This window comes from Bradyrhizobium sp. HKCCYLRH3099 (assembly GCF_051167855.1).
Classification (GTDB): Bacteria; Pseudomonadota; Alphaproteobacteria; order Rhizobiales; family Xanthobacteraceae; genus Bradyrhizobium.
The window spans coordinates 284,383-334,690 of sequence record NZ_JBNPTW010000006.1; the positions used below are offsets into that span (position 1 = coordinate 284,383).

52 protein-coding genes (1 of these 52 cut by a window edge) are annotated in these 50,308 nt (G+C 65.3%); 25 read left to right on the forward strand and 27 right to left on the reverse strand.

The genetic code is table 11. The features are described from left to right. The 3 genes in view from ACQR1Y_RS15545 to ACQR1Y_RS15555 are tightly spaced (each overlapping or abutting the next) and all read left to right on the forward strand, a layout consistent with a single transcriptional unit that may run on beyond the window. A protein-coding gene (locus tag ACQR1Y_RS15545) for a hypothetical protein (protein ID WP_434861256.1) crosses the window boundary here: on the forward strand, positions 1–184 show its 3' portion. Its footprint begins 455 nt before the window's first position; 184 of the gene's 639 nt are visible here — the last part of the coding sequence; the start codon falls outside the window, past its left edge; the stop codon is at positions 182–184. Beyond that, complete coding sequence (locus ACQR1Y_RS15550) at positions 171–794, forward strand: GNAT family N-acetyltransferase (RefSeq protein WP_434861257.1); 624 nt, start codon at positions 171–173, stop codon at positions 792–794. Before ACQR1Y_RS15545 ends, ACQR1Y_RS15550 begins: the two co-directional genes overlap by 14 nt. Next, complete coding sequence (locus ACQR1Y_RS15555) at positions 794–1,372, forward strand: isochorismatase family protein (RefSeq protein WP_434861258.1); 579 nt, start codon at positions 794–796, stop codon at positions 1,370–1,372. The genes ACQR1Y_RS15550 and ACQR1Y_RS15555 overlap by 1 nt, the downstream gene beginning before the upstream one ends. Positions 1,373–1,390: 18 nt before the next feature. Here ACQR1Y_RS15555 and ACQR1Y_RS15560 read toward each other — a convergent pair whose 3' ends face one another. After that, on the reverse strand, positions 1,391–1,567 hold the full coding sequence (locus tag ACQR1Y_RS15560; protein WP_434861259.1) for a hypothetical protein: 177 nt from the start codon (positions 1,565–1,567) through the stop codon (positions 1,391–1,393). Between the two features lie 41 nt (positions 1,568–1,608). Between ACQR1Y_RS15560 and ACQR1Y_RS15565 the strand changes: the two genes are divergently transcribed. Then, entirely contained in the window at positions 1,609–1,776 is a 168-nt protein-coding gene (locus ACQR1Y_RS15565; protein ID WP_434861260.1) for a hypothetical protein, read from the forward strand. Between the two features lie 95 nt (positions 1,777–1,871). On the opposite strand, the gene rnd is transcribed toward ACQR1Y_RS15565, so the two are convergent. Continuing rightward, positions 1,872–3,020 carry a ribonuclease D gene (gene rnd, locus ACQR1Y_RS15570; protein WP_434861261.1) on the reverse strand — a complete coding sequence of 383 codons (1,149 nt, stop codon included), beginning with the start codon at positions 3,018–3,020 and terminating at the stop codon, positions 1,872–1,874. Between the two features lie 398 nt (positions 3,021–3,418). Next, a complete protein-coding gene (locus tag ACQR1Y_RS15575) occupies positions 3,419–4,894 on the reverse strand; it encodes a protein adenylyltransferase SelO (protein ID WP_434875812.1) in 1,476 nt (491 codons plus the stop codon). Between the two features lie 254 nt (positions 4,895–5,148). On the opposite strand from ACQR1Y_RS15575, the gene aspS reads away from it, so the two are divergent. Further along, positions 5,149–6,921, forward strand: coding sequence for an aspartate--tRNA ligase (gene aspS / locus ACQR1Y_RS15580; protein WP_434875813.1), 1,773 nt, complete (start codon positions 5,149–5,151; stop codon positions 6,919–6,921). Between the two features lie 129 nt (positions 6,922–7,050). Here the strand turns inward: aspS and ACQR1Y_RS15585 are convergent, their stop codons facing one another. Next, entirely contained in the window at positions 7,051–7,638 is a 588-nt protein-coding gene (locus tag ACQR1Y_RS15585) for a cytochrome b (protein WP_434861264.1), read from the reverse strand. A gap of 553 nt (positions 7,639–8,191) precedes the next feature. Between ACQR1Y_RS15585 and ACQR1Y_RS15590 the strand changes: the two genes are divergently transcribed. Both ACQR1Y_RS15590 and ACQR1Y_RS15595 read left to right on the forward strand, forming a co-directional pair. Beyond that, the gene (locus ACQR1Y_RS15590; protein ID WP_434861265.1) at positions 8,192–9,748 is read left to right on the forward strand and encodes an ABC transporter substrate-binding protein; all 1,557 of its coding nucleotides are present in this window, start codon (positions 8,192–8,194) and stop codon (positions 9,746–9,748) included. A 232-nt stretch (positions 9,749–9,980) separates the two neighbouring features. After that, the gene (locus ACQR1Y_RS15595; RefSeq protein WP_434875814.1) at positions 9,981–10,442 is read left to right on the forward strand and encodes a GNAT family N-acetyltransferase; all 462 of its coding nucleotides are present in this window, start codon (positions 9,981–9,983) and stop codon (positions 10,440–10,442) included. Here ACQR1Y_RS15595 and ACQR1Y_RS15600 read toward each other — a convergent pair. The 5 genes from ACQR1Y_RS15600 to ACQR1Y_RS15620 form a co-directional block, all read right to left on the reverse strand. Next, positions 10,439–11,095, reverse strand: a complete 657-nt coding sequence (locus tag ACQR1Y_RS15600; protein WP_434875815.1) for a TadE/TadG family type IV pilus assembly protein — start codon at positions 11,093–11,095, stop codon at positions 10,439–10,441. The genes ACQR1Y_RS15595 and ACQR1Y_RS15600 overlap by 4 nt on opposite strands. Positions 11,096–11,112: 17 nt before the next feature. Further along, the gene (locus ACQR1Y_RS15605; protein ID WP_434875816.1) at positions 11,113–11,664 is read right to left on the reverse strand and encodes a TadE/TadG family type IV pilus assembly protein; all 552 of its coding nucleotides are present in this window, start codon (positions 11,662–11,664) and stop codon (positions 11,113–11,115) included. Positions 11,665–11,673: 9 nt separating this feature from the next. Beyond that, complete coding sequence (locus tag ACQR1Y_RS15610) at positions 11,674–13,083, reverse strand: TadE/TadG family type IV pilus assembly protein (RefSeq protein WP_434875817.1); 1,410 nt, start codon at positions 13,081–13,083, stop codon at positions 11,674–11,676. A 364-nt stretch (positions 13,084–13,447) separates the two neighbouring features. Beyond that, positions 13,448–13,951 carry a hypothetical protein gene (locus ACQR1Y_RS15615; protein ID WP_434875818.1) on the reverse strand — a complete coding sequence of 168 codons (504 nt, stop codon included), beginning with the start codon at positions 13,949–13,951 and terminating at the stop codon, positions 13,448–13,450. A 971-nt stretch (positions 13,952–14,922) separates the two neighbouring features. Then, positions 14,923–16,905, reverse strand: coding sequence for a hypothetical protein (locus ACQR1Y_RS15620; protein WP_434875819.1), 1,983 nt, complete (start codon positions 16,903–16,905; stop codon positions 14,923–14,925). 241 nt (positions 16,906–17,146) lie between these two features. Between ACQR1Y_RS15620 and ACQR1Y_RS15625 the strand changes: the two genes are divergently transcribed. Both ACQR1Y_RS15625 and ACQR1Y_RS15630 read left to right on the forward strand, forming a co-directional pair. After that, the gene (locus ACQR1Y_RS15625; RefSeq protein ID WP_434875820.1) at positions 17,147–19,459 is read left to right on the forward strand and encodes an NADP-dependent malic enzyme; all 2,313 of its coding nucleotides are present in this window, start codon (positions 17,147–17,149) and stop codon (positions 19,457–19,459) included. A 147-nt stretch (positions 19,460–19,606) separates the two neighbouring features. Further along, entirely contained in the window at positions 19,607–20,062 is a 456-nt protein-coding gene (locus tag ACQR1Y_RS15630; protein WP_434861274.1) for a DoxX family protein, read from the forward strand. Positions 20,063–20,071: 9 nt separating this feature from the next. Here the strand turns inward: ACQR1Y_RS15630 and ACQR1Y_RS15635 are convergent, their stop codons facing one another. The 4 genes from ACQR1Y_RS15635 to ACQR1Y_RS15650 form a co-directional block, all read right to left on the reverse strand. Next, positions 20,072–20,632 carry a dihydrofolate reductase family protein gene (locus ACQR1Y_RS15635; RefSeq protein ID WP_434875821.1) on the reverse strand — a complete coding sequence of 187 codons (561 nt, stop codon included), beginning with the start codon at positions 20,630–20,632 and terminating at the stop codon, positions 20,072–20,074. A gap of 19 nt (positions 20,633–20,651) precedes the next feature. After that, a complete protein-coding gene (locus ACQR1Y_RS15640) occupies positions 20,652–21,608 on the reverse strand; it encodes a polysaccharide deacetylase family protein (protein WP_434875822.1) in 957 nt (318 codons plus the stop codon). Between the two features lie 171 nt (positions 21,609–21,779). Then, positions 21,780–22,355, reverse strand: coding sequence for a glutathione peroxidase (locus ACQR1Y_RS15645; RefSeq protein ID WP_434875823.1), 576 nt, complete (start codon positions 22,353–22,355; stop codon positions 21,780–21,782). Positions 22,356–22,510: 155 nt separating this feature from the next. Next, positions 22,511–24,250: a L,D-transpeptidase family protein gene (locus ACQR1Y_RS15650; protein WP_434875824.1), complete on the reverse strand. Its 1,740-nt coding sequence runs from the start codon at positions 24,248–24,250 to the stop codon at positions 22,511–22,513. A gap of 229 nt (positions 24,251–24,479) precedes the next feature. Between ACQR1Y_RS15650 and ACQR1Y_RS15655 the strand changes: the two genes are divergently transcribed. The 3 genes from ACQR1Y_RS15655 (at position 24,480) to ACQR1Y_RS15665 (ending at position 25,986) form a co-directional block, all read left to right on the forward strand. After that, positions 24,480–25,031 carry a CreA family protein gene (locus ACQR1Y_RS15655; RefSeq protein WP_434861279.1) on the forward strand — a complete coding sequence of 184 codons (552 nt, stop codon included), beginning with the start codon at positions 24,480–24,482 and terminating at the stop codon, positions 25,029–25,031. Between the two features lie 332 nt (positions 25,032–25,363). Then, complete coding sequence (locus tag ACQR1Y_RS15660; RefSeq protein WP_434861280.1) at positions 25,364–25,639, forward strand: hypothetical protein; 276 nt, start codon at positions 25,364–25,366, stop codon at positions 25,637–25,639. Further along, on the forward strand, positions 25,624–25,986 hold the full coding sequence (locus tag ACQR1Y_RS15665) for a hypothetical protein (protein WP_434861281.1): 363 nt from the start codon (positions 25,624–25,626) through the stop codon (positions 25,984–25,986). The genes ACQR1Y_RS15660 and ACQR1Y_RS15665 overlap by 16 nt, the downstream gene beginning before the upstream one ends. Positions 25,987–26,033: 47 nt before the next feature. On the opposite strand, the gene ACQR1Y_RS15670 is transcribed toward ACQR1Y_RS15665, so the two are convergent. After that, a complete protein-coding gene (locus tag ACQR1Y_RS15670; protein WP_434875825.1) occupies positions 26,034–26,807 on the reverse strand; it encodes a hypothetical protein in 774 nt (257 codons plus the stop codon). 39 nt (positions 26,808–26,846) lie between these two features. Further along, positions 26,847–28,571, reverse strand: coding sequence for a type I secretion system permease/ATPase (locus ACQR1Y_RS15675; RefSeq protein WP_434861283.1), 1,725 nt, complete (start codon positions 28,569–28,571; stop codon positions 26,847–26,849). Between the two features lie 175 nt (positions 28,572–28,746). On the opposite strand from ACQR1Y_RS15675, the gene ACQR1Y_RS15680 reads away from it, so the two are divergent. Further along, the gene (locus tag ACQR1Y_RS15680; RefSeq protein WP_434875826.1) at positions 28,747–30,432 is read left to right on the forward strand and encodes an adenylate/guanylate cyclase domain-containing protein; all 1,686 of its coding nucleotides are present in this window, start codon (positions 28,747–28,749) and stop codon (positions 30,430–30,432) included. 11 nt (positions 30,433–30,443) lie between these two features. On the opposite strand, the gene ACQR1Y_RS15685 is transcribed toward ACQR1Y_RS15680, so the two are convergent. The 3 genes from ACQR1Y_RS15685 to ACQR1Y_RS15695 all read right to left on the reverse strand — a co-directional run bounded on the left by ACQR1Y_RS15685 (position 30,444) and on the right by ACQR1Y_RS15695 (position 32,328). Further along, a complete protein-coding gene (locus ACQR1Y_RS15685; protein WP_434875827.1) occupies positions 30,444–31,790 on the reverse strand; it encodes an HlyD family type I secretion periplasmic adaptor subunit in 1,347 nt (448 codons plus the stop codon). Positions 31,791–31,909: 119 nt separating this feature from the next. Further along, entirely contained in the window at positions 31,910–32,176 is a 267-nt protein-coding gene (locus tag ACQR1Y_RS15690; protein WP_434875828.1) for a DUF6719 family protein, read from the reverse strand. Beyond that, positions 32,176–32,328 carry a hypothetical protein gene (locus ACQR1Y_RS15695; protein WP_434861287.1) on the reverse strand — a complete coding sequence of 51 codons (153 nt, stop codon included), beginning with the start codon at positions 32,326–32,328 and terminating at the stop codon, positions 32,176–32,178. The genes ACQR1Y_RS15690 and ACQR1Y_RS15695 overlap by 1 nt, the downstream gene beginning before the upstream one ends. Positions 32,329–32,469: 141 nt before the next feature. Here ACQR1Y_RS15695 and ACQR1Y_RS15700 point away from each other — a divergent pair, with 141 nt between their 5' ends. From ACQR1Y_RS15700 to ACQR1Y_RS15710, 3 genes are all read left to right on the forward strand, one after another. Beyond that, entirely contained in the window at positions 32,470–33,750 is a 1,281-nt protein-coding gene (locus ACQR1Y_RS15700; protein WP_434875829.1) for an ArgE/DapE family deacylase, read from the forward strand. Between the two features lie 122 nt (positions 33,751–33,872). Continuing rightward, the gene (locus tag ACQR1Y_RS15705; RefSeq protein WP_434861289.1) at positions 33,873–34,271 is read left to right on the forward strand and encodes a PaaI family thioesterase; all 399 of its coding nucleotides are present in this window, start codon (positions 33,873–33,875) and stop codon (positions 34,269–34,271) included. A gap of 128 nt (positions 34,272–34,399) precedes the next feature. Continuing rightward, positions 34,400–35,053 (forward strand): GNAT family N-acetyltransferase, encoded by a 654-nt coding sequence (locus ACQR1Y_RS15710; protein WP_434861290.1) that lies wholly within the window; start codon positions 34,400–34,402, stop codon positions 35,051–35,053. Positions 35,054–35,173: 120 nt separating this feature from the next. Here the strand turns inward: ACQR1Y_RS15710 and ACQR1Y_RS15715 are convergent, their stop codons facing one another. From ACQR1Y_RS15715 to ACQR1Y_RS15725, 3 genes are all read right to left on the reverse strand, one after another. Continuing rightward, positions 35,174–35,479: a hypothetical protein gene (locus ACQR1Y_RS15715; RefSeq protein WP_434861291.1), complete on the reverse strand. Its 306-nt coding sequence runs from the start codon at positions 35,477–35,479 to the stop codon at positions 35,174–35,176. Between the two features lie 77 nt (positions 35,480–35,556). Then, positions 35,557–36,255 (reverse strand): DUF2161 domain-containing phosphodiesterase, encoded by a 699-nt coding sequence (locus ACQR1Y_RS15720; protein WP_434875830.1) that lies wholly within the window; start codon positions 36,253–36,255, stop codon positions 35,557–35,559. Positions 36,256–36,346: 91 nt separating this feature from the next. Beyond that, positions 36,347–37,027 (reverse strand): SDR family oxidoreductase, encoded by a 681-nt coding sequence (locus ACQR1Y_RS15725; protein WP_434861293.1) that lies wholly within the window; start codon positions 37,025–37,027, stop codon positions 36,347–36,349. Between the two features lie 132 nt (positions 37,028–37,159). Here ACQR1Y_RS15725 and ACQR1Y_RS15730 point away from each other — a divergent pair, with 132 nt between their 5' ends. From ACQR1Y_RS15730 to ACQR1Y_RS15740, 3 genes are all read left to right on the forward strand, one after another. Then, the gene (locus ACQR1Y_RS15730) at positions 37,160–37,858 is read left to right on the forward strand and encodes an SGNH/GDSL hydrolase family protein (protein WP_434875831.1); all 699 of its coding nucleotides are present in this window, start codon (positions 37,160–37,162) and stop codon (positions 37,856–37,858) included. Positions 37,859–37,949: 91 nt separating this feature from the next. Then, positions 37,950–38,168, forward strand: coding sequence for a hypothetical protein (locus ACQR1Y_RS15735; protein ID WP_012044361.1), 219 nt, complete (start codon positions 37,950–37,952; stop codon positions 38,166–38,168). Between the two features lie 117 nt (positions 38,169–38,285). Further along, entirely contained in the window at positions 38,286–38,981 is a 696-nt protein-coding gene (locus ACQR1Y_RS15740; protein ID WP_434875832.1) for a hypothetical protein, read from the forward strand. A gap of 9 nt (positions 38,982–38,990) precedes the next feature. On the opposite strand, the gene ACQR1Y_RS15745 is transcribed toward ACQR1Y_RS15740, so the two are convergent. Beyond that, positions 38,991–39,734 carry a tyrosine-protein phosphatase gene (locus ACQR1Y_RS15745; RefSeq protein ID WP_434875833.1) on the reverse strand — a complete coding sequence of 248 codons (744 nt, stop codon included), beginning with the start codon at positions 39,732–39,734 and terminating at the stop codon, positions 38,991–38,993. A gap of 107 nt (positions 39,735–39,841) precedes the next feature. Here ACQR1Y_RS15745 and ACQR1Y_RS15750 point away from each other — a divergent pair, with 107 nt between their 5' ends. After that, complete coding sequence (locus ACQR1Y_RS15750) at positions 39,842–40,132, forward strand: MliC family protein (protein WP_434861297.1); 291 nt, start codon at positions 39,842–39,844, stop codon at positions 40,130–40,132. Between the two features lie 93 nt (positions 40,133–40,225). On the opposite strand, the gene ACQR1Y_RS15755 is transcribed toward ACQR1Y_RS15750, so the two are convergent. Next, entirely contained in the window at positions 40,226–40,420 is a 195-nt protein-coding gene (locus ACQR1Y_RS15755) for a DUF2735 domain-containing protein (RefSeq protein WP_434861298.1), read from the reverse strand. Between the two features lie 544 nt (positions 40,421–40,964). Between ACQR1Y_RS15755 and ACQR1Y_RS15760 the strand changes: the two genes are divergently transcribed. The 3 genes from ACQR1Y_RS15760 to abc-f all read left to right on the forward strand — a co-directional run bounded on the left by ACQR1Y_RS15760 (position 40,965) and on the right by abc-f (position 44,387). Then, entirely contained in the window at positions 40,965–41,999 is a 1,035-nt protein-coding gene (locus ACQR1Y_RS15760) for a glutamine synthetase beta-grasp domain-containing protein (RefSeq protein WP_434875834.1), read from the forward strand. Between the two features lie 204 nt (positions 42,000–42,203). After that, entirely contained in the window at positions 42,204–42,662 is a 459-nt protein-coding gene (locus ACQR1Y_RS15765) for a hypothetical protein (RefSeq protein WP_434861300.1), read from the forward strand. A 102-nt stretch (positions 42,663–42,764) separates the two neighbouring features. Next, positions 42,765–44,387 (forward strand): ribosomal protection-like ABC-F family protein, encoded by a 1,623-nt coding sequence (abc-f, locus tag ACQR1Y_RS15770; protein ID WP_434875835.1) that lies wholly within the window; start codon positions 42,765–42,767, stop codon positions 44,385–44,387. A gap of 15 nt (positions 44,388–44,402) precedes the next feature. Here abc-f and ACQR1Y_RS15775 read toward each other — a convergent pair whose 3' ends face one another. From ACQR1Y_RS15775 to ACQR1Y_RS15790, 4 genes are all read right to left on the reverse strand, one after another. Continuing rightward, positions 44,403–45,299, reverse strand: a complete 897-nt coding sequence (locus ACQR1Y_RS15775; protein ID WP_434875836.1) for a dienelactone hydrolase family protein — start codon at positions 45,297–45,299, stop codon at positions 44,403–44,405. Positions 45,300–45,309: 10 nt separating this feature from the next. Further along, the gene (locus tag ACQR1Y_RS15780) at positions 45,310–47,406 is read right to left on the reverse strand and encodes a PAS domain-containing protein (RefSeq protein WP_434875837.1); all 2,097 of its coding nucleotides are present in this window, start codon (positions 47,404–47,406) and stop codon (positions 45,310–45,312) included. 191 nt (positions 47,407–47,597) lie between these two features. After that, positions 47,598–47,843 (reverse strand): hypothetical protein, encoded by a 246-nt coding sequence (locus tag ACQR1Y_RS15785; RefSeq protein WP_434861304.1) that lies wholly within the window; start codon positions 47,841–47,843, stop codon positions 47,598–47,600. 151 nt (positions 47,844–47,994) lie between these two features. Next, entirely contained in the window at positions 47,995–48,429 is a 435-nt protein-coding gene (locus ACQR1Y_RS15790; RefSeq protein WP_434875838.1) for a DUF1810 domain-containing protein, read from the reverse strand. A gap of 225 nt (positions 48,430–48,654) precedes the next feature. Here ACQR1Y_RS15790 and ACQR1Y_RS15795 point away from each other — a divergent pair, with 225 nt between their 5' ends. Then, complete coding sequence (locus ACQR1Y_RS15795) at positions 48,655–49,695, forward strand: DUF2778 domain-containing protein (RefSeq protein ID WP_434861306.1); 1,041 nt, start codon at positions 48,655–48,657, stop codon at positions 49,693–49,695. Positions 49,696–49,761: 66 nt separating this feature from the next. Continuing rightward, on the forward strand, positions 49,762–50,019 hold the full coding sequence (locus ACQR1Y_RS15800) for a hypothetical protein (RefSeq protein WP_434875839.1): 258 nt from the start codon (positions 49,762–49,764) through the stop codon (positions 50,017–50,019). The last annotated feature ends 289 nt before the right edge of the window (positions 50,020–50,308 follow it).

The window sequence follows — 50,308 nt, forward strand, 5'->3', positions numbered from 1 at the left end:
CGCGCAGCCATCGAGCGCGGAAGGACGCGCGTTTCTCGGCGCGCTTGGCTTCTCGCCGGTTCCTAGCTTTCAACCGGATCTCTGGTGGTACCAGCGGCCTTGGAACCGGATGCCGGAGCTGATCGACCCGGCGATACGGATGAATCAATTTGTGGAAGGGAGTGTTGCGGATGCACGGCATTAGTACAGCCAAGACGGCCAAATCGAATTCACGCGCGATCACGGTGCGCATCGCGCGCGATCCGAACGACCTGATGCTCGTCACTGCAATCCGCTCGGCGGTCTATCTGTCCGAGCAGGACTGCCCGATGGAGGAGGAGTTCGACGGCAACGACCTGGTCGCGGCGCATTTCCTCGGCTTCGTCGGCAATCAGCCAGCCGGCTGCGTGCGCGTGCGCTTCTTTGGCGAATTCGCGAAGGTGGAGCGGCTCGCAGTGCGCCATCAGTACCGGCGCTCACGGCTGTCGTTCAAGCTGGTGCGGGAGGCGCTCGATTATTGCCGGCGCAAGGGCTTCAAGAAGGCCTATGGCCACGCGCAGGATCGTCTCGTCGACTTTTGGGCGCATTTCGGCGCCAAGCCGCTCGGGCACAATCGCAAGCTGACCTTCTCGGATTTCTCCTACACCGAGATGGTGCTCGACCTCGAGCCTTGCAACGACGCAATCACCCTCGACAGCGATCCCTACATGATCATCCGGCCCGAGGGCGACTGGGATCGGCCCGGCGTGCTCGATCTCTCCGCAGGCCGGCCGGCATCTTCGCCGCTGCGGGATTTCTCTGCAGCGAGACCCTGATGTCGAACCGGGAGCTGTTCGGCGCGACCGACACGGATCCGCCGGTTCTGGTCTGCGCCGATCTGCAGCGCGAATATCTCGCACTGGGACGCAAGCACCTGATCGCGGACGGCGACGCCACCATGGCGCGCTGTCGGCAAATGGTCGCGTTCTGGCGCGAGCAATTGTGGCCGGTGATCCATCTCAAGCGGATCGCGCAAGCGGCCTGGTTCAACCCGGCATCCAATCTGACAGAGTGGATCGACGACTTCAGGCCGACGCCCGGCGAGATGGCCTTCGAGCATCCGCTGCCGTCAGCCTACAGCTCGGCGCGCTTCGCCGACTACATGTCGAACATGCGCAACATCCGCTGCGTCATGCTCGGCTTTTCGCTCGACGAGACGATCCTGTCGACCGTGGTCGACGGCTTTCATCGCAGCCAGCGCTATCAGGTGATCAGGGACGCGGTGGCCTGCCGCCAGGCCTGCGTCGGGGACGCCACTTCCTACAAGCTGGTCGTCACCAAGGTGATCGGCAACTTCGCCGGCGTTCTCGACAGCGCCGAATTGGTCGGAGCCGGCGGACGGCTGGCGGTGTGAGCGGCGCCGGCGTGGTGTTCAGCCCTCGGCGAGACGCTCGGCCAGATCGATCACCATGCGGCGGTCCGACGGATCGGTGATCTTGTTGAATGCAACCACGAGGCGCAACGCCTCCATCACGTGCAAATCAACAGGATTTTCGCTCAGCAGCCGCAGCAGCTTCTGTTCTGGCGGCTCGCAATCGTCTTTGCTCACACGGGCAGCTCCAGCACCGACATCACCACCGAGACCGCGACATGACCCGAGAGGAAGAGCTCAAAGAGCTGGCGAGCAGCCTCCAGGCGGCCATCGCGAGGGCGCGCCAGCTCAACCTGCCGACCAGCGCCTACATCCTTTCGTTGGCTCTGGTTGAGGTGTCCCAGACAATCGAGGCGGAGTTGAGGGGGCGGGCCGATTCCGAGTGAAAGTGTGGCAAATTCGCCGCGTATGCGGCGCTCCGCAATCAACTGGGTAAACGCCCGGAGCTGCAACCGGTCGTAGCGGCCAGGTCTGATCGCCGTCAGGCCCGGTCGACGCGGATCACGCGGCCCTTGTCGATCGCCAGCGCGAGCTTGCCGTGCTTCAGCGCCAGCGCCGCCTCACCGAACAGCTCGCGGCGCCAGCCCTGCAGCGCAGCCACATCCGCCTGGTCGTCGGCGGCGATCTGTTCGAGATCGTCGACGGTGGCGATGACCTTGCTGGCGACGGCGTGCCGCTCGGACGTCATGCGGAGCAGCACCTTCAGCAGCTCGACGATGGCGGCGCCATTGGAGTTGTTGCGCGGCTTTTCCAGCTTCGGGAGCGCGGCGAGATCACGCGCCAGCCCGCGCTGCACGGCGGCGACGATATCGGAGCCCCATTTGGAGCGCTCGAAGCCCTTCGGCAGCGAGCGCAGGTTGCCGAGCTTCTCGATCGTGGTCGGCGCATGCGTGGCGATGTCGCCCACGGCGTCGTCCTTCATGACGCGGCTGCGCGGCACGTCGCGGCTCTGCGCTTCCTGCTCGCGCCAGGCGGCGACCTCGATCAGCACCGCGAGCTCCTTGGGCTTGCGGACGCGGGTCTTCAGCCGTTCCCAGGCGCGCTCGGGATGGAAGTCGTAGGTCTTCGGCGAGGTCAGGATCTCCATCTCCTCGCTGACCCAGTCGCTGCGGCCGCGCTTCTTGAGGTCGGCATCGAGCGCGGCAAAGACATCGCGCAGATGGGTGACGTCAGCCTCGGCGTAATGCGCCTGCTCCTTGGTCAGGGGCCGGCGCGACCAGTCGGTGAAACGGTGGGTCTTGTCGGGGCGATGGCCGGTGATGCGTTCGACCAGCTGGTCGTAGGCGATGCTGTCGCCGTACCCCAGCACCATCGCGGCGACCTGGGTATCGAAGATCGGGTGGGGGACGATGCCGGCGCGATGCCAGATGATCTCGATGTCCTGGCGTGCGGCGTGGAAGACCTTCAGGACCTTCTCATTGGCCATCAGCTCGAAGAACGGCTTGAGATCGATGCCTTCGGCCAGCGCGTCGATCACGAGGGCCTCGTCCGGGCTCGCCATCTGCACGACGCAGAGCAGGGGGTAGTAGGTGGTTTCCCGCAGGAACTCGGTATCGACGGTGATGACCGGGTGTTGGGCGAGACGGGCGCAGGCGGCCGCGAGGTCCGCGGTGGTGGTGATCAAGTCCATGAACGATCCATGACGAGGCTCTTACGCCGTCGTCCGAAAACGCTGACAAGTCAAGGGTGTCGGCAAAGGGTACGAGACGAAATTCATCTCTGCTTGTCGGCCTAATCAGGCCGGAAGGCAAGCGCTGCCGTGTCCGCCGATCGCTCTATGGTTGATGATAGACGGGCCGGCGGGCCGTCAATGATGCCGGACGCGGCCGGAGGGCCTCCGTCCGGAGGGGACCGCGAGCACGATGAGGCACAGGGCGACCATCGCCAGACCCAGGAATTCGAACACCAGCGCGTCCACGTCTCGGACCTCCCCGACTTGTTGCTTCAACTTGTCGGGGCTGCGTTGATCGTTTCTTAAGGACCCAGGCGCAGTCGCCGCGATGGTGGACGCGGAGTTAAGAGCGCGTGTCAGGTGCCGCAGAAGGTCTGCAGCACTCGCTCCTCGGGCTCGGGCGGCTGAGCATAGTCGGCCCGCTCCGGCTGGTCCTCATAGGGCCTTGCCAGGACCGCGTGCAGCTCCTCGAACGGCCTGTAGTCGTCGTTGTCGACCGCTGCAGTGATGACCGCCTCGATGCGGTGGTTGCGCGGGATGAAGGCCGGATTGACCTTTCGCATGGCCGCGCGCCGCTCGGCCGCAGTTTGCGGTTCCTCGGCCAAGCGCTGCTGCCAGCGGGCGGCCCATTCGTCGAAACCGGCGGGATCCTCGAACAGGGCGCGGACCTCGCTCAGATCGCCGCTGCCGGCGGCGTCGCTGAGTCGGCGGAAGGTGAGGGTGAAGTCCGCCTTGGCCGCCGCCATCGTGTCGAACAGCGCCTGCGCCAGCGGCTGGTCGCCTTCCGTTTGCGTTGATAGCCCGAGCTTGCGGCGCAGCCCCGCCTGGTGCGCCTCGGTGAACTGGCTCGCAAAGCCGTCGAGCGCGGCTTCGGCCTGCTTGATCGCCTGGTCCTTGTCGGCGTCGAACAGCGGCAGCAGGCATTCGGCCAGCCGAGTCAGGTTCCACATCGCAATGCGCGGCTGGTTGGCAAAGGCGTAGCGGCCGAACTCGTCGATGGAGGAGAACACCTGCTTCGGATCATAGGCGTCCATGAAGGCGCACGGGCCGTAGTCGATGGTCTCGCCGGAGACCGACGTGTTGTCGGTGTTCATCACGCCATGGATGAAGCCGACCAGCAGCCAATCGGCGATCAGTCTGGCCTGGCGCGAGATCACGGCATCCAGCAGGGCGTGATAGGGCCGCTCAGAGCCGGCGAGATCCGGATAGTGCCGGCTGATGACGTGATCGGCGAGCCTGCGCACTGCCTCGGTGTCCTGGCGGGCGGCGAAATACTGGAACGTGCCGACCCGGATATGGCTGGTCGCGACCCGCGTCAGCACGGCGCCGGGCAGCGCGGTGCCGCGATAGACCTGCTCGCCGGTGACGACAGCGGCCAGCGAACGGGTGGTCGGGATGCCCAAGGCCGCCATCGCCTCGCTGACGATGTACTCGCGCAGCACGGGCCCCAGCGCCGCCCGGCCGTCGCCGCGGCGCGAGAACGGGGTCGGGCCGGAGCCCTTGAGCTGGATGTCGCGGCGGAGGCCGTTGCGGTCGACGACCTCGCCGAGCAGCACCGCTCGGCCGTCGCCGAGCTGCGGCACGAAATGCCCGAACTGGTGGCCCGCATAGGCCATCGCGATCGGCTCGGCGCCCTCCGGCACGGTCTTGCCGGCCAGGATCTCCGCGCCCTCCGGCGTCTCCAGCTCGGCCGGGTTCAGCCCAAGCTCCTCGGCCAGCGGCCGGTTCAGCTTGATCAGCCGCGGCGCGGCGACGGGGGTGGGCGCCACCCGGGCAAAGAAATTGTCCGGCAGCGCGGCGTAGGAGTTCTGGAAGGGGAAATGCACGGTCATGGCTCCAAGATAGGCGCAAGGCGGCCGCTTTTCGAGCCCAAACGGCCGTCAGATGAGCGCTTCGGCGCCAGCCCAATTCGGCGGCAGCGCCGGAGGTTGCAATGAGGGCGCGCGCGGCCGGGCTGCGGGGTGTAAAAGGCCCGTTCCCGCGGTTGCCGCGCCGGGGCGGCTCGGCTAAACCCAGCGCGCATTCGGCCTGCGCCTTCGCGGCTGCGCCGATTCCCTTTTCCTCACGCCGACCATTCAGGACGACCATGCATCGCTACCGGACCCATACCTGCGGCGCGCTCCGCGACAGCAACATCGGAGAGACGGTCCGGCTGTCCGGCTGGTGCCATCGCATCCGCGACCATGGCGGCGTGCTGTTCGTCGATCTGCGCGACCATTACGGCATCACCCAATGCGTGGTCGATCCCGACTCCAAGGCGTTCGGGCTGGCCGAGAAGCTGCGCTCGGAGTGGGTCGTGCGCATGGAAGGCAAGGTCCGCCGCCGTCCCGAGGGCACCGACAATGCCGAGCTGCCGACCGGCCAGGTCGAGCTGTACGTCGCCGACATCGAGGTGCTCGGCCCCGCGGCCGAGCTGCCGCTGCCGGTGTTCGGCGAGCAGGACTACCCCGAGGACATCCGGCTGAAGTATCGCTTTCTGGACCTGCGCCGCGACAAGCTGCACCAGAACATCATGACCCGCGGCGCGATCATCGATTCGATGCGCCGGCGGATGAAGGAGCAGGGCTTCTTCGAATTCCAGACGCCGATCCTGACCGCGTCCTCGCCGGAGGGCGCGCGCGACTTCCTGGTGCCGTCGCGCATCCATCCCGGCAAGTTCTACGCGCTGCCGCAGGCGCCGCAGCAGTACAAGCAGCTGCTGATGATGTCCGGCTTCGACCGCTACTTCCAGATCGCGCCGTGCTTCCGCGACGAGGACCCGCGCGCCGACCGCCTGCCCGGCGAGTTCTATCAGCTCGACGTCGAGATGAGCTTCGTCGAGCAGGAGGACGTGTTCGCGGCGCTGGAGCCGGTCATCACCGGCGTGTTCGAGGAGTTCGCCAAGGGCAAGCCGGTCACCAAGGGCTGGCCGCGGATTCCGTTTGCGGAAGCGCTGCGCAAATACGGCACCGACAAGCCCGATTTGCGCAATCCGCTGGAGATGCAGGACGTCTCCGAGCACTTCCGCGGCTCCGGCTTCAAGGTATTCGCGCGCATGCTCGAGGACCCGAAGAACCAGGTCTGGGCGATCCCGGCGCCCGGTGGCGGCAGCCGCGCGTTCTGCGACCGCATGAATTCGTGGGCGCAAGGCGAGGGCCAGCCCGGCCTCGGCTACATCATGTGGCGCGAGGGCGGCGAGGGCGCGGGTCCGCTTGCGAACAACATCGGGCCTGAGCGTACGGCTGCGATCCGCAGCCAGCTCGGCACCAAAGACGGCGATGCCGCCTTCTTCGTCGCCGGCGATCCCGACAAGTTCTGGAAGTTCGCGGGCCTCGCCCGCACCAAGGTCGGCGAGGAGCTGAACCTGATCGACAAGGACCGCTTCGCGCTGGCCTGGATCGTCGACTTCCCGATGTACGAGTACAACGAGGACGACAAGAAGGTCGACTTCTCGCACAACCCGTTCTCGATGCCGCAGGGCGGACTGGAAGCGCTGACGACCAAGGACCCGCTGACCATCAAGGCGTTCCAGTACGACATCGCCTGCAACGGCTACGAGATCGCCTCCGGCGGCATCCGCAACCACAAGCCGGAAGCGATGGTGAAGGCGTTCGAGATCGCAGGGTATGGCGAGCAGGAGGTGGTCGACCGTTTCGGCGGCATGTACCGCGCCTTCCAGTACGGCGCCCCGCCGCATGGCGGCATGGCCGCCGGCGTCGACCGCATCGTGATGCTGCTGTGTGGCACCACGAATTTGCGCGAGATCTCGCTGTTCCCGATGAACCAGCAGGCCATGGACCTGCTGATGGGCGCGCCGTCGGAAGCCTCGACCAAGCAGCTCCGCGAGCTGCACATCAAGCCCAATTTGCCGGCCAAGTAGGTCGGCAGAGCACGATCGACGCTTTACCAGGCGTCATTGCGAGCGAAGCAATCCAGAGTCCTCGCGACGCCCTGGATTGCTTCGTCGCCTTCGGCTCCTCGCAATGACGGTCGGATTCGGGCGACATCATCACGCCGCCGGCCGCCCCGGCAGCATCCGCGTCAGCACGCCGTCGCGGCGGACGATGTGGTGAACCAGCGCGGCGGCGACGTGCAGGGCCACCACGACCCAGGCGATCCATTTGCCGATGAAATGGTGGATCGCGTCGACCGGCGGCTCGAACGCCTCCCACGACACGCCCCAGCGCGTCTCGATCCAGCCGAACAACGCGGTCTCGCGGAAGCTCGGCACCGCGAAGGCTCCGAAATCGGTCGGCGCATCGGTGCCGATATAGCCGGTCAGCGGCATCACGATCAGCAGCGCGTAGAGGCCCCAATGCGCTGCCTGCGCAAGCCACGCCTCGGCGGGAGATGAATGCGGCGCCTCCGGCTGCACATTGGCGAGCCGCCACAGCAGCCGCGGGACCACGGACAGCCCGACGAAGATGCCAAGCACCCAATGGACATTCAGCACCGGCAGCACCTCCGGCGCGGTGTCATCCATGAACCAGATGACGTAGTACACGACGATGTAGGCGGCGATGAACGCCGCCGCGCTGGTCCAATGGAAGAACTTGGCGACGCCGCCGAACTCCAGTCTGGTATTCTTCCACGGCACGACGGATCCCCACTGCACTCACACGAGATAGCTGCTGCTAGCGTCAAAACGGGCGCTGATCCAGCCGCCTGCGAGGGCCTCGACCGCTGCTGCATTCAATTAAAACTCACCCGATTGTCATCACGGCTTGTGGTGCGGCGACGTCGTCGCCAACAGGCGCAAGGTGAGCCCGCCTTCAAGGCCGGCGTGCGCATTTGATCGTCCTGCGTTAGCGGCGGTTAACACTGCAAGCAACTTCCCGCCCTCACGTCTAAACGCCTCCATGGCGCGAGAGGGCCTCGCTCCCGGTCGCGCGCGAACCGCGAGCCGCCTGTCATGCGATGTCGCAAGCCGTTGTTTCCCGGCGATAATCGATCACGGCGGCTGTTAGTTCGCGATGATGCAGGGCCACCGATGTCAGCGATTGCGCGACAGCCGTCGCCGCGGCGTTCCTAGACCGGCGCTCAGTGCGATGGAGCTTGCGGTGTCCTGCAACCTATCCTTAATACGATTGCTGTCTCACTCATGTAGTCGAACAACGCCAACCAAACAAAAGAAGACGGGTAGTTCAGATATGACCGTTCGCTGGTGCGTGCTCCTTCTCGGAACCTGCTTGTTAGTGCCGACTGCCTCCGCTGCTCCCATCTCTCCCGATACGGTTCGTGATCTCGCCTCGCGCGTCGGCCCGGTGGTCGGCCAGGCCGCGACCTGCCGCGAGATCGCGCAGGGGCGCGTCCAGACCATCATCGATCAGTTCGGCGAGGTGATCCGCCAGGCCGCCACGAACAGCAGCGATCGCGACGGGCTGATCCGCAGCTTCAACAGCTACATCGCCGAAGGCCGCGGCCGCGTCGCGTCCTCGCAAGTCAATTGCCAGACCGCTGAGCGCCAATTGTCGGATCTGGAGCGCTCGCTCGGCCAGCAGCAATCGGCGGCGCCCAGCCTGTCCTTCGCGCTGGCGCCGTCGACCGCGGCTGCGGCGACGCAGCCCACCGCCAACCTACCGCCGCCGCTGCCGCGCGGCGTCAGCGACACCGAGATCCGCTTCGGCACCGTCATTCCGTTCTCGGGCGTGCGCAAGGAGTCCGCGCGCCAGATGAAGGTCGGCATCGAGACGGCGTTCAACCGCGCCAACGACGCCGGCGGCATCAACGGCCGCAAGCTGCGGCTGATTGCGGCCGACGACGCCTACGACCCCTCCAAGACGATCGGCGCGATGACGCACCTTTATGAAAAGGAGCAGGTGTTCGGCTTCATCGGCAACATGGGCACCGCCAACAACGCGCTGGCGATCCCGTATGCGCTGGAGCGCCGCGCGCTGTTCTTCGCGCCCTATAGCGGCTCGGCCATCGTGCGCCGCGATCCGCCCGACCGCTACGTCTTCAACTACCGTGCGAGCTACGCGGAGGAGACGGCGGCAATCGTCCACTATTTGATGAAGGTCAAGCGCATCCCGGCCAAGCAGATCGCGGTGTTTGCGCAGAATGACGGCTATGGCGACGATGGGGCGAACGGCGTCGCCAAGGCGTTCCGCGCACAAGGCATCACCGATCCGATCATCCGCTACGGCTTTCCGCGCGGCACGCTGGAGGTCGACGAGGCCGTCAACCAATTGAAGGCGCAGACCAAGCCGGCGATCAAGGCGGTCATCATGATCGCGACCGACCGCGCGGCGGCGAAGTTCATCGAGAAGACCCACGATGCCGTGCCGGGGCTGATCTACGCCAACATCTCCGCCGTCGGATCGTCGTCACTCGCCGCCGAGCTGAAGCTGCTCGGCCCGAAATACACCAAGAACGTGATCGTCACCCAGGGCGTCCCCTCCGTGGCCGGCTATTCGAGCCTGGTGCTCGACTACAAGACGGCGCTGGAGAAGTACTTCCCCGGCGAGGCGCCTGACTATACCTCGCTCGAGGGCTTCATCTCGGCGAACATCCTGATCCAGGCGCTCAAGCAGACGACGCCGCTCGACACCGAGCGTCTCGTCGATACGCTGGAGTCGATGCAGAACATCGATCTCGGCCTTGGCAGCAAGCTGTCGTTCGGCCGCGCCGAGCACCAGGCCTCGCACAAAATCTGGGGCACCGCGCTCGACGAGACCGGCACCTACCAGGCGATCGAGCTGGAGTAGGGCACGGCCCGGAGCCAGTACCAGACCACCGGATCGGCTCGGCGGCGCGCCAGAACGGCGCGCCGCCGAACCTTTTCATGGGAACCTGTTCAGTCCGGGGTTGCCGTGATCGTTTGCGAGACGGTCGACACTCTCAAGGCAATCTCCGGACCCGCGTGCCAGCGTCGGTATCGCCGATGCGCAGACCGGCATGATAGGACAGCGCCGATGAATGTGCTGCAGAGTCGCTCGCATGTTGACGATCTCACCGGAAGATCCGGCGTCCGCCGACGCCGCGGCCCTGATCGCGGACCTGTCCGCGGCGCTCGCGCGCATCACCGGTGACAGTGGCCGGTCGTCATTCGATCCGGATGACGTCCGGGGGCCAAGAGCCTGCTTCGTGATCGCGCGTGACGGATCCGGGCAGGCCGTCGGTTGCGGTGCGCTCCGTCCGATCGATGCCGGGATCGCCGAGGTCAAGCGCATGTATGCGCGTCCGGGCACGCGCGGCGTGGGGGCTGCGATCCTCAGCCATCTCGAAACGGCCGCCGCCGGGTTCGGCTATGAGGCGATCTGGCTGGAGACTCGGCACGTCAATGCGCGCGCCGTGAGCTTCTACGAGCGTCATGGCTATGGCCGCATTCCCAACTATGGCAGATATGTCGGCCGACCCGAGGCTGTGTGCTTCGAGAAGCGGCTGTGGCGTCCGGCCTAGCAGCTCTTCTGGCGCAGATGCTGAACGCAGGTGCAGTTCGCCGAGGCCGGGTATTTGACGTCGTAATAGGGGGGAGAGCTCTGCGTCGCCGGGCTGTTGGTCGAGCAGCGCGGAAACAGATAGTAGCTGTCGGAAATCGTCACCGGACCGGTCACGCCCGATCCGAGGTTGGGCTTATAGGAATAGGACACCTCGCCCAGAATGAGCGAAATGTTCGCGTTGACGGGGGAAGTGCTGGTGAACGCCGACAGCGTCATCCTCTGGCCGACGGCCCTTGCGGCGCCGGATTTCGTCGATGTGCTCCATTGCACCGTCGCATTGCCATTGGCATCGGTCGAGACTTCGGAGACCGTGACCGTCATCAGCGAGTTGCCGCCGGCGTCCTGGACCGCATAGGGCGCCATGATCGAGCTCGAGGCCAGCAGGATGTTCTGCATCTGCGCCGCGGTGATCTGGGTGTTCTGCGCCACCATGTCGGCGACGCTGTGCGAGGTCTCACTGACTTTCACGCCGATCGCGAGCCCGTTGCCGAGCTCGACACCGCCCAGCAGCAGCGTCAGCATGAACGGCAACACGATGGCGAACTCGGTGGCGGCCACGGCATCGTCATCGGCGTACAGCGTGCGCGCGCGGCAGGTCAGATTGGCGAGCATGTTCGTTCCTCTCACGACTACGGCTCATTCTGGAAGGCGGCGGTCCCCATGATCAGGCGGTTGCCACTCGACAGGTTGGACAGATTGAAGCCGAGGGGGCCGAGCATGACCGGCCAGACATACATCACCCTGAGAACGACGATGTCGCCAGGCGCGCCGGGATTGTACTTCCAGCTGTTCGTGACCTGACCCTGGCTGTTGAAGGTCAGCGACGGCGTGCCCGTATTGGCGGACGACCAGCCGTTGGCCACCTGAAGGTCGATCATCAGGCCGCCGCAGTTGAAGAAGATGCGGATCTTCTTGCAGACCTCCTGCTTGAAGGCGTCCTGGCTCAGATTTTGGGTCTGCACCTGCTGGGTCATCACCAGGCGCGCCGATTGCTGCACGACCGCTTCGAGCAGTTGCTGGGCGAAGAAGACCAGGAAGGTCTGGATCAGCGCGACGACGAGAGCGAGGAAGGGCGCGGCGACGAGCCCGAACTCGACCGCCGTTGCGCCTCTTTTGTCCTTGATGAACGCGGCGCAACTCTTGTCGCGGCCTTTGTCCGATCCTGCTGCCGGCTGTGTCATGGCGTGACCCTATCGCACCAGGCTCGCGGTGCTTGATGCGACCTTGAGGAAGAGGTTGGTCAGTGCCGTCGAGATGTCGCCGCCGGTCTGGACGTTCGCGAACAGGCCGGGCGAGGCGCAGCTCTGCAGCCGCTGCGCGATCGCGCCGGTCGACGACGACGGATTGTTGAACTGGGCGATGCGGCTGTTGTACCAGCTGTCGCCCGTCAGCTGCAGATACTCGGTATAGAGGATCGCGATGCGGATGCCCCGGTTCTTGATGGTGTCGCACGCCGCGGTGTTGAGCGGCTGCTGGCAGCGCACCTGTGTGCCTGCGGTGGGTAGCGGATAGGTCGCGTTCGGGTCGCAGCTCGCGGTCTTCGCGATCAGCTTGTCCTCGACGCCGTCGGTCACCAGGAACACCACTTCCTGCGGCGTGTCGCCGGACTGGTTGGTGCCCGAGCCCGGGGCGGGCATGATGCTGTTGAGGCTGTTCAGCGCGCCGGAGATGTCGGTCCCGAAATCGGTGTTGCAGATCGAGGTCGTCACGCAGTTCTGGTGGTCGACTGTCATCAACTGGATGTTCGGGATCTTGGTGCCTGCCGCCGACGGCGAGGTCAGTGTCTGGATCGTGTTAAGATTGTAGTCGAAGGTGTAGATCGCAGCCTTGTAGGTCGTGTTGTTGATCGCCGACATGCACTGCATGACGCCGCCTGACACGCCCGACTGCAGGCACGACCAGGGCCCGACCAGCAGCTGCTTCACCGCGTTGACGACGAGGTCGATCCGCAGGGTGATGTTGTTCGCCCGCGCGACGCTGAGATTGTCCTTGGTCGAGGAATTCGCGCCGCTGTCGAGCTGCGGGTTCAGCTCATGACAGGCGAAACCGCAGTTCTTCGATCCCCCCGGTTGCTTTGACGTGGCGGAGATCAGCGCGTTGATGTCGTTCTGAGTGGCGGCGATGGCCATCGACGGCGAGTCGTCCAGCAGCAGATAGAAATTCATGTTGGGCGCGCTGGAGGCCTGAGCGGTCGCCGAGCCCTGGACTTTCCACGACGGCGCACCGAGCACCGACGGGAAGTTGTTGATGGATTGCGCGACGTAGGACACCTTGATCGTGCGCTGAAGGCCGGTATCGGTCACCGTGATGTCTGGGGTCGGGACCACGGTCAGGCCCGGCATATTGGCCTTGGCCGCGAACACGGCCGCTGCTGTCGCCTTGACGGTGTTGGCGTCGGTCACGGTCAGCATGGCAGGCCGGACGGCTGCGATCGCCGCGGCATCGGCCGCGGCGTCGAGCTGTCCCTGCTTGCGCAAGGCCTGCGTATAGTCGAGCGCCATGCCGGCCAGGTAGATCGTCGGCACCAAAGTCAGGGCGAAGATGACCGCGACATTGGCTTTGCGATCCCGTGCGAAGCGAAGCACCAGGCCGTGCAGCATGACCCCTCACACTCGTTTGGTCGACATTGGCCATCTCGGCATTTCCGAACTCCGCCCCGACTGTCTCGATGGACAACAGGTGTTGGTTCGTTGCCGATTGTTTCCCGTAGTTTCCACGATAGAGGGTATCGGGTTAAGTAAGGCTTACTGTATTCTGATAATGCAACCGTAGAGTTTGATGTGTTGTGGGTACGCCGGTGCTGCGCGACGATCCGTTCGAATTTGAATCAAATCTGCATTGTTTTATTCGTCACCGACCATCACGGCGAGCAGAGCGGGTCACGGCGCGTCTCCATCCAGGAGGCGCAAAGGCGTGGCTATGGACGGTTGCCGTGCGAAACGCTGCGGCCCGACGCATTGACGGCTAAAATGGTGAAGTCTTGAAGCCCGATCTTTTGAGTTGCAGCGTCTCCGTTCCAAAATAGTAGAACCATTTGTCCTCCTTCGTCAGACATCTCCTGGTCTTCGCTATCAGCCGCTCCGACCATTTCAGGAAGCTGTCGTTCTTTCTGGCAATCCGACCGTGGGCGTCGAAGTAGCTGTTGACGACATAGAGGCGGCCATCGCTGATATGCTCGTCGCCCAAGTAGCATCGGTTGAATTCGATGACGGGAGATCGGATCACGTCGATGGACTTGTCGTTCTCGCCTTCATTGAAGACGATCGTGTCGAGATCAGCCGCACGAGCGATATAGATGCCGAGTGGCTCTTGCCCCATCTGGCGAACCACGGCCGTGGGGAGGATCTGCATCTGGTCGTACAGGCACCTGCGAGCGAGGTAGACGAACTGACCGTCAGGATCGAGTCTGCGCAGCAGCTCCGCCTGGTCGTCCGGCGTCAGGAAGAAGTTGATCTGGCGGCTTCGCATGGGCACGGACGCAAAGAGTTGATGCTATGGATCATGGGAGCCTACATAGGACTGGTCCGATGGTGAAGCGCTGACCAATCTTGGGAGATGCAACGTCTTGATTCCGCCGCCATGAGCTAGGCTGGCTGTATGGCGGTCTGCCCGACGGGCAATCGCCGCATCCCTCTCATGCGCAAACTGCCCGTCGTGTTAGTTTGTCGCAATCAATCCGCTTGTCTCGTCGGGCAAATCACCCTCACATTTCCGGCCATCCCGCCTCGATGAAGAGGGACGGTTCGCGGTCGTCACGAGACGTGAGGTGGGGAGGCGGTGGCTGCATCGTGTCGCAACGTGCTCATAGCGCGTGGACGAACGGCACGGCGCAGGCGGTCAAGTCGCGTGGTCTCGACACCCCGACGCTGGTGTCAAGCGCAAGGCGTTCGAAGCGCATTGTCGTCATGGTGGCCAACAAGCCCGGTGCACCAGGGAGAGCGCGAAGCAGCCGACAAGCCCACCGCGCAGGGAATGCCGGATGACCGGCTGAACCTGTGGTACCTGCCGCCTGCATTCTTGTTCGCAGGCGGGCCATGGGTGAGGCCAGCACCCGGCATTCCCTGCGCCCTCTTCGATTGAAGAGGGCCGAACCAACCGGACCAACTCGGGCGTTTCAGCCGCGGGATCGTGGACGTGTGTGCTGACGGCGAGGTGCCAACCGTGCGTCTTGATCAGCGAGCGCGATCTCTCCGCGTGCAACGTTGCCGCCTGATGGCACACTCTCTCCGCCCGTCATTCCGGGGCATGCGCAGCGCGAGCCCGGAATCCATAGTCCCGGAAGGCCCTCGTGAAGGAAGGCGTCAGCTATCTCGGGGCTCACATGCGGTCGTGGTTATGGATTCCGGGCTCGCGCTGCGCGCGCCCCGGAATGATGCGTGGAGAGTGAGAGAGGCGGACTCACGTTCGGTTTCAACACGCCGTTCCAGTCGTCGCCGAACTCACGGCGCCGTCTGCGCCTCGATCTTGAACTGCGCCAGCGCGCTCGGCGGATCGATGGCGATGAGCTGGGCGAGCTGCATGGCGGGCACCTTGGCGCGGGGCGAGAGCTTCAGCGAGAACGTCTGGCGCGGCTTCTCGACGAAGCGGCTGAGAGCGTCGACCGCGGCGGCAACGTCGGCATTGTCGGCAGCGAACTGGGCGCCGATCGCCTTGATGCTGTCGACCAGCGCCTTGCGCGCGGCGTCACGCGGAATCGCATGCGTCCGCGCATAGTTGGCGACGAACACGTCGACGGCGCCGAGATCGCGCAACGTCAGCTCGATCCCGGACGCCTCGATCTGCGCCGCCGCCGTCGTCGCCTGCTGCAGATCGACCGTGAACACCTCGCGCGGCACGCGCGCCAGCGAGACGCTGGCGGAGGCGCCGATCAGATTGCTGACCTCGAGCTTGAACGGCGACACCGCGAAGGTGCCGGCGCTCTCGGTCCAGCCAAGGCCGAGATCGGCATCGAGCGCGGCGGTGTCGATGCCGGCGACCAGCAGCGGCAGGAATGCCGGGTTGGAGGGATCGAGCGGCCCGGCCATCTTGGCGACGAGCCGCGCCTGCGTCGGGATCGGGCCGACATATTGGCCCCAATCGAGGCTGATGGCGTCGATCTGCACCGGCTTGTCGCCGGTCCTGTAGGGCGCCGTCAGCGCCTTCAGCTCGACGCCGGCGAGCAGCTTGAGCATCTCGGCCGCATCGGCCGGGGCCGGCTTGGCGCCGGCGGTGGAATACTTGGCGGCGAAATGCATCAGGCCGGCGAGATCGAAGCTCTTCAGCGCGAACCGGCCGAGCTTGATCGGTCCGTTCGGGCCGCGACCGTCAAACCCCTCGACGGCGATGTCGCCCTTGCCGTCCTGGAGATCGAGCCGGAACGCGGCCAGCTTGGCGGGCCCTTGCGGCGTCTCGATCGAGAAGCCGCGAAGCTCGGCATTCTTGACGGCCATGCCCTCATAGATGCCGGCGACCCTGTCCATCAGCTCGCGCGCTTGCTCGGGCGTCGGCTGGGCGGCCGGCGTTGCCGGCAGGACGGCGAACAGCGCGGGCAGCTGCAGCCGGGACGGCCGCACGCTGAACTCGTCGGCGCTGGCGCTGTCCATGCGCATCTTCAGGCCGGAGTCCGTGGTGATCTCGTAAGCGCCCATCGTGAACTTGCCGTTGACGCGATAGGTCTTGTCGTCCTTGGCGGCGTCGGGGTTGAGCACGGCCAGGATCGCATTGGCGTCCATGTCCTGATGGACGATGCCGGCCATGCGGCCCTGCATCTTGTCGGCCTTGCCGCCCGGCTGCTGCGGGGTCATCGTGAAGGTGACCTCGTCGAGCTTGTAGTTGGCAATGCGGCCGGCCTTGATGTTCTCGAAAGTGAGCCCGGAATAGGCGAATTCGGCCGGGCCGGCGGAGGGGCCGCCGTCCATGGTGCCCGTGGTGCGCGGCACGGAGATCGACGCGGCGCTGATCGTCACGAACTGCTGGGCAAGCGCCCGGTAGGTGTCGAGCATGCTGGCGCCGGAGGGGATCGCGGCAAACCGCGCCGGACCGGCATAGTCCTTCACCACCAGCTGCGGCAGCTTGTAGCTGAGCCGCATCGGCGCCGCGCCGGCCAGACTGCCGGCCATGGTGACGTCATTGACCTCGATGCTGGACGCCGTGACGTGCTCGCTGTCGGGCTGGTTCAGCCCGGTGGCGACGATGCTGCCGAAGGTCACGCTCACCGGCGGCTGGCTGGCCGATTCCAGCTTGACGTCGGCGATTGTCAACTTGCGCGACCAGAGGTCGAACGTGACCTTGCCATGGCTGGCGCTGGCGCCGTTCTGGCGGATCTGGGCGAAATTGGCCTCGACCTCGCGCTCGGCACGCGCCTGGGCGTACCAGGGGACGCCAATCAAGCCGGCGCCGCCCAGGGCTACCGCGACGAGGACTGCGATGACGACACGTTTCATTCGATATGCTCCGCCCAACGCTTAGGCAGCAGGAGGGTGATGGTCTCAGGGAAATCGATGGAGTAGGGATGTGCTTCTGCGAACTAGGGAATCGCTGGCCCGGGATGCCGACGAGCATGGTTTCGGATGTTGCATGAAAGCCGTCCAACGTGCATCACATGCGCTTCCACCGGCCGGAAAAACCGACGTCTGAACGAAACGCAAGAGACCAAGAATCCGGGTCGGAAACGCTGGAGCACGTATGTCGTCGTCCTATTCTGAAGATCTTCGTTCCGCAGCCCTGGCCTATCACCGCCTGCCGCGGCCCGGCAAGCTGGAGATCCAGGCCTCCAAGCCGCTCGCCAACCAGCGCGACCTCGCGCTTGCCTATTCCCCGGGCGTGGCCGCTGCGTGCACCGAGATCGCCAACAACCCGGCCGAGGCCGCCTCGCTGACCGCGCGCGCCAACCTCGTGGCCGTGGTTTCCAATGGTACGGCGGTGCTTGGGCTCGGCAATATCGGCCCGCTGGCGTCCAAGCCGGTGATGGAAGGCAAGGCGGTTCTGTTCAAGAAATTCGCCGGCATCGACGTGTTCGACATCGAAATCGCCGCCGACACGATCGACCGGGTGGTTGAGACCGTGGCGGCGCTGGAGCCGACCTTCGGCGGCATCAATCTGGAAGACATCAAGGGACCGGAGTGCTTCGAGATCGAGGCGCGGCTCAAGGAGCGGATGAAGATCCCGGTCTTCCACGACGATCAGCACGGCACCGCCATCATCGTCGGCGCCGCGATCAAGAATGCGCTGTCGCTGGCCGGCAAGCAGCTCTCAGAGGTCAAGATCGTGACCTCGGGTGCCGGTGCCGCGGCGATCGCCTGCCTCAATCTGCTGGTGTCGATGGGCGCGCAGCGCAAGAACATCTGGGTCTGCGACATCGACGGCGTCGTGCATGAGGGCCGCAATACGCTGATGGACCCGTGGAAAGCGGTCTATGCGCAGAAGACCGACAAGCGGACGCTCGCCGATGTGATCGGCGGCGCCGACATCTTCCTCGGCCTCTCCGCAGGCGGCGTGCTGAAGCCGGAGCTGTTGAAGCAGATGGCCGAGAAGCCGCTGATCATGGCGCTCGCCAATCCCAACCCGGAGATCATGCCGGAGGAGGCGCGCGCGGCGCGGCCAGACGCGATGATCTGCACCGGGCGTTCGGACTTCCCGAACCAAGTCAACAACGTTCTCTGCTTCCCGTTCATCTTCCGCGGCGCACTCGATGTCGGCGCGACCGCGATCAACGAGGCGATGAAGCAGGCGGCGGTCGATGCGATCGCGCAGCTGGCGCAGGACCCGCCGTCGGACGCGGTCAGCCGCGGCTTCGACTCCGGCGAGACGCAGGGCTTTGGCCCGGGCTCGCTGATCCCATCGCCGTTCGATCCGCGCCTGATCCTGCGTATCGCGCCGGCGGTGGCGAAGGCCGCGATGGAGTCCGGCGTCGCGACCCGGCCGATCACGAACTTCGACGAATACACCGCGCTGCTCGAGCGCTTCGCGTTCCGCTCCGGCCTCGTCATGAAGCCGGTGTTCGCGAAAGCCAAGGCGCAGCCGGTGCGCGTGATCTATGCCGAGGGCGAGGACGAGCGCGTGCTGCGCGCCACCCAGGTGGTGCTGGAGGAGAAGCTGGCGCGGCCGATCCTGGTCGGTCGTCCGAGCGTCGTCGAGGCGCGTATCAAGCGCTTCGGCCTGTCGATCAAGGCCGGGCGCGACTTCGACCTCGTCAATCCAGAAGACGATCCGCGCTACCGCTCCTACGTGCAGAGTTACATCGAGATCGCCGGCCGCCGGGGCGTGACCCCGGATGCGGCGCGCACGGTGGTGCGCACCAACGCGACCGTCATCGCGGCGCTCGCTGTGGTTCGCGGTGAGGCTGACGCGATGATCTGCGGCGTGGAAGGCCGCTACATGAGCCATCTGCGTCATGTCCGCGAGATCATCGGCTTCATGCCGGGGGTCAGCGACTACGCAGCGCTCGCGCTCACCATCACCAGCAAGGGTGCGTACTTCATCGGCGACACCCAGGTGCGGCCCGACCCGACCGCCGAGGAGCTCGCCGAGATGGCCTCCCTCGCGGCCAATCACGTCACGCGCTTCAACATCAAGCCGAAGATCGCCTTCGTCTCGCACTCCGATTTCGGCGGCTACGACACCGACTCGTCGCGCAAGATGCGGCAGGCCACGGCGCTGTTGAAGCAGCATCGTCCGGACCTCGAGGCCGACGGCGAGATGCAGGGCGACACCGCGCTGTCGGCGACCGCGCGCAAGGCGATCCTGCCGCATTCGGATCTCGAAGGCTCGGCCAACGTGTTGATCATGCCGAACCTCGATGCTGCCAACGTCGCCTATCAGATGATCAAGGTGCTGGCGGATGCGGTTCCCGTCGGTCCGATTCTGATCGGTCCGGCGCGGCCGGCGCATATTTTGACGCCGTCGGTGACGGCGCGCGGCATTCTCAACATGACGGCGGTGGCCGCCGTCGAGGCCCAGGAGCGGGCGGGGAGGGCGCAGCCGACGCTGTTCGCGTGATCATTCTGGCGTGATCGAAGTGTGGCGGAATTCGTCCGGTTTCGGTCGCATTCCGCCCGCCTTTGTTGGTGAAAAGCGTTCGCGATGTCACACATCCGGCCGGAGAGGCCGGCGGTATCTGTTTGAACTTCATCCGTGAGGGCGAGAATGCCGGGTTTCATTACGTTCGGGCGCGTTCTGTTTGCCGTGATCTTCATCTACACGGGCGCGACCAAGCTGTTCGGCATTCAGGCGACCGCCGATCTCATTGCCGCCAAGGTGACGATTCCGCCGCTGCTCGCGCCGTACGCGGCGCAGCTCGAAGCAGCCGCGAAGATGCCGATGCCGCAGATCCTTGCGATCGCGGCCGGCGCCTTCGAGGTGCTCGCCGGCGTGATGATCGCGCTGAACTTCCTCGGGCGCTTCTTCGCCGCGCTGATGATCATCTTCGTCGGCGCGACGATCTTCTACTTCCACGATTTCTGGAACCAGACCCCGCCCGACAACGCCAAGACCCTGATCGACGCGCTGAAGAATCTCTCGATCATCGGCGCGCTGTTCATGATCTTCGGCTACGGGCGCGGCCCGAAGGAGCCGGAGCAGAGTGCCTATGGGGACATCTGACGGCGCGGCTCAGGCCGCGCGCTGAAAGGCGGTGACGCTGACGTCGTGGGCGGGATCGAGCATCAGCTGATTGGCCGGCGTCAGGCCGTGGGCCGTCAGCACCTGCTGCGGCGACCGGTCGGGTCCGACTGCGGTGAAGCAGGGCGCGCCGCCGGGAATGGTGACGTGGGGCGCGAACGACAGGAAGAAGGTGTCGTAGCGGTCCATGAACATGTCGAACACGATCGGGCCGCCGATGATGGCGACGGTGCCGGTCGTCACACCCGCGGCCTCGCAGGCCTGATCGAACGAGGCGCCGGCGGGGTTCCAGAGGGTCGAATGCGGCTTGTCGGGATCCGGCGCCAGCGCCGCCACCTTGCGGGTCACGACCAGCCGGCGCCGCTTGGGCGAGTTCGGCTGGTCCTCATAGGAGTTGCGGCCGTGGACGATCAAATCGGCGCCGTCCAGCGCGCTGGAGAAGAACTCGGCATCGCCCGGGAATTTGAGAACCCCGGGCATCACATTAGCAGCATCGGCCAACATGCCGTCGGCCGATACGATCACATAACCTTCGATACGAAGCTTGGTCACTGACGAAAGGAATCCTGTCTCATTCGGACACTGTCGTCACAACGCTCGACACCGGCCGTTGGCTCACCGTTGGCAGCTTCGCGACCTTGTAGAGCTGCTCGTCATATTGCGGCAGCGACTGCACCGGCGCCTTGGCGCGCATCGCGACCACCTTGTAGCCGCCGGCCTTCAGGCGGCGCAGCATCTCGGGCAGGGCTTCCGCGGTGTGCTTGTGGAAGTCGTGCATCAGGATGATGCCCTTGCCGAGCTTGTCGAGCTTCTTGAAGGTGACGTCGATCACCGCCTGCGCATTGCGCGCCTTGAAGTCGAACGAGTCGAGGTCACAGGAGAAGATGCCGATGTTGCGGGTGCCGAGATAGGTCACCATCTCCGGCGGGTGCTGCAGCGCCGGGAAGCGGAAGAACGGTGCGGGCGAGTTGCCACCGAGCGCCCATTTCACCGCGCTGATGCCGAGCTCGATTTCTTCCTTGCGCTGGTCGTCGGTCAGCTTCTTGTTGGTCAGCGCGGCGTGCGACCAGGTGTGCGTGCCGACCGTGTGGCCGGCGTTGTAGACCTGCTTCAGGATCTCCGGGTAGTAGGTCGCGTGCTTGCCGATGATGAAGAAGATGCCGGTGGTGCACTGGTCGGCCAGCGCCTTCAGCACGCCGGGGGTGTTCTCCGGCCACGGGCCGTCGTCGAACGTCAGGACGACCTCGTGGTCCTTGAGGAAGTCGAGGTCCTTGAAGTGCTCGAAGCCGAAGCCCGGGCCTCCGGTGGTGTCGATCTCGACGGTGCGGCCGACGCCGAGCGCCTCGGGGTTCATGCAGGGCGCGCGCGGCGGCTGGGCCTGGACTGGCGCCGGAGCAGCGGCCGGCACGGGAGCGGCCGCCGGGGTCGGCGCCGCCGCCGTGCGCTGCGCCTGCGACCAGGCGGCTCCAGACATCAGCAGCGAAGCCGCCAAAGAGCTTGCGAACACCAGTCCAGTCGCAATCCGCATCGTGTTTCCTCGAGGTTGTTGCAACGGGAGCGCCACGCCGGGAGTCGCTCCACCATCCAGGGCGGAATACTAGCCCAGCGGCCGGACCGGCGCCAAAAGGAAACGAGGCAAAAACACGGGGAAGTTGCCAGCTTCCGCCGCATTCTTGCAGAGTGTTGCCAAAAGTGCTGCTCAGCCGTCGGCGAGCATCCGGGCGATCGCGGTCTTGACCCGCGTGTCGGTCGGCTCGACCGAGGAGGCGAACACGTCGGCGATGTAGCCGTCGCGGCCAATCAGGTATTTGTGGAAGTTCCAGCGCGGGGTGTCCTTGGGCCGCGCTTCCGCCGCCCAGCGATAGAACGGGTGGGCGTTGGATCCGGTGACCACCGCCTTGGCGGTCATCGGAAAGGTAACTCCGTAGTCCTTATTGGCCAGCGCGGCGATCTCGCTGCCGACCCCGGGCTCCTGGTTGAAGTCGTTGGAGGGCACGGCGATGATCGACAGGCCGCGCTCGTGGAACTCGCCCCAGAGCTTCTGGAGACCGACGTATTGGGGGGTGTAACCGCACTGCGAGGCCGTGTTCACGACCAGAACCGGCTTGCCGGAAAACTCCGACAGCCTGATCGGCTCGCCCGACGGCACCGGGAAGGAGAAGCGGTACGCGGTCGTCTTGCTCACCGCATTGTCGGCATGGGCCGCACGCGACGCGAGCATCGCGCCGGACAAGGACGCACCGAGGCCGAGAACAACCATCCTGCGATCGATCATGTGTATCTCCCTGTGCAGAGCCAGCCCCGTCAGCATAACTGCGCCCGCGCCCGACCGGCCGCTTCTTCAACGGCCGCGACGCTGCGTTGGATCAGGCTGCGTCCCAGCAAGGGGATACCCTCGCCGTGGGGCGGAAACAGGGAGGTCGTCGGTCGTCAGCGCAGCGAAAGGATGAACTCGGTGCCCTCGCCGGTTTCGCCCTGGTTGATGCCCTGATCCGAGACGATCAGCGAACTTCCGGCCGACAGCGCCTCGCCGAGCCAGGCCATGACGTCAGCCGGAATCGTGATCCGGTCGAGCGCCTCGGCGGCGCTGCTCAACTGGATTGCGGGCTTGGCATCGACATGCGCTTCAATCGGCTTCTTGCCGCGACGGACAGCTTTGTCCGAGCCCTCATTCGCCGCGACGCTACGCGCGGAGGCCGGCAGCGAGACGACCGACCAGCGCATCGTCGCCGGATCGGCCTTGTCGGCGATGGCGGTGAACACATGCGTGCCGAGCGGCTTGTCGCTCGGAGCGATCGTGATCGGGGTGTTGAACACCGGCGCGAAGTTCTGCCGCACGTACAGCTTGGAATCCTTGCGGCTGATGAAGATCGCAACCTGACTGTTGCGCTTCAACTCCGGCTTCGGTGCGATCGGCTTGTCCGGCGCCGCCACGCGCGACTGATCCTTGGAGAGATCCTTGAGCTCCGAAGGCTGCGCCGGAGCATCGGCGGTAGATGTCGCCGGCGTGGCAGGTTGCTCCGCGGCCTTGACGTCGACGGGCTTGGTATCGACGGGCTTGGCATCGGCAGGCTTCACTTCGGCTGATCCGGTCGCCTCGATCTTGCTCGTGGCGTCGGCCGGCTTTTCGGGTGCCGCCGCCAGCGCGGGGCTCGACGGTTCAGCCGCTGCGTCGGCGGAGGCGGGATTCGCCTCGTTCTGGGCTGTGTCGGCAACCGGTTCTGACTTGGTCGCCATCTCCGGGACCGTGATCGGGTCCACGGCCTTGGCTTCGGTTTCGGCGACGGCTGGCTTGATCTCCGCTGAAGCAGCCGGGGTGTCGGTGGCTGTTGCCGGAATGCTCGTGGCGTTGCTGGCGTCGGCCGTGCGCGTGGGGCGGGCGGCCACAGTTGCCTCCGCGCCGAGCCGCAGGCCATCCGCGTGGCCGATCGTCGCGCGCAGATCCGTCGTGGCCACGGTGATCGTCGGCGCTGCGGCGGCACCCTTGTCCGACTTCATCGATGCAGGCGAATTGCCGTCGGGCTGAACCGAGGCACTCGGCTGCGGCGCCTTGAATGCGGTCAACAAAGGATGCGAGAAGCTGGCCGGAGCGACCTCGCCGGGCGTGACGAGCACGCGCGATCCCATGCGCGTCCAGCCGTAGATCCGGGTCGCGAAGCTTGCGGGCATGCGGATGCAGCCATGCGACGCCGGATAGCCCGGCAGCACGCCGGCGTGAAGCGCGACACCCGACCAGGTGATGCGCTGCATGAACGGCATTGGCGCGCCACTATAGATGTTGGAGCGATGGAATTTCTGCTTCTGGATGACGCTGAACACGCCCATCGGCGTGGAGTGGCCCTTCATGCCGGTCGACACCGGCGCCTCCGCGAACAGCCCGTTCGCGTCGTAGACCTTGAGCTGCTGCTTGTGGATCGACACCGCCACCATGACAGGCCCTTGCGGCTTGGCGGCTTCCTTCTCGACCACCGGCGCCTTGGGCGCGCGGCGCACTTTCGGCTTGCGCGGCAACAGCGGAGCGTCGGCCGGAGTGATCGCGACCGGCTGCGAGTCGTTCCAATAGTAGTAAGGCGCTGCGCCTGCCTGTGATGTCGCTGCTAGGACAAGCGGGACTGAAACGATTGCTGCACAATAAAACCGCCCCCTGGCGGCTGCACGAACGCAGAGCATTCCGGCAAATCCTCAAGAACCATCTGGCATTTAGTGTCGCAGACCGAATCCGCGTTCACCAGCTTGGGGCTTCTGCCCTGCGATATTTTCGTTCCGATCGTAGCAGAAAAGCCTCACATCACGTTAAACGAGCAATCGAAGCCGGCTGACCGATTGTGCCTTTCTTGCAGGCATTTGTGTTCCTACATGGGCGGTATGCCGAGTCATCGGCGGTATAACGGAGACCGACATGTCGTTCAGAGCCACCAAACGGTTTGACCTGTGGCTGAAAACCCTAGCTTTCCTGCTGCTTATCGGAGTGTCCTCGCCTGTGGTGTCAGCCTATGCCGCTGACGAGCCCGATCTGATCTTTCGTCGGTCGACAGTGTTCAAACTGCTCAGCCCGAATGACAAGCTCGCGACCTATGGCGTTGACGATCCAGAGGTCGAGGGCGTCGCGTGTCATTTCACGGTGCCGCAGAAGGGTGGATATGCCGGCTGGCTCGGGCTTTCCGAGGAGGTCTCGGACATCTCGCTGGCGTGCCGGCAGATCGGGCCGATCCGGTTCAAGCGCAAGCTCGAGCAGGCGGACGACATGTTTCGCCAGCGGCGATCGCTGTTCTTCAAGAAGATGCAGATCGTGCGCGGCTGCGACGCCAAGCGCAACGTGCTCGTCTACATGGTCTATTCAGACAAGCTGATCGAGGGCTCGCCGAAGAACTCGACCTCATCGGTGCCGGTCATGCCGTGGGGCAGGTCTGACGACGGCGAGGTTCAGAAGTGCGGAGACTTCATTCAATAGGATAGTCGCCGGCGGTCGATCGGCTGTCCGCGGTCCTGTCAGGCGCGCAGCGCTGGCCTCGATCGTGGCAGCCGATCAGCCGGACGAGGCGTTGCTGGGTGGACTCAGAGAAGTTCTCGGGCCGCTGCTGGGCCATCGGTATCGCGACAGCTTTTCGTGGTGGCGGCGACGTCAGGGCGGGGGCGCGTCCGAGGGGCATGGCAATCCAGGTTCGACAAGCATCGCTCAACGCGCAGCCCCGGCCGGGGTTGCTCTCGATCGCGCCAAATGACGGCCGACCGCAGGGTTGCAACACAGAATGCTTAAGAAGTCCTGCTGTCGCCGGATGGGCCATGCTTGGGTCTGAGCTCGGCCGAGGGGCCTTCACCCACGTTGCTCCGATTGATCGGGCGGCCGATTTCGTTCTCCGGCTGCATTTTGTGTCGTCAGCGCGAGCGGAAGAAGCAATCGGGATCCGCGACGAAACCATTTTGGGCTTGCGGCGCAAACCGGATGAAACATCGACCGCGTATCACGAAGCAGCTGGGATCGGCGCAACGGCTCAGATCCGGCATCGACTCCAGCGAATCATTGACGAGATCAGCGAACCCACATGCATCGTCGACTGACTCTTGCCGCGCTAGCCGTCCTGTCCTTCTTCTCATCCTCTGTTCATGCACAGCCTGCCGCGAAGCTGCCCGAACCGCGCAGCGCGTTTGTCAGCCAATGCGCGCCGCACATGCTCGGACGGTGGCTTCATCCTGACGCCGTGTGCAGCTGTCTTCATGACCAGGCCGTGGCCGTGATTGAGGATCAAGACCTGCGCGAGGCGCTGCTGCGCGGCATCAGCGAGACCGGCGTTCCCACGATCGAGGCAGAGTGGCTGCCAGCCACCAAGCGTGCCGAGATCGGGCCGACCTTCACACGGATCGCAAAGCCCGCCCTGACGTGCATGTTCGATCCGCCCAAGTCGTGAGCGGATCGAACGCTCAGCCAAATCAAGATTGATCCTGGTCGTCCTGATCAATCCAATCCGTATTGCGACATCAGAGCCTGCACGTCCGGACGACGCATGATGCGCGAGATCTGAGTGTCGATCGACGCGCCGTTGCCGCGTGCGGACGACTTGGGCGTCGACTTGTGGGCTGCGCGTGTCGGAGCGGCCTTGGCAGAGGTGACCTGACGCTGCGTCTCAGAAGTCTTGCTGACGGTGGCGGCGGGCTGTGATTGCGGCCGCGTTGCTTCCTGCGCCTGCGGCGCAACTGGCGTGACAGCGGGAGCCGGTGCCGCAGCCGTCGCAGCGGGAGCGGGCGAGGGCACGGGCGCGGGTGTGACGGCCGGCGCTGCGGCGCGCGTATCCACGTTGACGGGGATGGCTGCCGCCGGCTCGGGCGCCTTCACCGTTTTGACGGCCTCCGGAGCCGGCACCATGGCAGCTGGCATATCACCGCGGCTCTGTTTCGCGGGCAGTTCGGGGGCGGCCAGCGGTGCCGGCAGCGCTGAGAGCGTGATCGTCGGCGGCGCGACCTGTGCCGGCGGTTCGATCACCGGAAGCGGCGCGGCGATCTCGGCGGCCTTGGCAGGCGGCGCGAGGGCGGCGGTCGTGATCTTGTCGCTGCTCTCCGCGGCCTGCACGGGCGTCCTGACATCGGCGGGCGGATTCAGCGTCTGAGTCTGCGCATGCGCCAGCATCTGCCGCGCCGTCATCGGTGTCTCGGCCGACGCCGAGACCGGGATGAGCACGGCGGCTGCGAAGGCCAATTGCAGGGCGGTCTGGCGAGAGGTGAACTTGATCATGGCAGGCTCCTTGTCGTCTTTGCGAAATCGTTGTGTTGCTCAGGCCGCTGCGCTGGTGTTCGCCTTGTCGTGGGCGACGACCACGCGCTGGCCGCGCATCTTGGCGATCACCTCGTCGCGCGGGCCGAATGCCAGCGACTTTCCGAAGGCCATCACCATGACGCGATCAACATGCGCCAAAAGCTGCGGACGGTGCGTGACGACGATCACGGTGCGGCCGGCGGCCTTCATCTGCGCCATGGCATGAGCCAGCGCCCGCTCACCATCCTCGTCGAGGTTGGAATTCGGCTCGTCGAGGATCAGCAGCCGCGGATTGCCGTAGAGCGCGCGGGCCAGGCCGACCCGCTGGCGCATGCCGCCCGACAGCGCCACGCCGCCTTCGCCGATCGGGGTGTCGTAGCCATTCGGCAGGCGCAGGATCACTTCATGCGCACCGGCGGCCTTGGCGGCGGCGATCACGGCCGCTTCGTCGACCTTGGCGAGGCGGGCGATGTTGTCGGCGACCGTGCCCGAGAACAGCTCGATGTCCTGCGGCAGATAGCCGATGTGCTTGCCGAGCCGGTTCTGGTCCCACTGGCTGTAGGCGGCACCGTCGATGCGGATCACGCCTTCGCGCAGCGGCCAGACACCGGCCATCGCACGCGCCATGCTGGACTTGCCGCTGGCCGAGGCACCGACGATCGCGAGGCTTTCGCCGGCCTTGAGCGAGAAGCTGACGCCCTTGACCGAGGGACGGCCGGCCGCCGGCGGCCACACCACCGCATTCTCGACGTCGATGTCGCCGCGGGGCGTCGGCAGCGCGGTCGGCGCTGCGGTGACGGGGAGCGCCTGGAACAGCTCCTCGAGGCGGCGATAGGCGGAGCGGAAGGCAACGATGCGCTTCCACTGGCCGACGACCTGCTCGACCGGCGCCAGCGCGCGGCCCATGATGATCGAGGTCGCCATCATGGCGCCGGGCGAGATCTGCTGCTCGATCGCCAGCCACGCGCCGATGCAGAGCAGGGAGGTCTGCACCGCCATGCGGGCAAACTTGGTGACCGAATGCATCGCCGCGCCGCGCTCGACCAGGGTCGAGTGCGCGTCGACCATTGCCGACTGCCGGCAGCTCCAGCGATCCAGCACGATGTCGCCCATGCCGAGGCCGCGCACGACCTCGCCGTTGCGCAGCGCCGATGCGACGAAGCGTGAGGCCTCATTGGCCAGCGCATTGGTGCGCTCGACGCTGGAGCGGGTGTAGAACTCGGTGAACAGCGCCAGCGAGAACAGCACGATCGCGCCGAACAGCGAGAGGATGCCGAGATAGGCGTGCTGCAGGAAGCACAGCGCGACGAACACCGGCGTCCAGGGCAGGTCGCAGGCGATCGCCGCCGTGCCGCTGGAGATGCAGTCGCGAATGGTCTCGGCGTCGCGGATGATCTGCTGGCCGTAACGATGCCGTGGCGACAGCTCGGCCTTCATCATCGTCTCGAACAGTGGATGCCGCAGCGTGCCTTCGAACTGCACGCCGGCCCGCGCCAGCACGCCGGAGCGGGCGAATTCGAGCACGCCGTAGAGGATCAGGAACACGCCGACGATCAGGGTCAGCATGACGAGCGTGCTGACATTGCGGCTGGTCAGTACGCGGTCGTAGACCTGCATCGAGTACAGCGGCGAGGCCAGCATGCTCGCATTGATGAACAGGCTGAGCACGAAGGTCGCGGTGAGCGCGGGAAAGCAGGCGCGCAGTGCGGTTCCGAGCGGGCTGCGGGCGGTGGTCGTGGTCATGGCTGATCCCCTTGGCATTGGCGCTCCGAGCTTCACCCAGCCAAGCGCCTTCGACCGTGACCGGCGTCACATAGGGTGACGCCGATTCACGGGCGCTTGAGTTGGCGAGATGCAGCCGCTACCGGATGGTCAGCCGTGCTCAGAGCTCGAAGTTGGCCTCATTCGCAGTGACCTCATGCCTGCCGTAACGTTTCAGACCCTCCGGCTCGTCTCAGGCCTCGTCCTGTTTGCATTCGCGGCCACTCATTTTCTCAACCATGCCGTCGGCCTGTTCAGCCTCGAGGCGATGGACGAGGCCCAGGAATGGCGGCTTCTCGTCACCCGGTCCTGGCCAGGGATGATCGTGCTGGCGGGGGCGCTGCTGACGCATGCGGCGCTCGCGTTCGCCAAGACGATCCAGCGCGGCACCTGGCGGCTGCCGCCGTGGGAGCTGATCCAGCTCGCCACGGGATTTGCGATTCCCGTGCTGCTGCTGCCGCATCTCGTCGAGACCCACGTCGCCCATGCGCTGTTCGGCGTCCAGGACGGCTACCTCTATGCGCTGGCGCTGCTGTGGCCGAAGGCGGCGTGGATCCAGACCGCGCTTTTGCTGCTGGTCTGGGCCCACGGCTGTATCGGCCTGCACCATTGGCTGAAATTTCGCAGCTGGTACCGGCTGGCGCAGCCGCTGCTGATCATTCTCGCCGTAGCGCTGCCGATGGCCGCGCTGATGGGCTTCGTGGTGGCCGGGCGGTCGGTCGCTGCGCTGTTGAGCGATCCCGGAATGGCTGAGCGGATGCGCGAGGTGACGCATTGGCCGGGTGAGCTCGATGCGAAATGGCTCGGCCTGTTCAAGATATCGGCGTGGATTGCTGCGGCGGCATTGCTCGTGGCGGGGGCGACGATCGTCGTGTTCCGCCACATTGCGCTGCTCGCCGCGCCGAAGGTCGCGATCACGTTCCCGGGCGGAGCGACGCTGCAAGCGGCGATCGGCCCGACGCTGCTCGACAGCATCAGGAGCCACGATGTCGCCGATCCCTCGGCCTGCGGTGGGCGGGCGCGCTGTGGTCTGTGCCGTGTTCGCGTCGAGAAAGGCGCCGAGACCCTGGCCGCGCCGGGCGCTGCGGAGCGTGCCGTGCTCACCGATCTGGCGGCGCCGGACAATGTCCGGCTGGCCTGCCAGATCCGTCCCAAGGCGCCTCTCACCGTCACGCCGCTGATCGGGGACGCTGAGACGCTGGTGCCGATCGCGGCGCAGGACGGCGGGCAGGGCGAGCGCCGCGCGGTCTGCCTGGTTCATGTGCGCGTCCGCGATTTTGCGGCCATCGCGGGCGAACGCCTGGCGCCGGACCTGGCGTTCATGATGAACGTGATCTTCGGCGCCATCGGCCAGGCCGTCGACGCCCATGGCGGACGCGTCGACCGCTTCCTCGGCGATGGCGTGCTCGCCGTGTTCGGCGAGCATCAGGGGCCGGATCAGGGGTGTCGCGATGCGCTGCAGGCGATCCGTGCGATGGATTTCGCGATGGATCGCGTGAACGAGAAGATCGCGGCGGAGATCGGCCGTCCGGTTGCGCTCGCGATCGGGGCGCATACGAGCGAGATCGTCGTCGGACGGCTCGATCTCGGACGGATGGCACAGATCGCCGTGCTCGGGCTTGGCACCGAGCTGCCGGAGCGGATGGCGCAACTGGCCGACACGTGCGGATGGCAGCTTGCGCTCTCCAGGGAGGTCGTCACCCGTGCGGGACTCGGTGATCTCGCTGCTGCGATCCAAGACACGCTCGCGGGCGAGCAGGGCGCGCCGCTCGAACTGGTCGGCGTGAACCGCGCCCGCGACCTCGATGTCGTGACGGGCGCGGCACCCTCCATCTTTGGTTAGAGCAGTCCGGCTCATTTTTCGCGGAACGTCTTGGCGAGCGTGTTGAGCAGCGGACCGACCAGATATTCGAGCACGGTGCGTTCACCGGTCGAGATGATCACGTCGGCCTGCATGCCCGGCATGATCTTCTCGGCGATCTCAGGCGGAATGGTCGAGTAGTCGATCACGACGCGCGCCGAGTAGTAGCTCTGCTTGCTCGCCTCGTCGGTCATCGCGTCCGCCGAGACGCTCGCGACCTTGCCGAAGATCGTCGGCGTGCTGCGCGAGGAGAAGTTCGGGAAGCGCACCTCGGCCTTCTGACCGATGGCGACGCTCTCGATGTCGCGCGGCGACACATGGGCCATCACGTCGACACCTTCGCCGACAGGTACGATCTCAGCGAGCGTATCGCCGGGCTTCACCACGGCGCCGACGGTGTGGACCTTCATGTTCATGACGATGCCGTCGCGCTCGGCGCGAATGTCGACGCGGCGGAGCACGTCCTCGGCAATGACGATCTTCTCGCGCAGATCCGACAATTTGGCGCGGGTGCCGTCGAGCTGCTGCCCGACCTCGGTCAGGTACTTCTGCAGCGTCTGATCGATCTGGAAGCGCGTCTGGTCGATGGTCTGGGTGAGCCGCGCCACGTCGGCCTGGGCCTGGCCGAGATCGCCCTCGACACGGGCGCGATCGCGCTCCAGCTCCAGGAACTTGTTGCGTGGATAGAAGCCTTGCGCGACCGCCGGCCGGACATTGTTCATCTGGGTGTCGAAGCTTGCGAGCTGCGACGTGAGCGAGGCGCGCTGGCGGTCGCGACCGGCGAGCTCCTGCTGCTGCTGGGCGATCTGCGAGTTCAGGATGTTGATCTGGCTGATCAGCCCGTTGCGGCGCTCGATGAACAGGCGCTGCTGGTCGGCAATGGCAAGCGCGGCTTCCGGCACGTTCTGACGGTTGAGCAGGCTGTCGGGAAAGGTGATCATCCGCGCATTGCCGCGCTCGGCGAGCAGCCGCGCCTCCTCGGCGAGCGCAGCGTCCATCTGCTTGCGCAGGATATCGGTGTTGGCCTGGGCTTCGGTCGGCTGCAGCCGGAACAGCAGGTCGCCGCGGTGGACCGCGTGCGTCTCCTTGGCCAGGATCTCGCGGACGATGCCGCCCTCGCGATGCTGGACGACCTTGTGGTCGCCGGAGACGGACACCGTGCCCTGCGCGATGGCGGCGCGGTCGAGCGGCGCGAGCCCGGCCCACACGCCGAAGCCGCCGAACACGAGGGCAATCGAGGCATAGCCGAGCAGGGCGTAGCGTCTGAAGTCGGCTTTGTTCGGCTCCGGCCGGGCCGCCGGTTCGAAGAAGCCGTTTTCCTGCACCAGTGACATCGACATGCTGCGTCCCCGCGGGTTGTCCATAGGGGGCAGCATCGGTGATCGGGGCGTGTCGCACTGTGCGACACGTCACACTGCGCGCTTCGCCGGCGGTCGAGCCGGTCGAGAACGAAAGGCGGCTACTTCTTCTTCGGCCCGAAGCGGGGGACGCATTTTACGCTGCGGACGATCCCGGTCTCGGCCATCCGGGAGCCCGAGACCTCCTTGACCTGACCGGCAGGGCATGTGCCGTCGTCGACCATCACGCGCTGGCCAAGACGAAGGTCGGTGATGTCCTGCTCGCGCCCGACATACTGGGCGTGACCTGGTGCCGCGAACAATACCAGACCGGCAACGGCGCCCAGACACGAACCAGCAGCCAACCGCAACGACAGACTCGGACGCATCACTTCCCCTCGATCTTCACACCGTTCGGGCCGACATTGATCTGGAATCCGTCGGGCTGCCGCTTCGACTGATAGAAGTTGTAGCCGAGCACAACGACAGCGGCGGTGAGAATGCCGAGCAGGAAATAGAGAATGTTGCGATGGTCCGACATGCCGAGTTCCAGAATCCGCGCTCGCGCGCATGCGCCAATGTACGGGGAGACCTGCGATTCTGAAAGCAGCGGCAAATTGGGTGCACGGACGCGCGGGATTGTGATTTGCTGCGGCCTTCAGCAATGGGATTTCGGACCAGCATGATTACTTCGGACACCACGCAGCGCATTCTCGACGCAGTCGACGCCGGCTTCGACCGCCAGCTTGCGACCACCAGCGACTTTGTCGCGATCCCCTCGACCCGCGGCGCCGAAGGACCATGCCAGGACATGTTCGGCGATCTCCTGCGCGAACGCGGCTACGAGGTGGACGACTGGCACATCGATCTCGACGAGCTCAAGGACATGCGCGGCTATGGTCCGATCGAGCATGATTTTTCGAAGGCTCGCAGCGTGGTCGGAACCTATCGGCCGGCGACCACGGCCGGACGCTCGCTGATCCTGCAGGGGCATTGCGATGTGGTGCCCGTCGGTCCGCTCGAGATGTGGGAGACGCCGCCGTTTTCACCGGTGATCCGCAACGGCCGGATGTATGGCCGCGGCGCCTGCGACATGAAGTCGGGCACGATCGGCGCGCTCTACGCGCTCGATGCGATCAAGGCCGCGGGCCTCAAGCCGACGGCGCGGATCCATCTCCAGTCGGTCATCGAGGAGGAGAGCACCGGCATCGGCGCGCTCTCGACCCTGCAGCGCGGCTATCGCGCCGATGCCTGCTTCATTCCGGAGCCGACCAGTGAGAAGATGGTGCGATCCCAGGTCGGCGTGATCTGGTTCCGCATCAAGGTGCGCGGCATTCCGGCCCATGTGTTCGAGGCGGGTATCGGCGCCAACGCGATCAAGGCGAGCTATCACCTCATCCATGCGCTGGAGAAGCTCGAAGCCGACTGGAACGAGCGCGCCAAGCGCGACCGGCACTTCAAGACCCTCAACCATCCGATCAACTTCAACCCGGGCATCATCAAGGGCGGCGACTGGGCCTCGAGCGTGCCGGCTTGGTGCGACGTCGATTGCCGCATCGCCATCCTGCCCGGCTGGTCGGTCAAGGAATGTCAGAACGAGATCCTCGCCTGCATCGCCGCCGCGTCGCGCGATCATCGTTTCCTCTCCAACAACCCGCCCGTCGTGGAATGGTCCGGCTTCCTCTCGGAAGGCTACGAGCTGACCAACTCGGCCGAGCCCGAAGCCGCGTTCGGCCGCGCCTTCAATGCGGTCTTCGGCGGCGAGGTGCAGGACCTCGTGTTCACCGCGCTCACCGACACGCGCTTCTACGGCCTCAACTACGACATTCCGAGCCTCTGCTTCGGCGCCACCGGCGCGGCGATGCACGGCTTCAACGAGTATGTCGAGATCGACTCGCTGCGCCGCGCGACCAAGACGATGGCCGTGTTCATTGCCGAGTGGTGCGGAATCGAGAAGGCCTGAGCCGGGAGAGCCACCCAGGAAGCAATGACCTCTGAGGTCATTGCTTCCTGTTGGACGCTCGGCTCATCAGATGCGCTGAAGGCACGCGAAGAGGTGCCGTGCGATCAAGAGGAGGGAGAAGCATGACGCCGCTCGACAAGATCAAGTCGATGAAGATGCCGTTCGCGGAACTGAAGGGCGTCGTCTTCACCGAGGCCAGCGCCGAGCGGGTCGTTGCGGTCATGCAGGTGCGTCCCGACCTCTGCACGCTGCATCACACGATCCATGGTGGCGCCGTCATGGCGCTCGCCGATTCCGTTGGCGCGGCAGCGACGGTGATCAACCTGCCCGAGGACGCCAAGGGCACCACCACCATCGAGAGCAAGACGAACTTCATCGGCGGCGCCAGGGAAGGGACCGTCGTGACCGCGACCGCGACGCCGGTGCATCGGGGCCGCCGGACCCAGGTCTGGCAGACCCGAATCGAGACCGATGACGGTAAGCTGGTGGCGATCGTGACACAGACCCAGCTCGTGCTGTGATGATTCGTACACAAACGAGTTGTTAACTCACGCGATCCGCGCATGGCCGCATGATCTCACCGTAGAGAGCAGGGCTTGCAATAGATGCTGCGATGCACAATATAGCCCCTGTCTAGGGAAAGACGTCTGTGCGGGAGGGCTTCGAAGAGGAGTCTTTGGCAGTGTCACAGGTAGATACTTTTCGTCCCCGGCCGGGCTTCGGCTATGTGCGGACGCTCAGCCAGCACGAGGAACTGCCGCTGCTGCGCGATCATCTGTTGCGGCTCGATTCAGAAAGCCGGCATGATCGTTTCAACGGCTTCCTCGATGACAGTTTCATCGAACGCTACGCGGCCCGTTGTGCGGCTGACGGCACCATCGTCGTCGCCTACATGGAAAACGGCATGGTGCGCGGCGCGGCCGAATTGCATCCGCCGGAGCAGTCCGAGGACGGGCTTCCGGAGATCGCGTTCAGCGTGGAGTCGTGCGTGCGCCGGCGCGGTGTCGGCAGCCTGCTGTTTCAGCGCGTGATTTCGGAAGCGCGCTGGAAGGGATATCGCAAGCTGCGCGTAACGACGGGATCGCAGAACCACGCCATGCGTGCGCTGGCGCTGAAGTTCGGCGCGCATCTCGCATTCCGCCATGGCGAGTCGACCGGTACGATCGATCTCACCGAGCAACCGCAGGACGAACTGACGAAGCTCGTCATCGACACGCCGATCGCCGCGGCCCGCGCGTTCTTCAACCTGAACCGCGCCTGCTGGAAGCTGATGACGCGCATGTACGACAAGCGCGCCGCTTGATCTGAACGGTTCGGCGACATAAAAAGCGCGGCAGCTTCATGGCTGTCGCGCTTTTGTCGTTTGATAAAGCAGGGCGGATGAAACGAATGCGCGCGCCGGTGAGCTGTGCGCGCAAGCGCCTCAGGTGCCGGTGCGCTTGTCGAAGTTGAAGCGGCGCACCGTGCGGCGCTCCACCACCACGGCGCGCTGCTGCGTGCCCTGATCGGCGGTGATGACGCGGGTGTTGGTGCGCGCGGCGACGCGGCTCGCCTTCTTGACCTCGGGCAGCACCTGCTCGAGCGGCATCCCCATCAGCGCCGAGGCGATCTCGGCCTGGGCCTGGACGTCGTCGGTGATGCCTGACGCCGCGAAGATCGCCTCCTCCAAAGTCGGGGGATCACGCCTGACGCGACGCGTACCGTACTTGGTGTTCCAATCTTCGCTCATGGTGGCCTCGTGAATCGTCCGGGATACCTAGAAGCAGCATTGTTGCATTGCAATATAAAATCGGCTGGGCAGCCCAGCTATGCATTCACCATGTCGCGATCCGGCAACGCTGCCTTGGTCATGTGGATATCCTGAGGCCACCGGCGCAAGGCCGCGTGCCCGGCTTTCGTTAGACCGTAGACGCCGCGCTCGGCGCGATCGAACCAGCCATAGACGTTGCGCTGAAGGATCTTCGATGCGTCCGGAATGTCGGCGCGCAAATCCTTGATGCGCTTCGGTCCATCGGAGAGCGCCGAAGCGCAGGCCAGCGCCTGCTGGCGGTATGCGGTCATGATCGGCGCGCGCGTCGAGCCGCCGGCGACGGGGTCGCCCTTGCGGCGCTGATGCTCGATCACCAGACGCGAGCGCTTCTTCGGGTTCTTGCGCGGCGCTGTCGTGGGCGGCGGGACCAGAACCTCGACTTGGCCCGCTGAGGTGACGGCCAGCATGCCGAAGCCGAGGCGGCGGCACAGGTTGCGATAACGCGCGTCGCTTTCCCGGCCCTTGCCGCGCGCGGACAGATTGGCCGCGACCCAGACCTCGTCGCAGGCGCCGGCACGATCGACCGCCTGAAGCAGCAGTTCGAGGTTGAAGGCCTGCTTCAGCTCGCAGATCACGACCACCGGCGGATCATCGCCCTTCAGCCCGACGACGTCGCAGCCGCCGACCTCGCCCTTGACCAGGAAGCCAAGGTTTTCGAGGAAGCGTTTGACGGGGAGGTAGAGCGCGGTTTCCAAGGGCGGTCCATGAGTGCGACTCAGCGCGCGCGAGTCTAGCCCGGCGAGACTCGTCGTGTCAGCGTCCAGTATTCGATGTGACGCGCCGGCTCTATACCCGGCCAACCACCGGTATCAGCGCGCCGGTCACGCCGCTTGCGGCGTCACTGGCCAGGAACAAAATGACCTCCGCGAGTTCCTGCGGTGTCACCCATTTGTCGAAATCGGCCTTCGGCATGCTGGCGCGGTTGGCCGGCGTATCGATCGTCGAGGGCAGCACCGCGTTGACGGTGATCTTGCCCTTCCATTCGGCAGCCAGCGCCTCGGTCAGCCGATGCACGCCCGACTTGGAGGCAGCATAAGGACCCATGCCGGCGCCGGCCTGCAGCGCGCCCATCGCGCCGATGTTGACGATGCGTCCCGTATTGGAGCGCACCAGATGCGGAATGGCGGCGCGGGAGGCGTGCAGCGCGGTCATCAGGTTGCGTGCATGCATCTTGTCCCAGACGCTGTCGTCGCCCTCGGCGGTGGTCTCGAATGCAAAGGCGCCGGCGATGTTGATCAGGGCGTCCAGCGTGCCGAAATGGGCGGCCACGGAGTCGATGGCGACCTTGGCTTGGTCCGGATCGGATAGATCGACGCCTCCCAGTTCGATGCGGTCGTCGCTTGCCGGAATTTCAGCCTGCGCGTGATCGATCCCGGCCACATGCGCGCCGCGCGCCAGCGCGAGGTCGGCAACGCTGCGCCCGAGCGCTCCTTGCGCACCGGTAATGACAATCACTGCTCCGTTCATTCCGTCCCTGGTCCCCGTTCACACGCCCCGCAGCGCCACCGTCTAATACTATTGGCAAGCCGACGAGTTGCAATGGCTGCGCGGACGCGGCATGGAATTGCAATCAGAGAGCGTGGTTTGCCAGGGGTGACCATGACCGCGGCACAAGACATCGATTTTCCCGACGTTTTTATTACTTTCCCTCATTCGATCAGACATTTCCGGCAAAGTCTGGAGATCAGGCGCAAGACCCGGATCGTGGCGCTGGGTTCGTCGTCCACGGCTGGCACAAATGACATCGTCGCATTTCCGGCCCGTCTCGAGCAGTCGCTGCGCAAGGCAAACTTCGGCTGCATGATCGACGTGGTCAATCGCGGCATCGGCGGACAGGAGTCTCCCGAGGAACTGTCGCGCTTCGAAAATGACGTGATCGCCGAGAATCCTTCCCTCGTCATCTGGCAGGTCGGCACCAATGCGGCCTATCGGCCTGAGGTCTACAGTCCCGATGCCGTCGAGGCGGCGTTGCGGCGTGGCCTGCAATGGTTGGCCGGGCTATCCGTCGAGGTCATCGTCATGGACCTGCAATACACGGCAGCGATCGTGACCTATCAGAACCGCCTCGACCGGGCCGAGGAGATCCAGCGGCGGATAGAAAAGGTTACGTCGGCTGCCAAGGTCAATCTCTTCCGGCGCTGGGACCTGATGAAGGGCTGGCACAAGACCGGCAAGATTCCACTGTCGGCGCTCGACGACGGGCACGACGATCGCCTTCATCTGAGCGAAGCGGCCACGGCGAAGATCAGCTTGATTCTGGCCCGTGCCATCATGGCGACGCCAGCGCCGCTGGCCTGATCGCTAAAATTTTCCGGACTTTCGTAAGTGGATCGCCAGCGTGGACGGCTAGCCTGACGCTGTGCCGCTTGAGGGGCGTTGGAGCTTTGTCATGATGAGACATCTGCCGGACCATGGTTTGCCGCTGGTGCAGTTGAAGGAGCAGCGTCGCGATCTCGTGGTGGCCTTGCAGAACCGTGCGGGTCCGGTCACCGGCTGGGAGCTGATGCAGATTGCGGCCGTGCAACAGGCGATTTCCGCCTTCGAGGAAGTGATTGCCGATCTCGATGCCATGGAAGCTGCCGAAACGGCCGACATCGAGGCGGCTTGATCGACGCGCGCGAGCGCGTCTGACCACCGCTCGCTCGTCCTTCAGCGAATACAGCAGTTGCAAGACCGCAAAAGTCCGGCGTGCGCCCCATGGGCCCTGCAGCTAACATGCTGAGCCATGCGCCGCCTCGCCACTCTCATCGCCGCTGCCCTCCAGACACTCTTGTCATGTCTCGCCGCTGGGGCAGCCTGCGTTCCTGATCAGTCGCGCAGCTTCATCTGCGGCGAGGGCAGGGATGTCATTCGGGTCTTCCCTGATACCATCGCTCCGTCGCGCAAGTTCGGTTTCGGCTGGCGAACGTCAGCCGGACTGCCGTCGGGCCAGGCCGAGCCGCCCGGCGACGTGGAGAATGTGCTGATCAAACTGCCGGAGGGCGACGTTCTCGGCCGGCTCGGGGGCGCCTATTGGGCGACCGGCGAAATGCGGGCGAACCGCTACGACCTGGTTGCGGCCTGGTCGCCGGACAGCCGAGCGGTGGTCGAAGTCGCGAACAGCCGCTGGCAAACCGACTCGTTCCGGTTCTACGCGATCAGCGATTCGTCGGTCGTCGCGCTCGACCTTCACGATCTGACAGAAGGCGCTGTCCGCGCCAGGAGCCCGCAAACATCCGACAAGAGCCGTGTGTTTCGGATTCGGGAGGATCTGCCGGTGAAGCTCGGCGCCGACGGGCATCTCAGCTTCGCGGCGATGTTGTTCATCCCAAAGAGCGCGAAGCCGTCGCTAGGCTTCCGGGTGGAGATGACGATCAGGACCGTCAAGTCCGCCGCTGCGGCGCGCATCGTGACAGTTGAGCGCGCCAAGCTGCCTGATTGAAAGGGCGCCTCATGCCGTAAGGTAGCGCTCCCGCAACGCCGCGCGCGCCGGATCGTCGAGACCGAGCCCATCACGCAGATAGGTGTCGATGTCACCGAAATCGTCGCGCATGGTGTCGAATGCCGCCTCCAGGAACGAGGCCTGCACCGTTCCGATCGCCTGGAAGACCGCGACGGGAAAGTCAGGGTGGGCCACGCCCTCGCGGCGATACAATTCGTTGGTCAGCAGGTAGTCCTGCAGAATGATCTCGTGGGGGACGTCGAGCGCCTGCAGGATGAGCGCACACGCGACGCCCGTGCGGTCCTTGCCAGCTGTACAATGGATCACCAGGGGAGCGTCGTCCTGGATGAGATGATCGAACAGCGCGCGGAAGCGGGGCGTGTAGCTGCGGATGTAGTTGCGATACGACTCCCGCATGAGGTCCAAGGCAGCCTCGGCCGTGAGCTGCCCGGCCGCTGCCCGCGCCCGCAAGGCGGGAACGACGCTCGGCTCGATCGGCACGGAGCGCACGCTGATCTCGTCAAGCGCGCAGACGCCGGCCAAACGCTCGTCGCGCCCACGGAAGTCGAAGGCCGTGCGGATGCCGAGCCCGCGCACGGCTGCGATGTCGGTCTCCGTCAATTGGCCGAGATGGTTCGACCGAAACAGCTGCCGCCAGCGCACATGCCCGCCAGCGCGGCTTGGATACCCGCCCAGATCTCTGAAGTTGCTGGCGCCGTGAAGGCCGAGATGGCGGGGCTGAGGATCGGACATTCCGGTAGTCTATGACACGCAGGCTTCCTGTGCGAAAGTTCGTGCGCGCTGTTTTCAGCGGGGAAGCGCATGCGTATCAGAGAGCAGGGGGCTCGATGAAGTGGATCATGACCACAGCCGTGTCGTTCGCAGCGATCGCGGGCGCTGCGGTCCCTGCGGTCGCGCAGTCTGTCACGAGCTATGGCTGCGCCGACGGCACGCGATTCATCGTCGGCTTCTATCCTTACGATGCCCGGGCCTTCATGCAGATCGACGGCGGCGAGGTGACGCTGGCGCGCAGAATGGCCGTGTCGGGCCAACGTTATGCGGGCGGCGGTGTCACGTTGATCCTGACCCGCGACGGCCGGACCATGATCCGGCATGCGCGGCGGCCCGCGGCCGTCTGCGAGCGGCTGTAGCACATCCGGACAGGATCAAAAAAGCAAAGGGCCGCAACCTCATCGGTGCGGCCCTTCAGCAGTGGCGCCATTGCGTCAACGTACAGCCTGACATTAGCGATCCCATGCCGGCTTGGCTTCCTGGATGGCCTCGTCGTGATACCAGCTGCCGCTGTAGATCGTCGGTTGGATTGACGGCGCAACCGTCCGCGCAGACGTTACCCCGGGTGAGCGGGGCGCAACACCGGCCCGCCCTCCTCGCGGAAATTGATAGATCCGTGCGGATCCCTCGTTCACATTGGTGTCCATTCTCCAAGTCTCCTTCCCATCGGGCCATGATGATGGTGCGCCCGACTCGTTCTCTTGTGGTTACCACTTGCGATATCGGCGGCTGCCCCGGGGAATGCAATATGATGAAAACGAAATCACATTTTGCGCATTTCTGAGGCATTCATGGATTTGCCTCCTGCAAAGCAACGGGCACCTGACTAACCCTTGAGCCGGACTGAAGGTTGCGAGGATTGGCGGTAATCTTTTCAAAAATGTCGAGGAACTGCTGACGCCTTGTTCGCGGCGTTTTTCGCGCCGCCGCAATGCCAAGGAATCAAGCGGGTTTTTGACAACACCGTTCCGTCGCCATGCGCTCCGTGCAATCCCGGGCGCGCCGCTTTGCCGCACCCTGTGAGTGTGCCGGTAGGGCCGTGGGGGGCCGGGATTGCGCGCCTTGCCTGCGGCGGGAGGTCGCGGCAGTTGGCACGTTCCGTGCTTAAGAGTGCGCTGGCCGATCGTGGCCGGGTAAGCGGGGAGCCTTCGATTGCTGGGCTCCCACCTTTCGATAAGACAGAGAGGCTCAATGACGAAATACAAGCTCGAGTACATCTGGCTCGACGGCTACAAGCCGGTGCCGAATTTGCGCGGCAAGACACAGATCAAGGAATTTTCCTCTTTCCCGACCCTGGAACAGCTGCCTCTTTGGGGCTTCGACGGCTCGTCGACGATGCAGGCCGAAGGCCATAGCTCCGACTGCGTGCTGAAGCCGGTCGCCGTGTATCCCGACGCCGCCCGCACCAATGGCGTGCTGGTGATGTGCGAAGTCATGATGCCGGACGGCAAGACCCCGCATCCGTCGAACGCCCGCGCCACCATCCTGGACGATCCGGATGCATGGTTCGGCTTCGAGCAGGAGTACTTCTTCTACAAGGACGGCCGTCCCCTCGGCTTCCCCGAGTACGGCTATCCGGCTCCGCAGGGTCCGTACTACACCGGCGTCGGCTTCAAGAATGTCGGCGACGTCGCCCGCAAGATCGTCGAAGAGCATCTCGACCTCTGCCTCGCGGCCGGCATCAACCACGAAGGCATCAATGCCGAGGTGGCGAAGGGCCAGTGGGAATTCCAGGTGTTCGGCAAGGGCTCGCGTACGGCCGCCGACCAGATGTGGATGGCCCGCTACCTGATGCTGCGCCTGACCGAGAAGTACGGCATCGACATCGAGTTCCACTGCAAGCCGCTCGGCGACACCGACTGGAACGGCTCGGGCATGCACTGCAACTTCTCGACCAAGCACATGCGCGAAGTCGGCGGCAAGGAGTACTTCGAGAAGCTGATGGACGCCTTCAAGGAGGCCCGCGCCGACCACATCGCCGTGTACGGTCCGGACAACCACATGCGTCTGACCGGCAAGCACGAGACCGCTTCGATCGACACCTTCAGCTGGGGTGTGGCCGACCGTGGCGCCTCGATCCGCGTGCCGCATTCGTTCGTGAACAACGCCTATAAGGGCTATCTGGAAGACCGCCGTCCGAACTCGCAGGGCGACCCCTACCAGATCGCGTCTCAGGTCCTGAAGACGATCGCGACGGTTCCGACCGGCGCGAAAGCCGCAGCCTAAGACGCCGAACATCATACCCCGGGGCCGGGGCTGACGTGATGATCCGCCGGAGCAGCCGCTCCGGCGGATCATTCGTTTTGGAGGTCGGTCGGCCGAGGCCAAGCCGGTATGGCCGCCCTTGATCAATCGCAAGTCCCGTGCGCTGGGACGGCGGTATGTCCATCTCGGATCGCAGTGGTTCGGATCTGGGAAGCGAGGGATCGAATGACGTATCGCAAGTGGGCTGCAGGCGTGGCGCTGGCCTGTTCGATCGTGTCGCTCGCGGCGGTGCCATCGCGCTCCAGTGCAGACCAATATCTGCCGCGTCTCGGCGACATCATGAATCTGGTGCAGGTCAGGCACGCCAAGCTGTGGTTCGCCGGCCAAGCCAAGAACTGGGATCTGGCCGGCTATGAGCTGGCCCAGTTGAAGCAAAGCCTCACCGATGCGGCGATCTTCTATACGGGTCTGCCGGTGAACAACGTGACGACCCTGAGCCAGCCGATCCAGTCGATTTCGGACGCGATCGCCGCCAAGGACGGCAAGCGCTTCGCCTCCGCCGTGACCGAGCTGACATCGGGCTGCAATGCCTGCCACGCCACGATGGATCGCGGTTTCGTCGCGATCCGGATCCCGACCGACAAGCCGTTCGGCAACCAGGATTTCCGGCCACAGGGCCGCTGACCGGGGCAGACGGGGGCGCCGGTTGCGGTGCAAAATTGCGCCTTCCACCGGCGGCGCGCATCGACTAAGAGCGGCGGCAACCCGTCCACCGCCTGAGCCCACATGATCCGCCTCGATAACATCAGCAAGCAAGTCGGCCACCAGATCCTGTTCATCGAAGCGTCCGCCGCGCTCCAGCGCGGCGAGAAGATCGGGCTGGTCGGCCCCAACGGCGCCGGCAAGTCGACGCTGTTCCGGATGATCTCGGGCCGCGACCAGCCGGATGAGGGCCAGGTGTCGACCGATCGCGGCATCTCGATCGGCTATTTCAATCAGGACGTCGGCGAGATGTCCGGCCGCAGCGCCGTGGCCGAGGTGATGGACGGGGCAGGGCCGGTATCGTCGGTCGCCGCCGAGCTCAAGGAGCTCGAGGCGGCGATGGCCGATCCCGAGCGTGCCGACGAGATGGACGAGATCATCGCGCGCTATGGCGAGGTGCTGGCGCGGTTCGAGGAGCTCGACGGCTACGCGCTGGACAGCCGCGCCCGCGAGGCGCTGGCCGGCCTCGGCTTCTCCGAGGAGATGATGGACAAGGACGTCGGCCTCTTGTCCGGCGGCTGGAAGATGCGCGTCGCGCTGGCCCGCATCCTGCTGATGCGTCCCGATGTCATGCTGCTCGACGAGCCGTCGAACCATCTCGATCTCGAAAGCCTGATCTGGCTGGAGCACTTTCTTAAGGGTTACGAGGGCGCGCTGCTGATGACCTCGCACGATCGCGAGTTCATCAACCGCATCATCAACAAGGTCATCGAGATCGACGCCGGCCAGCTCACGACCTATTCCGGCGACTATGACTTCTACGAGCAGCAGCGGGCGCTGAACGAGAAGCAGCAGCAGGCGCAGTATGAGCGCCAGCAGGCGATGCTCGCCAAGGAGATCAAGTTCATCGAGCGCTTCAAGGCGCGGGCGTCGCACGCGGCCCAGGTGCAGAGCCGGGTCAAGAAGCTCGACAAGATCGAGCGCGTCGAGCCGCCGAAGCGACGGCAAACCGTGGCGTTCGACTTCCTGCCGGCACCGCGGTCGGGCGAGGACGTGGTGGCGCTGAAGAAGGTCTCCAAGAGCTATGGCAGCCGCCGCATCTATGAGGGGCTGGATTTCACGATCCGCCGCCGCGAGCGCTGGTGCGTGATGGGCGTCAACGGCGCCGGCAAATCGACCTTGCTCAAGCTCGTCACCGGCACCGCCGAGCCCGACGACGGATCGGTGACGATCGGCGGCAGCGTCAAGATGGGCTACTTCGCACAGCATGCGATGGACCTTCTCGACGGCGAGGACACCGTGTTCGAGTCGCTCGAACATTCGTTCCCGCAGGCCGGCCAGGGCTCGCTGCGCGCGCTCGCCGGCTGCTTCGGCTTCTCCGGCGATGACGTCGAGAAGCGCTGCCGGGTGCTGTCGGGCGGCGAGAAGGCGCGGCTGGTGATGGCCAAGATGCTCTATGATCCGCCGAACTTCCTGGTGCTGGACGAGCCGACCAACCATCTGGACATGGCGACCAAGGAGATGCTGATCGCCGCGCTGTCGAACTTCGAGGGCACCATGCTGTTCGTCTCGCATGATCGCCACTTCCTCGCGGCGCTGTCCAATCGCGTGCTGGAGCTGACGCCCGACGGGTTGCATCAATATGGCGGCGGCTACACCGAATATGTTGCCCGCAGCGGTCACGAGGCGCCCGGCTTGCGGAGCTGAGGGCCCGGCCGTGGGTCATTGTTTCAGCCATTCGGAGGCAAGCGACGCGGCGCGCCTGAGCGTGTCGTCCATCGCCGGGCGATTGCCTGGGACGGATTGCCGGCTGGCGGACGGTTCATCGAAGCCGTGCGTCGCGCCGGGGTAGATCGTGACATCGATCGTCGTGCCGGCTTGCCGGGACCGATCGGCCATCGCGCTGCACAGCGTCGGTGACACCTCCTCGTCGTCGGCCGCGAGAAACAGCTGGATCGGCACGCGCGAGGTGAGCGTCGGGCCGAGCAGCGATTTGTCGCCGCAGCCGGGGTAGAACACCAGCGCGCCGCGAAAACCTGCTGTCTGCGTGCCCTGGCGGAACAACACGTTCAGACTGGTGCTGCCGCCGTTGGACCAGCCCTGCAGCAGGATGCGGCTCTGCGTGACGTCACCGCGCTGGCGCAGATAGGCCAGGGCGCCCTCGGCGTCGAGCGGCCGCACCGTCCGTTCATTGACATCGTCGCGGTCGGCATCGTCATGGGTGTGACGGCCGAAGCCGTGCGCCTTGCCGCGCGGTCCGAAACTGTCGGGCAGCAGCGCCACGTAGCCGCGCTCCGCCCAGTAGTTGCCCCACATCATGTGTCGCTTCGACAGCGAGCCGGCATTGCAGGGCGAAGCCGGTGCGGTGCGGGCGACGAGCGAGCAATCCTTGTTGACGTTCGACGAGTAGGGGCCGCCGCGTCCATGCAGCATGACGATCGCAGGGAAGGGACCCTTGCCCGCCGGCTTGAACAGATAGCCCGTCAGCTCAGTGCCGTCGCCGCTGGTAAAGTAGACCGTCTCCGGCGCCGCGGCGAATGCCGATCGCGATAGCAACAGCGCCAACAGGCTAAGTCCTGCAACGGCCGCATGCCGCCAGAGCGGGATCATCGGTGACATCTCTCCATCTTCAGCTCTCCAGCATCTCCCTGACGCGTCCTGCCAGCGCCTCGACATCGAACGGCTTGGTCAGCACCTGCATGCCCGGCGCAAGCTGGCCGCTGCCGAGGATCGCATTCTCGGCATAGCCGGTGATGAACAGCACCTTGAGGTCCGGCCGCGTCGCGCGCGCGGCGTCGGCGAGCTGGCGGCCGTTCATGCCGCCGGGCAGGCCCACATCGGTCACCAGCAGATCGATCTGCGCATTCGACTGCAGCGCGGCCAGTCCGGTCGGCCCGTCCTTGGCCTCGATCACGGCATAGCCGCGCTCGTCGAGCACCTCCATCACCAGCATGCGCACCGTCGGCTCGTCATCCACGACGAGAATCGTCTGCCCGGTTCGCGCCGACGTCCCCGCACTCGTGTGCGCGGAATCGGCGGCTTCCGCCTCGCCGACATAGTGGCGCGGGAAATAGAGACACATCGTGGTGCCATGGCCGATCTCGGAATAGATCCGGACCTGTCCCCCGGACTGGCGCACGAAGCCGTAGACCATCGACAGGCCAAGGCCCGTGCCCTGGCCGATCGGCTTGGTCGTGAAGAACGGATCGAAGGCGTGCTCGATCACGTCGGGCGTCATGCCGGTGCCGGTATCGGTGACGCAGAGAGAGATGTATTGGCCGGGCGGCAGGTCGCGCTCGCGCGCAGCACGGTCGTCGAGCCATTTGTTGGCGGTCTCGATCGTGATGCGGCCGCCCTCGGGCATCGCGTCGCGAGCATTGATGCAGAGATTGAGCAGGGCGCTTTCGAGTTGCGAGGAGTCGATCAAGGCCGGCCAGAGACCGCCGGCGGTCACCACTTCGAGATGGATCTGCGGGCCGACGGTGCGGCGGACCAGTTCCTCCATACCCATCACCAGCCGGTTGACGTCGGTGGGCTTGGGATCGAGCGTCTGGCGGCGCGAGAACGCCAGCAGGCGGTGCGTCAAGGACGCCGCGCGCTTCGAGGCGCCCTGGGCGGCGGCGACATAGCGGTCGACCTCGGAGAAACGGCCTTGCCGCATCCGCGTCTGCAACATTTCCAGCGAGCCCATGATGCCGGTCAGCAGATTGTTGAAGTCATGGGCGATGCCGCCGGTGAGTTGCCCGACCGCCTCCATCTTCTGCGACTGGCGCAGCGCCTCCTCGGCCTCCCGCAGCCGCGCCTGCTCGCGCAGACGCTCGGTGACGTCATAGGCGAACTGATAGGCGCCGATCTGCTGTCCGGTGGCGTCGCGCAGCCCGGAGAAACGCAATTCGTAGAAGCGGCGGTCGCGCTGGGTGTCGCCGAACTCTGCGATCTCGACGAACTCCTCGCCCGCCAGGGCGCGTGACCACACGGCACGGACGGCGGCCTGATGCTCCGGCTGATCGTTGAACAGTGCGACCAGATCGTCGCCGACTTTCGGCTGCAGGCCGAAGATGCGCTCGAACTCCTGGGTGGCGGCGCCGTTGATCGCGATCAGCCGGAACTGCATGTCGACCACCTGCACGAAGGCATTGGTGCCCTCGACGATGTCGGCGAGCAGCTTGCGCTCGGCGAGCGCCGCGACGACACGCGCTTCCAGCGTGTCGTTGATCTCCTGCAGCGCGGCCTCGGCGCGCTTGCGCGCTGTGATGTCCTGGAACAGCACCGCGACCTGCCGCCTCGTGGCCGGCTCGACCCTGAAGGCCGCGAGCTCAAGATAGCGGCCGGTCGCGACCAGCTCGCGCTCGAACCGGATCGGCTCGCCGGTGCGCAACACGCCGCCATACAGCTCAACCCAGCCGTCGGCTTCATCGGGCACCATCTCGCGCACCTTCTGCCCGACAACGTTCGGAATGCCGGCATGCAGCGCATAGGCCGGATTGGCCTCGACATGGACGTAGTCGCTGAGCGGGCCGTGCGGGCCGTCGAAGAACTCGATGATGCAGAAGCCTTCATCGATCGAGTTGAACAGCGTGCGGTAGCGCTCCTCGCTTTCGGCGAGGGCCGTTTCGGCTTCGGCGCGCTTGCCGGCGTCGGCGGCGAACCGCGCCTTCAGGCGGGCATTCTCGGTTTCAAGCTCCAGCAGGCGCTGGCGGAGCGCGTCGGCCTCCACGGAACTCACGCGGTACAGGCCTCGTTCGGCGTCGACATCAGGATGGTGGTGAAGGACATGAGCAGCTCGATGTGGAGTTCGGCTGACAATATACCATGTCAAAGAAGGCTGCGGTACGCTCCCTCCGATGGAACCTGCGGGATGGTTGTCAAACACCCCGCCGGCGTCCCGGCGGGGTGTCAGTGTCGCGAGCGGATCTCTCAGCCGCCAGCCTCGCACTTCTTCATGAAGCTGGTCTTGGCAGCGCCGGCGAGTTTCTTGCCGTCGGAGCCGACCGCCTTCACCTCGCAGGCATCGGCCATGCACTTCTTCATGAAAGAGGTCTTGGCCGCGCCGGACAGCGCCTTGCCGTCCTTGCCGACGGCCTTGGTCTCGCAGCTGTCCTCGGCGAAGGCGGAACCGGCGGCGAAGGTCGCGAGCGCGGCAATCAGGAAAAACTTCTTCATGAGCGTGTCTCCTTGGGACAATCAATGCGGCGGATGGGAGCCGCAAATCTTGGCGCGATCAAGTTTCGCATTCCGGCTATCACCTGAAATCCGGCGGATGCGGCTGTCGCTCATCAGCATGCTACCGATGACGCCGCTGTGACGCGCGGCGCTAGGGGCTGCCGTGTTGCAGAAGGGCCAGGGTCTGCGGATCGCGCTCGCCATCGCAGTAGCGATCGAGCGCGGTTGCGAATTCCGCGTTTGGACGCACCGAGTCGAATAGCGTCATGCAGGAACGGAATTTCACATCGTCGGGCGAGCCCATGATCTCGCGCAGCGATCTGCCTTCCACGGCGAGGACGAGACGGGTGCATTCGACCAGCCGGCTGCCGAGCACGGCATCGGCCAGATAGGCCTCCGCCTCCGCCCGCGACTGAATCGCATAGCGCTGCGCCATCGCGGAGCTGCCCAATCCTGCAACCTGCGGAAAGATGAACCACATCCAGTGGCTTTGCTTCCGTCCGGCCGCAAGTTCGGCGGTCACGCGGGAATAAATCGAACTCTGTGCCTCGGCAAATCGGCCAAGGTCGGCGGCATCTTCGGTCATCGGTATCTCCAACCTGTTGAGATATCGAAATAATCGCTGAGGCGCCCCGGCATCCCCCGGGTTTTGCCGGGCGCCATCCGGCCGCTGTCCGGGATCAATCGGGGCTGGCCTTTGTCTAGATTATGCCGCACTCTTGCCATCCTATGTCATGACGGGTCGAATCGTACCCCTTGGGGTCGGACATCCTCCGCGGGTGGTCCGAAAGGGGGGTATATCGGGGACGTGATGGCTTCCAGTGAAGCAAGCGTAGAGGTGCTGTTGACGCGTGGCCGCTTCGGGCGCTCCGAAGCGATCGCGCTTGTGCTCGCCGCCCTGGCCATCGCCGCGGGCGCAGCCGCATGGGTGGGTGCGAGCAGCGAGCAGGCGTCTGTCGCCACCGCCACGGCGCCCGCCGCACCGCCGCCGGCGATCAGCTTCGAAACCCGGTTTGCGCCGGCGTCCGCTTCGGCGACTGCCTATTCCGAAAAGGACGCGGTGCGCGCGCTCGACCGCTTTGCGCTGCGCGGCACCGATCGTCAGTTGCTGGATGCCCGTGCCGCGCTGGTGAAGGGCATGGAGTCGCGTGATCCGAATGCGCGCGATCCCAACAATGCCGACTGGCGGCCGATGCTGACGGAAGGCAATACGGTTGCGATGCCTGCCCCCGGCGTTCCGCTGCCGCGTCCGCGCCCGTCGCTTGCGAACATGCCGACCAGCCTGGTTTCGGCGAGCGCGGCCGAAGCGGTGGGGCGCGCCGATGACCGGTCGATCCTGCAGAAGCTGACGGATCTGCTGCCGAGCCCGACCAAGTTCGCCTCGCTCGGCCCGGACGCCGGTATCGTCCGCTCCGGCGTCGATCTCGCGGCGCTCGGCTACGAGAGGACCGCCGTCTACGACATCAAGGCCAAGATGGTCTATCTGCCCTCGGGCATCGGGCTCGAGGCGCATTCCGGAATGGGCAGCCTGCGCGACGATCCGGAGCACGTGAACCAGCGCATGGTCGGCGCGACGCCGCCCGCGACCTACGACCTGAAGCCGCGCGAAAAGCCGTTCCACGGCGTGCGCGCCCTGCGCATGAACGTCGTCGAGGGCACGACCCTCGGCCGCAGCGGCCTTCTGACCCACCCCTATATGCTCGGTCCGGAGGGCGATTCGAACGGCTGCGTCTCGATCAAGAATTACGATCGCTTCCTGAAGGCGTATGATGACGGCGAGTTCAACCGACTCGTCGTCGTCGTCGGGCTCGAGGCTGGTACCCCGACGCGGACCGCGCAGAAGACCGAGTGACGGCTTGTTGCTTGGCCCCGGCGCGACCTCGGCGGCAACGCCGGTCGCATCTTCCGGAAGGTCTTCATGATTGATCCCGCAAAGTCGGAAACGCGTCTGCGTACAACGTTCAACATCAAGGTGAACGGCAAGCCGGTCGTGATTTCGACGGTCGGGCAGGCGCATCAGTTCCTCACCAGTCTCAACGCCGTCGAGTGGATGGAGTTCAAGTCGCTGCACGACCAGGCTATGGCCGCGCTGCAAGCCGCCGCCGACAATGCAATCATGACGGTGCAGGCGACCAACGCGGTGCGGACGCTGTTCGTGAGCGCGAAGCTGCTGTGAGGGGGAGATGGTGCCAGGGGCTGTGCATGGCTTGCTTCTGCCTGCGTTGACTGTCCGCTCTAGCTCCAAGCTCACCGTCGTCGCCCGGCTTGCCGCCTTCGCTGAAGCTGCGGTGCGCCCTTGCAAGCGTAGTCGCGTCGAAGCCCATCGGGCGAAGACGGGACCGGGCGATCCAGTACGCCGCGCATTGGTGATCGACCGAGAAGCCGCGGCGTACTGGATGCCCGCATGCGCGGGCATGACGGCGGTGGGTGGGGCCGCGGTCTTTCCACATCGTCATTCCGGGGCG

Bases quoted from the DNA above. Each gene is read 5' to 3' on its own strand.
- ACQR1Y_RS15550 (WP_434861257.1), top strand. From the start codon at position 171: ATGCACGGCATTAGTACAGCCAAGACGGCCAAATCGAATTCACGCGCG.
- ACQR1Y_RS15555 (WP_434861258.1), top strand. From the start codon at position 794: ATGTCGAACCGGGAGCTGTTCGGCGCGACCGACACGGATCCGCCGGTT.
- ACQR1Y_RS15565 (WP_434861260.1), top strand. From the start codon at position 1,609: ATGACCCGAGAGGAAGAGCTCAAAGAGCTGGCGAGCAGCCTCCAGGCG.
- rnd (WP_434861261.1), bottom strand. From the start codon at position 3,020: ATGGACTTGATCACCACCACCGCGGACCTCGCGGCCGCCTGCGCCCGT.
- ACQR1Y_RS15575 (WP_434875812.1), bottom strand. From the start codon at position 4,894: ATGACCGTGCATTTCCCCTTCCAGAACTCCTACGCCGCGCTGCCGGAC.
- aspS (WP_434875813.1), top strand. From the start codon at position 5,149: ATGCATCGCTACCGGACCCATACCTGCGGCGCGCTCCGCGACAGCAAC.
- ACQR1Y_RS15590 (WP_434861265.1), top strand. From the start codon at position 8,192: ATGACCGTTCGCTGGTGCGTGCTCCTTCTCGGAACCTGCTTGTTAGTG.
- ACQR1Y_RS15595 (WP_434875814.1), top strand. From the start codon at position 9,981: ATGTTGACGATCTCACCGGAAGATCCGGCGTCCGCCGACGCCGCGGCC.
- ACQR1Y_RS15600 (WP_434875815.1), bottom strand. From the start codon at position 11,095: ATGCTCGCCAATCTGACCTGCCGCGCGCGCACGCTGTACGCCGATGAC.
- ACQR1Y_RS15605 (WP_434875816.1), bottom strand. From the start codon at position 11,664: ATGACACAGCCGGCAGCAGGATCGGACAAAGGCCGCGACAAGAGTTGC.
- ACQR1Y_RS15610 (WP_434875817.1), bottom strand. From the start codon at position 13,083: ATGCTGCACGGCCTGGTGCTTCGCTTCGCACGGGATCGCAAAGCCAAT.
- ACQR1Y_RS15615 (WP_434875818.1), bottom strand. From the start codon at position 13,951: ATGCGAAGCCGCCAGATCAACTTCTTCCTGACGCCGGACGACCAGGCG.
- ACQR1Y_RS15620 (WP_434875819.1), bottom strand. From the start codon at position 16,905: ATGAAACGTGTCGTCATCGCAGTCCTCGTCGCGGTAGCCCTGGGCGGC.
- ACQR1Y_RS15625 (WP_434875820.1), top strand. From the start codon at position 17,147: ATGTCGTCGTCCTATTCTGAAGATCTTCGTTCCGCAGCCCTGGCCTAT.
- ACQR1Y_RS15630 (WP_434861274.1), top strand. From the start codon at position 19,607: ATGCCGGGTTTCATTACGTTCGGGCGCGTTCTGTTTGCCGTGATCTTC.
- ACQR1Y_RS15640 (WP_434875822.1), bottom strand. From the start codon at position 21,608: ATGCGGATTGCGACTGGACTGGTGTTCGCAAGCTCTTTGGCGGCTTCG.
- ACQR1Y_RS15645 (WP_434875823.1), bottom strand. From the start codon at position 22,355: ATGATCGATCGCAGGATGGTTGTTCTCGGCCTCGGTGCGTCCTTGTCC.
- ACQR1Y_RS15650 (WP_434875824.1), bottom strand. From the start codon at position 24,250: ATGCTCTGCGTTCGTGCAGCCGCCAGGGGGCGGTTTTATTGTGCAGCA.
- ACQR1Y_RS15655 (WP_434861279.1), top strand. From the start codon at position 24,480: ATGTCGTTCAGAGCCACCAAACGGTTTGACCTGTGGCTGAAAACCCTA.
- ACQR1Y_RS15660 (WP_434861280.1), top strand. From the start codon at position 25,364: ATGCTTGGGTCTGAGCTCGGCCGAGGGGCCTTCACCCACGTTGCTCCG.
- ACQR1Y_RS15665 (WP_434861281.1), top strand. From the start codon at position 25,624: ATGCATCGTCGACTGACTCTTGCCGCGCTAGCCGTCCTGTCCTTCTTC.
- ACQR1Y_RS15670 (WP_434875825.1), bottom strand. From the start codon at position 26,807: ATGATCAAGTTCACCTCTCGCCAGACCGCCCTGCAATTGGCCTTCGCA.
- ACQR1Y_RS15675 (WP_434861283.1), bottom strand. From the start codon at position 28,571: ATGACCACGACCACCGCCCGCAGCCCGCTCGGAACCGCACTGCGCGCC.
- ACQR1Y_RS15680 (WP_434875826.1), top strand. From the start codon at position 28,747: ATGCCTGCCGTAACGTTTCAGACCCTCCGGCTCGTCTCAGGCCTCGTC.
- ACQR1Y_RS15685 (WP_434875827.1), bottom strand. From the start codon at position 31,790: ATGTCGATGTCACTGGTGCAGGAAAACGGCTTCTTCGAACCGGCGGCC.
- ACQR1Y_RS15690 (WP_434875828.1), bottom strand. From the start codon at position 32,176: ATGCGTCCGAGTCTGTCGTTGCGGTTGGCTGCTGGTTCGTGTCTGGGC.
- ACQR1Y_RS15695 (WP_434861287.1), bottom strand. From the start codon at position 32,328: ATGTCGGACCATCGCAACATTCTCTATTTCCTGCTCGGCATTCTCACC.
- ACQR1Y_RS15700 (WP_434875829.1), top strand. From the start codon at position 32,470: ATGATTACTTCGGACACCACGCAGCGCATTCTCGACGCAGTCGACGCC.
- ACQR1Y_RS15705 (WP_434861289.1), top strand. From the start codon at position 33,873: ATGACGCCGCTCGACAAGATCAAGTCGATGAAGATGCCGTTCGCGGAA.
- ACQR1Y_RS15715 (WP_434861291.1), bottom strand. From the start codon at position 35,479: ATGAGCGAAGATTGGAACACCAAGTACGGTACGCGTCGCGTCAGGCGT.
- ACQR1Y_RS15725 (WP_434861293.1), bottom strand. From the start codon at position 37,027: ATGAACGGAGCAGTGATTGTCATTACCGGTGCGCAAGGAGCGCTCGGG.
- ACQR1Y_RS15730 (WP_434875831.1), top strand. From the start codon at position 37,160: ATGACCGCGGCACAAGACATCGATTTTCCCGACGTTTTTATTACTTTC.
- ACQR1Y_RS15735 (WP_012044361.1), top strand. From the start codon at position 37,950: ATGATGAGACATCTGCCGGACCATGGTTTGCCGCTGGTGCAGTTGAAG.
- ACQR1Y_RS15740 (WP_434875832.1), top strand. From the start codon at position 38,286: ATGCGCCGCCTCGCCACTCTCATCGCCGCTGCCCTCCAGACACTCTTG.
- ACQR1Y_RS15745 (WP_434875833.1), bottom strand. From the start codon at position 39,734: ATGTCCGATCCTCAGCCCCGCCATCTCGGCCTTCACGGCGCCAGCAAC.
- ACQR1Y_RS15750 (WP_434861297.1), top strand. From the start codon at position 39,842: ATGACCACAGCCGTGTCGTTCGCAGCGATCGCGGGCGCTGCGGTCCCT.
- ACQR1Y_RS15755 (WP_434861298.1), bottom strand. From the start codon at position 40,420: ATGGACACCAATGTGAACGAGGGATCCGCACGGATCTATCAATTTCCG.
- ACQR1Y_RS15760 (WP_434875834.1), top strand. From the start codon at position 40,965: ATGACGAAATACAAGCTCGAGTACATCTGGCTCGACGGCTACAAGCCG.
- ACQR1Y_RS15765 (WP_434861300.1), top strand. From the start codon at position 42,204: ATGACGTATCGCAAGTGGGCTGCAGGCGTGGCGCTGGCCTGTTCGATC.
- abc-f (WP_434875835.1), top strand. From the start codon at position 42,765: ATGATCCGCCTCGATAACATCAGCAAGCAAGTCGGCCACCAGATCCTG.
- ACQR1Y_RS15775 (WP_434875836.1), bottom strand. From the start codon at position 45,299: ATGTCACCGATGATCCCGCTCTGGCGGCATGCGGCCGTTGCAGGACTT.
- ACQR1Y_RS15785 (WP_434861304.1), bottom strand. From the start codon at position 47,843: ATGAAGAAGTTTTTCCTGATTGCCGCGCTCGCGACCTTCGCCGCCGGT.
- ACQR1Y_RS15790 (WP_434875838.1), bottom strand. From the start codon at position 48,429: ATGACCGAAGATGCCGCCGACCTTGGCCGATTTGCCGAGGCACAGAGT.
- ACQR1Y_RS15795 (WP_434861306.1), top strand. From the start codon at position 48,655: ATGGCTTCCAGTGAAGCAAGCGTAGAGGTGCTGTTGACGCGTGGCCGC.
- ACQR1Y_RS15800 (WP_434875839.1), top strand. From the start codon at position 49,762: ATGATTGATCCCGCAAAGTCGGAAACGCGTCTGCGTACAACGTTCAAC.